Source organism: Marinobacter sp. KM021 (assembly GCF_050707965.1).
GTDB classification, from domain to species: domain Bacteria; phylum Pseudomonadota; class Gammaproteobacteria; order Pseudomonadales; family Oleiphilaceae; genus Marinobacter; species Marinobacter shengliensis.
On record NZ_CP136129.1, the window covers coordinates 738,835 to 796,505 of the forward strand.

At 57.7% G+C, this 57,671-nt stretch carries 49 protein-coding genes and 4 tRNA genes (2 of these 53 only partly in view); 34 read left to right on the plus strand and 19 right to left on the minus strand.

What is annotated here, in order from left to right; genetic code table 11:
- Nucleotides 1–472, minus strand: the 5' portion of a protein-coding gene (locus tag RVM24_RS03520) for a 6-pyruvoyl trahydropterin synthase family protein (RefSeq protein ID WP_374815581.1). It extends 383 nt beyond the left edge of the window; only the first 472 of its 855 coding nucleotides appear in the window; its start codon is at nt 470–472; the stop codon falls past the left edge of the window.
- Nucleotides 473–655: 183 nt separating this feature from the next.
- Between RVM24_RS03520 and RVM24_RS03525 the strand changes: the two genes are divergently transcribed.
- The gene (locus RVM24_RS03525; protein ID WP_082780543.1) at nt 656–1,198 is read left to right on the plus strand and encodes a nucleotidyltransferase family protein; all 543 of its coding nucleotides are present in this window, start codon (nt 656–658) and stop codon (nt 1,196–1,198) included.
- Here RVM24_RS03525 and RVM24_RS03530 read toward each other — a convergent pair.
- From RVM24_RS03530 to RVM24_RS03540, 3 genes are all read right to left on the minus strand, one after another.
- On the minus strand, nt 1,181–2,278 hold the full coding sequence (locus RVM24_RS03530; protein ID WP_061331889.1) for a response regulator: 1,098 nt from the start codon (nt 2,276–2,278) through the stop codon (nt 1,181–1,183). The genes RVM24_RS03525 and RVM24_RS03530 overlap by 18 nt on opposite strands.
- Nucleotides 2,279–2,329: 51 nt before the next feature.
- On the minus strand, nt 2,330–3,649 hold the full coding sequence (locus RVM24_RS03535) for a PEGA domain-containing protein (protein ID WP_061331890.1): 1,320 nt from the start codon (nt 3,647–3,649) through the stop codon (nt 2,330–2,332).
- A 114-nt stretch (nt 3,650–3,763) separates the two neighbouring features.
- Nucleotides 3,764–4,219 carry a hypothetical protein gene (locus RVM24_RS03540; protein ID WP_061331891.1) on the minus strand — a complete coding sequence of 152 codons (456 nt, stop codon included), beginning with the start codon at nt 4,217–4,219 and terminating at the stop codon, nt 3,764–3,766.
- A 100-nt stretch (nt 4,220–4,319) separates the two neighbouring features.
- Here RVM24_RS03540 and RVM24_RS03545 point away from each other — a divergent pair, with 100 nt between their 5' ends.
- Nucleotides 4,320–7,244, plus strand: coding sequence for an insulinase family protein (locus tag RVM24_RS03545; RefSeq protein ID WP_230712699.1), 2,925 nt, complete (start codon nt 4,320–4,322; stop codon nt 7,242–7,244).
- Nucleotides 7,245–7,265: 21 nt separating this feature from the next.
- On the opposite strand, the gene ppsR is transcribed toward RVM24_RS03545, so the two are convergent.
- Entirely contained in the window at nt 7,266–8,081 is an 816-nt protein-coding gene (ppsR, locus tag RVM24_RS03550; RefSeq protein ID WP_061331893.1) for a posphoenolpyruvate synthetase regulatory kinase/phosphorylase PpsR, read from the minus strand.
- 132 nt (nt 8,082–8,213) lie between these two features.
- Between ppsR and ppsA the strand changes: the two genes are divergently transcribed.
- Nucleotides 8,214–10,586: a phosphoenolpyruvate synthase gene (gene ppsA, locus RVM24_RS03555; protein WP_061331894.1), complete on the plus strand. Its 2,373-nt coding sequence runs from the start codon at nt 8,214–8,216 to the stop codon at nt 10,584–10,586.
- 48 nt (nt 10,587–10,634) lie between these two features.
- The gene (gene rraA / locus RVM24_RS03560) at nt 10,635–11,114 is read left to right on the plus strand and encodes a ribonuclease E activity regulator RraA (RefSeq protein WP_058090404.1); all 480 of its coding nucleotides are present in this window, start codon (nt 10,635–10,637) and stop codon (nt 11,112–11,114) included.
- A 52-nt stretch (nt 11,115–11,166) separates the two neighbouring features.
- Here the strand turns inward: rraA and RVM24_RS03565 are convergent, their stop codons facing one another.
- The 3 genes from RVM24_RS03565 to RVM24_RS03575 all read right to left on the minus strand — a co-directional run bounded on the left by RVM24_RS03565 (nt 11,167) and on the right by RVM24_RS03575 (nt 12,562).
- A complete protein-coding gene (locus RVM24_RS03565; RefSeq protein ID WP_061331896.1) occupies nt 11,167–11,457 on the minus strand; it encodes a PilZ domain-containing protein in 291 nt (96 codons plus the stop codon).
- Between the two features lie 5 nt (nt 11,458–11,462).
- A complete protein-coding gene (locus RVM24_RS03570) occupies nt 11,463–12,131 on the minus strand; it encodes a TIGR04211 family SH3 domain-containing protein (RefSeq protein ID WP_061331897.1) in 669 nt (222 codons plus the stop codon).
- A 131-nt stretch (nt 12,132–12,262) separates the two neighbouring features.
- Nucleotides 12,263–12,562: a YciI family protein gene (locus RVM24_RS03575; RefSeq protein ID WP_058090407.1), complete on the minus strand. Its 300-nt coding sequence runs from the start codon at nt 12,560–12,562 to the stop codon at nt 12,263–12,265.
- Nucleotides 12,563–12,649: 87 nt separating this feature from the next.
- On the opposite strand from RVM24_RS03575, the gene RVM24_RS03580 reads away from it, so the two are divergent.
- Nucleotides 12,650–13,516: a PHP domain-containing protein gene (locus tag RVM24_RS03580; RefSeq protein ID WP_230712697.1), complete on the plus strand. Its 867-nt coding sequence runs from the start codon at nt 12,650–12,652 to the stop codon at nt 13,514–13,516.
- Here the strand turns inward: RVM24_RS03580 and RVM24_RS03585 are convergent.
- Both RVM24_RS03585 and rne read right to left on the minus strand, forming a co-directional pair.
- Nucleotides 13,513–14,055 (minus strand): YecA family protein, encoded by a 543-nt coding sequence (locus RVM24_RS03585; RefSeq protein WP_106695471.1) that lies wholly within the window; start codon nt 14,053–14,055, stop codon nt 13,513–13,515. The genes RVM24_RS03580 and RVM24_RS03585 overlap by 4 nt on opposite strands.
- A 2-nt stretch (nt 14,056–14,057) precedes the next feature.
- Entirely contained in the window at nt 14,058–17,186 is a 3,129-nt protein-coding gene (rne, locus tag RVM24_RS03590) for a ribonuclease E (RefSeq protein WP_230712695.1), read from the minus strand.
- A gap of 591 nt (nt 17,187–17,777) precedes the next feature.
- Here rne and rluC point away from each other — a divergent pair.
- Genes rluC through RVM24_RS03605 form a run of 3 tightly spaced genes read left to right on the plus strand, consistent with a single transcriptional unit; the run spans nt 17,778 to nt 20,581 of the window.
- Nucleotides 17,778–18,854 carry a 23S rRNA pseudouridine(955/2504/2580) synthase RluC gene (rluC, locus tag RVM24_RS03595; RefSeq protein WP_269063650.1) on the plus strand — a complete coding sequence of 359 codons (1,077 nt, stop codon included), beginning with the start codon at nt 17,778–17,780 and terminating at the stop codon, nt 18,852–18,854.
- Nucleotides 18,854–19,501: an HAD family hydrolase gene (locus tag RVM24_RS03600; RefSeq protein WP_106695474.1), complete on the plus strand. Its 648-nt coding sequence runs from the start codon at nt 18,854–18,856 to the stop codon at nt 19,499–19,501. The genes rluC and RVM24_RS03600 overlap by 1 nt, the downstream gene beginning before the upstream one ends.
- A gap of 24 nt (nt 19,502–19,525) precedes the next feature.
- Nucleotides 19,526–20,581, plus strand: coding sequence for a S49 family peptidase (locus RVM24_RS03605; RefSeq protein WP_138436480.1), 1,056 nt, complete (start codon nt 19,526–19,528; stop codon nt 20,579–20,581).
- A 19-nt stretch (nt 20,582–20,600) separates the two neighbouring features.
- Here the strand turns inward: RVM24_RS03605 and RVM24_RS03610 are convergent, their stop codons facing one another.
- On the minus strand, nt 20,601–21,203 hold the full coding sequence (locus RVM24_RS03610; protein WP_106695476.1) for a Maf family protein: 603 nt from the start codon (nt 21,201–21,203) through the stop codon (nt 20,601–20,603).
- A 146-nt stretch (nt 21,204–21,349) separates the two neighbouring features.
- Here RVM24_RS03610 and RVM24_RS03615 point away from each other — a divergent pair, with 146 nt between their 5' ends.
- The 12 genes from RVM24_RS03615 (at nt 21,350) to putP (ending at nt 31,928) form a co-directional block, all read left to right on the plus strand.
- Nucleotides 21,350–21,907, plus strand: coding sequence for a YceD family protein (locus RVM24_RS03615; protein WP_286921253.1), 558 nt, complete (start codon nt 21,350–21,352; stop codon nt 21,905–21,907).
- Nucleotides 21,908–21,937: 30 nt separating this feature from the next.
- Nucleotides 21,938–22,117: a 50S ribosomal protein L32 gene (rpmF, locus tag RVM24_RS03620; RefSeq protein ID WP_011785345.1), complete on the plus strand. Its 180-nt coding sequence runs from the start codon at nt 21,938–21,940 to the stop codon at nt 22,115–22,117.
- Nucleotides 22,118–22,160: 43 nt separating this feature from the next.
- Entirely contained in the window at nt 22,161–23,165 is a 1,005-nt protein-coding gene (gene plsX, locus RVM24_RS03625; protein ID WP_216646179.1) for a phosphate acyltransferase PlsX, read from the plus strand.
- 125 nt (nt 23,166–23,290) lie between these two features.
- Complete coding sequence (gene fabD / locus RVM24_RS03630; protein WP_230712693.1) at nt 23,291–24,229, plus strand: ACP S-malonyltransferase; 939 nt, start codon at nt 23,291–23,293, stop codon at nt 24,227–24,229.
- A gap of 15 nt (nt 24,230–24,244) precedes the next feature.
- Nucleotides 24,245–24,988 (plus strand): 3-oxoacyl-ACP reductase FabG, encoded by a 744-nt coding sequence (gene fabG / locus RVM24_RS03635; RefSeq protein WP_431474978.1) that lies wholly within the window; start codon nt 24,245–24,247, stop codon nt 24,986–24,988.
- Between the two features lie 132 nt (nt 24,989–25,120).
- Nucleotides 25,121–25,354: an acyl carrier protein gene (acpP, locus tag RVM24_RS03640; RefSeq protein WP_008938713.1), complete on the plus strand. Its 234-nt coding sequence runs from the start codon at nt 25,121–25,123 to the stop codon at nt 25,352–25,354.
- A gap of 125 nt (nt 25,355–25,479) precedes the next feature.
- A complete protein-coding gene (gene fabF / locus RVM24_RS03645) occupies nt 25,480–26,727 on the plus strand; it encodes a beta-ketoacyl-ACP synthase II (protein WP_061331908.1) in 1,248 nt (415 codons plus the stop codon).
- 7 nt (nt 26,728–26,734) lie between these two features.
- Nucleotides 26,735–27,553: an aminodeoxychorismate lyase gene (gene pabC / locus RVM24_RS03650; RefSeq protein ID WP_061331909.1), complete on the plus strand. Its 819-nt coding sequence runs from the start codon at nt 26,735–26,737 to the stop codon at nt 27,551–27,553.
- A gap of 5 nt (nt 27,554–27,558) precedes the next feature.
- Nucleotides 27,559–28,617, plus strand: a complete 1,059-nt coding sequence (mltG, locus tag RVM24_RS03655; RefSeq protein ID WP_061331923.1) for an endolytic transglycosylase MltG — start codon at nt 27,559–27,561, stop codon at nt 28,615–28,617.
- Nucleotides 28,617–29,258 carry a dTMP kinase gene (tmk, locus tag RVM24_RS03660; protein WP_061331910.1) on the plus strand — a complete coding sequence of 214 codons (642 nt, stop codon included), beginning with the start codon at nt 28,617–28,619 and terminating at the stop codon, nt 29,256–29,258. Before mltG ends, tmk begins: the two co-directional genes overlap by 1 nt.
- Nucleotides 29,259–29,356: 98 nt before the next feature.
- Entirely contained in the window at nt 29,357–30,136 is a 780-nt protein-coding gene (locus tag RVM24_RS03665) for an AraC family transcriptional regulator (RefSeq protein WP_061331911.1), read from the plus strand.
- Nucleotides 30,137–30,437: 301 nt separating this feature from the next.
- On the plus strand, nt 30,438–31,928 hold the full coding sequence (putP, locus tag RVM24_RS03670) for a sodium/proline symporter PutP (RefSeq protein WP_061331912.1): 1,491 nt from the start codon (nt 30,438–30,440) through the stop codon (nt 31,926–31,928).
- A 300-nt stretch (nt 31,929–32,228) separates the two neighbouring features.
- On the opposite strand, the gene RVM24_RS03675 is transcribed toward putP, so the two are convergent.
- Nucleotides 32,229–34,823, minus strand: coding sequence for a bifunctional aconitate hydratase 2/2-methylisocitrate dehydratase (locus RVM24_RS03675; RefSeq protein ID WP_061331162.1), 2,595 nt, complete (start codon nt 34,821–34,823; stop codon nt 32,229–32,231).
- A gap of 260 nt (nt 34,824–35,083) precedes the next feature.
- On the opposite strand from RVM24_RS03675, the gene RVM24_RS03680 reads away from it, so the two are divergent.
- Nucleotides 35,084–35,692: a tRNA-(ms[2]io[6]A)-hydroxylase gene (locus RVM24_RS03680; RefSeq protein ID WP_061331163.1), complete on the plus strand. Its 609-nt coding sequence runs from the start codon at nt 35,084–35,086 to the stop codon at nt 35,690–35,692.
- A 52-nt stretch (nt 35,693–35,744) separates the two neighbouring features.
- Here the strand turns inward: RVM24_RS03680 and RVM24_RS03685 are convergent, their stop codons facing one another.
- Together RVM24_RS03685 and RVM24_RS03690 are read right to left on the minus strand one after the other, a co-directional pair.
- The gene (locus RVM24_RS03685; protein WP_431474979.1) at nt 35,745–36,623 is read right to left on the minus strand and encodes a LysR family transcriptional regulator; all 879 of its coding nucleotides are present in this window, start codon (nt 36,621–36,623) and stop codon (nt 35,745–35,747) included.
- Between the two features lie 90 nt (nt 36,624–36,713).
- Nucleotides 36,714–37,502, minus strand: coding sequence for a universal stress protein (locus RVM24_RS03690; RefSeq protein WP_061330954.1), 789 nt, complete (start codon nt 37,500–37,502; stop codon nt 36,714–36,716).
- 221 nt (nt 37,503–37,723) lie between these two features.
- Between RVM24_RS03690 and RVM24_RS03695 the strand changes: the two genes are divergently transcribed.
- Nucleotides 37,724–38,494: a ferredoxin--NADP reductase gene (locus RVM24_RS03695; RefSeq protein ID WP_061330955.1), complete on the plus strand. Its 771-nt coding sequence runs from the start codon at nt 37,724–37,726 to the stop codon at nt 38,492–38,494.
- 23 nt (nt 38,495–38,517) lie between these two features.
- On the opposite strand, the gene RVM24_RS03700 is transcribed toward RVM24_RS03695, so the two are convergent.
- Nucleotides 38,518–40,323: a glycerophosphodiester phosphodiesterase family protein gene (locus RVM24_RS03700; protein ID WP_431474980.1), complete on the minus strand. Its 1,806-nt coding sequence runs from the start codon at nt 40,321–40,323 to the stop codon at nt 38,518–38,520.
- Nucleotide 40,324: 1 nt separating this feature from the next.
- On the minus strand, nt 40,325–42,184 hold the full coding sequence (locus tag RVM24_RS03705; protein ID WP_061330957.1) for an LTA synthase family protein: 1,860 nt from the start codon (nt 42,182–42,184) through the stop codon (nt 40,325–40,327).
- Nucleotides 42,185–42,353: 169 nt separating this feature from the next.
- Between RVM24_RS03705 and RVM24_RS03710 the strand changes: the two genes are divergently transcribed.
- On the plus strand, nt 42,354–44,687 hold the full coding sequence (locus RVM24_RS03710; RefSeq protein WP_082780489.1) for a PQQ-dependent sugar dehydrogenase: 2,334 nt from the start codon (nt 42,354–42,356) through the stop codon (nt 44,685–44,687).
- A 29-nt stretch (nt 44,688–44,716) separates the two neighbouring features.
- Here RVM24_RS03710 and lpxH read toward each other — a convergent pair whose 3' ends face one another.
- Both lpxH and RVM24_RS03720 read right to left on the minus strand, forming a co-directional pair.
- Nucleotides 44,717–45,448 (minus strand): UDP-2,3-diacylglucosamine diphosphatase, encoded by a 732-nt coding sequence (gene lpxH / locus RVM24_RS03715; protein ID WP_061330958.1) that lies wholly within the window; start codon nt 45,446–45,448, stop codon nt 44,717–44,719.
- Complete coding sequence (locus RVM24_RS03720; protein WP_061330959.1) at nt 45,445–45,945, minus strand: peptidylprolyl isomerase; 501 nt, start codon at nt 45,943–45,945, stop codon at nt 45,445–45,447. The genes lpxH and RVM24_RS03720 overlap by 4 nt, the downstream gene beginning before the upstream one ends.
- Nucleotides 45,946–46,105: 160 nt before the next feature.
- Here RVM24_RS03720 and RVM24_RS03725 point away from each other — a divergent pair, with 160 nt between their 5' ends.
- From RVM24_RS03725 to RVM24_RS03735, 3 genes are all read left to right on the plus strand, one after another.
- Entirely contained in the window at nt 46,106–47,785 is a 1,680-nt protein-coding gene (locus RVM24_RS03725) for a glutamine--tRNA ligase/YqeY domain fusion protein (protein ID WP_431474981.1), read from the plus strand.
- Complete coding sequence (gene cysS, locus RVM24_RS03730; protein ID WP_061330961.1) at nt 47,785–49,170, plus strand: cysteine--tRNA ligase; 1,386 nt, start codon at nt 47,785–47,787, stop codon at nt 49,168–49,170. Before RVM24_RS03725 ends, cysS begins: the two co-directional genes overlap by 1 nt.
- Nucleotides 49,171–49,321: 151 nt before the next feature.
- Nucleotides 49,322–51,502 (plus strand): malate synthase G, encoded by a 2,181-nt coding sequence (locus RVM24_RS03735; RefSeq protein ID WP_061330962.1) that lies wholly within the window; start codon nt 49,322–49,324, stop codon nt 51,500–51,502.
- A 254-nt stretch (nt 51,503–51,756) separates the two neighbouring features.
- On the opposite strand, the gene folD is transcribed toward RVM24_RS03735, so the two are convergent.
- Entirely contained in the window at nt 51,757–52,611 is an 855-nt protein-coding gene (folD, locus tag RVM24_RS03740) for a bifunctional methylenetetrahydrofolate dehydrogenase/methenyltetrahydrofolate cyclohydrolase FolD (protein ID WP_286921252.1), read from the minus strand.
- Nucleotides 52,612–52,858: 247 nt separating this feature from the next.
- Between folD and RVM24_RS03745 the strand changes: the two genes are divergently transcribed.
- From RVM24_RS03745 to lon, 8 genes are all read left to right on the plus strand, one after another.
- Nucleotides 52,859–52,935: transfer RNA gene (locus tag RVM24_RS03745), tRNA-Pro, on the plus strand.
- Nucleotides 52,936–52,967: 32 nt separating this feature from the next.
- A tRNA-Arg gene (locus RVM24_RS03750) sits at nt 52,968–53,044 on the plus strand.
- An 84-nt stretch (nt 53,045–53,128) separates the two neighbouring features.
- A tRNA-His gene (locus RVM24_RS03755) sits at nt 53,129–53,204 on the plus strand.
- A gap of 68 nt (nt 53,205–53,272) precedes the next feature.
- Nucleotides 53,273–53,357, plus strand: a tRNA-Leu gene (locus RVM24_RS03760).
- A 216-nt stretch (nt 53,358–53,573) separates the two neighbouring features.
- Complete coding sequence (gene tig, locus RVM24_RS03765) at nt 53,574–54,878, plus strand: trigger factor (RefSeq protein ID WP_061330964.1); 1,305 nt, start codon at nt 53,574–53,576, stop codon at nt 54,876–54,878.
- A gap of 164 nt (nt 54,879–55,042) precedes the next feature.
- Nucleotides 55,043–55,678 carry an ATP-dependent Clp endopeptidase proteolytic subunit ClpP gene (gene clpP, locus RVM24_RS03770; RefSeq protein WP_058090435.1) on the plus strand — a complete coding sequence of 212 codons (636 nt, stop codon included), beginning with the start codon at nt 55,043–55,045 and terminating at the stop codon, nt 55,676–55,678.
- A gap of 76 nt (nt 55,679–55,754) precedes the next feature.
- Nucleotides 55,755–57,038 (plus strand): ATP-dependent Clp protease ATP-binding subunit ClpX, encoded by a 1,284-nt coding sequence (clpX, locus tag RVM24_RS03775; RefSeq protein ID WP_058090436.1) that lies wholly within the window; start codon nt 55,755–55,757, stop codon nt 57,036–57,038.
- Between the two features lie 172 nt (nt 57,039–57,210).
- A protein-coding gene (lon, locus tag RVM24_RS03780) for an endopeptidase La (protein WP_061330965.1) crosses the window boundary here: on the plus strand, nt 57,211–57,671 show its 5' end (the start). 1,957 nt of this gene lie beyond the right edge of the window; only the first 461 of its 2,418 coding nucleotides appear in the window; its start codon is at nt 57,211–57,213; its stop codon lies off the right edge, out of view.

Consider the following 57,671-nt stretch of genomic DNA (forward strand, 5'->3'; position numbering starts at 1 on the left):
TCTTCAGGCCGTGCACGTAGTGGTAGTATGCGCCTTCGATCACATCTTCCCGCAGGTTGATCTCAACCGACGTGACGTTGCCAGGCAGAACGGCTTTCAGTTCTTTTTCCAGCAGGGCCGCCACGGCAGACGGCACTACCCGGTCAGATGACAGCCACACCACGGCTTCGTCCGGGGAGCGGTGTTCAATGCGGCTGCCATCGGTCAGGTTCCAAATGAAAGCATCTGGTGTCTCTTCGTCCCAATTCAGGCCTTCATAGCCACGTGGAATCACCAATCGGTGATCGACCCGTTCATCGATTACCCGCTTGATGGTGCGTTTTACCAGGCTGAAATCGAACACCATACCCTGGTCGTCCAGTTCACCGCCCAGGACTACGTCTGTAATCCAGCTTTCACCCACAAGGCCCCGAGCTGGGTCCAGGTAGGCAAAGTCAATCACGGTGATGTTGTCGACAAAGAGGTGGTTCATGGGTGGTCCGGCTGATTTGGTTGCATGGTGGCGGAATTCTAGCAAAAATCGGGTGATTCAGCAGTTTACTGCGGCTTGCCTGGATTCCCGCATACCAAGGAGAACGATATCTTAACCAGCAACGATGTTTCCCACGATCAGCAGTTTCCGGCATTGGTGCTGGCCGCTGGGCGAGCCTCACGGATGGGGTGCACGAAGCAACTCCTGATGCTGCCGGGTGGTGAATCGTTGTTGTCCAGGGCCGTTGGGCAGGCTCGGTTGTTGTCCCGACAGGTCAGGGTAGTGGCCGGTTGTGGTTACCCCCTGGTTAGATACCGCTGCGCGCTGCAGCCGGGCGCCTGGATCTATCATCCGGATTGGTCGCAAGGACTGGCCGGATCACTGGCGGCGGGTATCCATCAACTGGGGCGGCAGGCTCTGGGTGTGTTTGTGGTCTTGGCAGATCAGCCGCTGCTGGCGCCCGAAGGGTTGAAACAGCTGGCAGCGCAGGCCCGCGCTGAGCCCGAGCGGCCATGGGGAGCGAGTTACGGGGATCGTGTGGGGGTGCCTGCCTGGATACCCCGTTCATTGTGGCCGCAAGTGGTGGCTCTGACGGGGGACGCCGGGGCGGGGCGGGTACTGAATCGTTCAGGCGCTGGAGCCATTGATATTGCCGGGGTGCAACCGGATGTTGACACCCCGGAAAGTTGGCAGGAAGTCAGGCGGTTATTAGCCGAACAAACCTGACAGCCAGGCAATACCCACAGTGAATATGCCAAGGCTGACCGCCAGTCCCAGCGTGTAGATGCGGGAGTTGGCAGAGCGCTGTTGCGATACATACAGATCAATGGTGCGCTGGGCAATGTCTTCGGCGGTTTCACGGGAGATTTCGTGGGCCTGCTGAATGGCCTCAGACTGCAGGGTCTGCCAGAACTCGGTGTCGATGGTCTGAACGCTGGTGATGTGGTCTTTCAGCTCTGCCATGTGCTCAGCGGTGAAGCCGGCGTTTTTCGACAGTTCCTTCTTCAGCCGGGCCAGTTCCTGGCTCAGGCTCAGGTTGACCTCGGCGGCAACGTCATCCCGAAGGTTGCGGGTGCGGTCATCCAGCAGCTTGGTGAGTTCGTTCAGCCGTTCTTCAATGGCCGCGTCCTGTTTGCTCCGATTCTCGTCCAGGGCCCGCTTCAGGTGGTCAAACTGCTCGTCAAACAGGTCACTGAGCAGTTCGTGCAGGCGGTTGTTGATGTGGGTTTTTACCGCAGAACGGGCAATCTGCTCGATCAAATCGCTGGTCAGTGGCACCACGTTCGGGGTGGTATGTCCGTTAGCGCCGAGTTCGCCTTTCGGTGACATCTCCACTGAGGCATCTGTGGGTATGTGCAACAGTTCGTCTTCAGTATCCGGCAATTCGGCGTCGTTTGCGGTGGTAACCGTGGGCGGCAGTGTTCCCTGTTCCACGTCACTGGCCAACTGGTCCAGAACCAGGCTGAGGCCATCGGTTTGCGGGGGTTTGGTCAGGATGTTGTACACCCCGAAATTGCGGGCCTCTTCCACAAACGAGGAGGACTTCTTCGAGGTGCACATGATGATGGGGATGCCGGCGGTATCCGGGTTCCCCTTGATGGCTTTGGTGGCCTCAACGCCGTTCATGCCGGGCATCAGGTGGTCCATAAAGATCACGTCCGGGCGATCATGGCTTTTCAGGAAGTCCAGTGCTTCCTCGGCAGAGCCCGCCATGTTTACTTCCATGTCCCGACCCTCAAGCAGTTTGCTGAGCGCAAATCTTGCTACTTTAGAGTCGTCCACCAGCAGAGCGTTTTTGATTGCCATGTCACTACCTCAACCTGTTACTGCAAACACGTGGTTACTGCGGCCGGGTGGTTACCAGCCTTCCAGTTGCGGGCATTGCGTTGCCCGATAACTCTTGTCCCGATAACACACACCGGGTTCTGTGGTGCGGGCGGTAAAGACTTCGCCAGCCGCAGTGGTCAGGCGCACCTGTCCGTAGGGTTCGCCATGCCGGAACGTAGCTTCTATCGAACTGCCGTTCGGGTTGCGCAGCAGGCCCCTTCCATGGAATCTGCCTTCTATGTACTGGCCGTCGTACTTCTTGCCGTCGGCAAACACTTCTGAGCCCTTGCCATGGAATTCGCCGTTGGAGAATTCGCCCTCATAGGAGCGGCCGTCCGGGTAGGTCAGGGCGCCCTGGCCATGGAATTCGTCGTTGCGGAAGCCACCAACGTAAAGCATGCCATCAGCAGTGGTGAGCGAGCCATGTCCATTCATGCGGCCGCGGCTCCAGTTGCCGGTGAGGATGTCGCCGTTGTCCAGGGTCAGGGTGCCTTTGCCGTGGAACTGATCCCGTTCGAACTGACCGGTATAGGCGGAGCCATCAGCGCTGCGCCATTGGCCTTCACCGTGGCGCTCGCCATTGTCCCAGTCGCCTTCGTAACGGCTGCCGTCGGGGTACCAGGCCTTACCGGTGCCGTGGAACTTGCCGTCCACAAAGTGTCCTTCGTAGCGAAGGCCGGCCTCATCCTGCCAGGTGCCGTCGCCGGTTCTTACGCCACCAACCCATTCGCCGTTGCGATAATTGACCGTGGTGTAGGTTTCCAGGCGGCCTACCAGTGTCAGCTCCTGGCCTGCGGTCAGTGCAACGGTGTCGGTCCAGGGTTGGTAACCGGGTTTTTCGATGGTTACGTCATAGCGCCCAGGCTTCAGTTCCAGATCAAGCCGGGTGGCGCCATAAGTCTTGCCGTTAATCGTGACCTGGTCGCCCACCACATTGGAGCGCAAGACCAGTTTGCCAGTGCTCGGTGGCGGCGGCTCTTTTGCCTGTTCCGGGGTTGATTGCTGAACCGGGCGTTCAGCCAGAGGAGTGTCCAGCCGGGTGTTGATGGCTGAAACCGGCTCTGCCACGGCAACCATCTCCGGCTGTTCCGGCATGGGGGGCAGGGTGAAGGGTGTGGCGCTGGCGGTTTCAGATACCGGTTGCGAGGGCTGTTCGGGTTCCGGTAAGGCAGGTGCCGGCGCTGGCCGTGGCTCTGGTGCCAAGACCGGCTCCGCCGCCGCGGCTATGGTTTCGGTCACGCCGGGAACGGTTACCTCGGGCACGTCTTTTCTAACCGAGGCAAAGCCGGCGGTAACCAGGAGCATTAACGCAAGGGCGTTTACGAACAGTAGTGGTCTGAAATCGACCATGACGAAACCTCGTGATCCAAACTTACCGGATACTTTCTTATGGTTTCATCTTACCCACTGTCTGCAACGTTATGTAACAGAAAGTGTCTGAAGTTAGCCAGAATGCTGGCCAAATCACATTTTGTCCGGAAGCTGGTCATGATTGAGCTGCTCCCAGGACTTCATGTACACATCGGCTTCGTATTGATACGGTGACCGAAATGGCGTCAGCACGAAATCGAAAACCAGGAAGAAAGAACCGATCGACAGCCAGGCAATGGTCAAGGTGCTGATGGTGGTGGCCTGTTGTTCAGGGTTCGAATTCACAAACCCTTGCAGCAGGGGGATCATATCCGACGCCATCACCACCGGATTAAAACTGGACAGAACGAACGGTAGCCAGAAAGCGATGAAAATCGGGAAGAACCCGAACGACCATAGCAGGCGGCGCAGCAGGTAAATGGCAACTTCTCGCCAGAAGCGCTGTCTTATTTCCGGTACCTTGCGGATTCGCTCCAGGTACTGGCGTCTTTCCGCCCACCAGGCGGCTACTTCCGGGGCGTCGATATGCTTGGGGGTGCGGTCTGTCATAATGCGGCAGGCTACCTTGTTGAGTCCGTTCCGTGCATCATATCTGATACTACGTGTTACCCTGTAATTCTCCAATTGTTCAATACACAGGATTGTCTTAATGGCTGCAGCGACCGATAACGCAATTCACCCGGCCTTCGAGAAACTTCGCAGTCACCGGATCAACACGCTGAACCTTGAGGTTGAGGAATATCGCCATAAGAAAACCGGCGCCCGCCACCTTCACCTGGCGGCGGACAACGACGAGAACGTCTTTTTTGTGGCGCTGCGTACCTTCCCGATGGATTCCACCGGGGTGGCTCATATTCTTGAGCACACGGCGCTGTGTGGTAGCGAACGTTATCCGGTCCGCGATCCGTTTTTCATGATGATCCGGCGTTCTTTGAACACCTTTATGAACGCCTTCACCAGCAGCGACTGGACCGCCTATCCGTTTGCCAGCATGAACCGCAAGGACTTTGACAACCTGCTGTCGGTGTACCTGGATTCGGTGTTTTTCTCAAAGCTGGACCCGCTGGATTTTGCCCAGGAAGGCCATCGTCTGGAATTCGACAAACCGGACGACCCAAGCAGCGACCTGGTATACCGCGGCGTGGTCTACAACGAGATGAAAGGTGCCATGAGTGCGCCTACCTCCCAGTTGTGGCAGAACCTCACCAGCCACCTGTTCCCGACCACCACCTACCACTACAACAGTGGCGGTGAGCCGGATCATATTGTTGATCTGACCTACGATGACCTGGTGAAGTTCTATAAGCATCATTACCACCCGAGCAACGCCATTTTTGCTACCTATGGCAATATTCCCGCCCGGGAGCACCATGAAAAGTTCGAGGAGCTGGCGCTCAAGCGGTTTGATCGGCTGGAAATCGAGCTGCCGGTACACGACGAGAAGCGCATGTTCGCGCCGCTGCGGGTAGAGCAGGGCTATGCGGTCAATGACGGCGAAGGCACAGAGAACAAAACACACATTGTGATGGGCTGGTTGCTGGGCCACAGCTTTGACCTGCAGGAAAACCTGGAAGGCCAGTTGTTGTCTGCCGTATTGCTGGAAAACAGTGCCTCGCCGCTGATGCGGGCCCTGGAAACTACCGGTATTGGCCACGCGCCGTCACCCATGTGTGGCCTGGAAGATTCCAACCGGGAAATGACCTTTGTTTGCGGCATTGAAGGTAGCGAGCCAGAGAAACGCGCAGATCTGGAGACCCTGGTAGAAACCACGTTGCAGAACGTGGTGGAAGAGGGCATCAGCCAGGATCGCCTGGAGGCCATTCTTCACCAGCTGGAACTGCATCAGCGCGAGATTGCCGGTGACAGCTTCCCCTACGGTTTGCAGCTGATCATGAGCGCCATTGCGCCGATGGTGCACGGCGGTGACCCGGTGGAGCTGCTGGATCTGGAGCCGGTGCTGGCCACCCTGCGTGAGAAAATCAAAGATCCGGACTACGTGCCGGGCCTGATTCGCCGCAAGCTGCTGGATAACCCTCACCGGGTGACCCTGACCCTGCGCCCGGATGAAAAGCTGGAGAGTCATCACCAGCAGGCCATCCGTGAAGCGCTGGCACGCCGTAAGGCCAGCCTGACTGAGGAAGAGGTGAAGGCAATTGTGGAGCGTGCCCAGGCTCTGGAACAACGCCAGTTGCGTAAAGATGACGATTCCATTCTGCCAAAGGTTGGCCTGGACGATGTACCTTTGCAGATGCCCGAGCCAGAGGGCAGCTATGATGCCGACATCGGAGCAACCGTGTATTCCCGGGGCACCAATGGCCTGGTGTACCAGCAGGTTGTATTGCCGGTACCGGCGTTGTCGGAGCAGGAGCTGTTGCTGCTGCCTTACTACACCACCCTCGTTTCCGAAGTGGGTTGTGGTGAACTGGATTACCTGCAGATGCAAGACAGGATTTCCGCGGAATCCGGCGGCATTGGTGCCTCATTCAGCGCCAAGGGGCGTATTGATGATGTCCAGGACGTGTCCGGCTACCTGATTTTCAGCGGCAAGGCCCTGGCCCGCAACAGCAAGGCCCTTACCCAGTTACTGAAGGATGTATACACCGGCGTCCGGTTTGATGAGAAAGAGCGTATCCGCGAGATTATTGCGCAGGTGCGGGCGCGCCGTGAGCAGGCCGTGACTGGCAGTGGCCACGCTCTGGCCATGGGCGCTGCGGCTCAAGGGTTGAGTGCCGGCTCCTGGCTGACCTTCCGTTTGGGTGGCCTGGCGGGTATCCGTGGCACCAAAGAGCTGGATAAATCCCTGAAGGATGACCAAGCCCTGGCTGAATTCTGTGCCAGCCTGGCGGCGCTGCACGACAAAATCCGCAACCAGCACCGGCAGTTCCTGTTGATTGGCGAGGATGGCCAGTTGGCGCCTATGCTGGATGACCTCAAATCCTGCTGGCAGGGTGATTCCGGCCGGACGGGCGATGCCTGGGCCATGGCACCGGTCAATTACAGCACCCGTGAGGCCTGGTTGACGTCAACGCAGGTGAATTTCTGTGCCAAGGCCTACAGCACCGTTGCGGTGGACCATCCGGATGCTGCCGCGCTGACGGTTCTGGGAGGTTTCCTGCGCAATGGCTTCCTGCATCGTGCTATCCGGGAAAAGGGCGGTGCCTATGGTGGCGGTGCCGGCCAGGACAGTGTCAATGGCGTATTCCGTTTCTTCTCGTACCGAGACCCGAGGCTGGCGGAAACCCTTGATGACTTCGACGGTGCTCTGAACTGGCTGCGCATGGAAAACCACGACGCCCAGTCCCTTGAAGAGGCCATCCTTGGTGTTATCGGCCAGTTGGACCGCCCGCGGTCACCCGCCGGTGCCGCTCGCCACGCGTTCCATAACAAGCTGTTTGGCCGCACGCCGGAGCAGCGCGCCCGGTTCCGGGAGCGAGTGCTCGCGGTGACGCTGGACGAGCTGCAACGGGTGGCCGATACCTGGCTGGTGCCGGAAAACGCCAGTGTGGCAGTGGTCACCAACCCGGATAACCGCGCTGTGGCTGAAGGCCTCGGCATGGCCATTCAGGAACTCTGAGGCAAGTGTGGGCCACCGGTGTTACCGGTGGCGCTTCAGCCCCGTTGTGACCATGATGCGGGTGGATATCTCTTCAACCGAATAGGCGGTGGTGTTCAGGTAGGGGATGCGCTCCCGCTTGTACATCAGTTCAATTTCCTCGATTTCGTGCATGCATTGCTGAATCGATGAGTAGCGGGAGTTCGGTCGCCGTTCATTCCGGATGGTTGCCAGTCGTTCCGGTTCAATCGTCAGCCCGAAGATCTTCTCTTTGTGGGGGCGCAGAGCCGCGGGCAGTTTCTGATCCTCCAGATCTTCCTCAGTAATGGGGTAATTTGCCGCCTTGATGCCGTATTGAAGCGCAAGGTAGAGGCACGTCGGCGTCTTGCCACTTCGGGAAGCGCCCACCAGGATCAAGTCCGCCTCGTTGTAGTGTCGCGTGCGAGCGCCGTCGTCGTTATCCAGGGCAAAGTTCACCGCGTTGATCCGGCGCTCGTAACTGCCTTCGTTATTGATGGCGTGGGATTTGCCCACGGTGTAAGACGACGATGAATTAAGTTCCTGCTCCAGCGGACTCAGGAACGTGCCAAAAATGTCGATCATGAAGCCGTCGGCGGTACTGATGATTTCACGGATACTGCTGTTAACGATGGTATCGAGAACCAGGGGCGCGGCACCGTCTACCTCCGCAGCCTTGTTGATGCGCTTGACCAGGTCATGAGCCTTTTCTTCATCATCAATATAGGGCACGGTTATACGTTCAAAATCGATTTTCTCGAACTGGGCAAGCAGGGCATGGCCGAGTGCTTCTGCCGTCAGGCCTGTGCCGTCCGAAATAAAAAAAGCGGTTCTTTTCATGGCTGTATCCGGTTTGGTTTTGGCTGATTGCCGGGAGTTGTTCCGCAGCTCCCTAGGTAATTTCCGCAGGTTACAGTATCATACACGCCAGATTCGAGACTCCGCGCTACACAGACTCAAGGGAGACGTGCTTTGGAAGATTACATCATCTGGTTTGACCACCTGGGAATGTCCGATGTTGACCGGGTTGGAGGCAAGAACGCTTCCCTCGGTGAAATGATCAGTAATCTCGCCAATGCAGGCGTTACCGTTCCCGGTGGTTTCGCCACCACTGCCTATGCCTATCGCGAGTTTCTGGCCACCGATGGCCTGAAAGACAAAATCGACCAGGCTCTTGATGCCCTTGATGTAAACGATGTTAACGAGCTCGCTCGTGTCGGTGCCCAGATTCGCCAATGGGTGGTTGATACTCCGTTCCCCGATAGTCTGGATAATGCCCTGAAAGAGGCATTTGCGAAACTCCAGAATGGTAACGAAGACATGGCTGTGGCGGTTCGCTCGTCTGCCACTGCAGAAGATTTGCCGGATGCCTCCTTTGCCGGCCAACAGGAAACCTTCCTGAATGTGTCTGGCCTGCAGCAGGTTCGCACTTCGGTCAAAGAGGTGTTTGCTTCCCTGTTTAATGACCGGGCGATTTCCTACCGTGTTCACCACGGCTTTGATCACAAGCTGGTAGCGCTGTCGGCGGGTATCCAGAAAATGGTACGCAGTGAAACCGCTTCCAGTGGTGTCATGTTTACCCTGGATACCGAATCCGGCTTCCGCGATGTGGTGTTCATCACGTCGTCCTACGGCCTGGGCGAGACGGTTGTACAGGGCGCCGTTAACCCGGATGAGTTTTACGTGCACAAGCCTACGCTCGAGGCTGGCCGCCCGGCGGTGCTGCGCCGGAACCTGGGGAGCAAGGCCATCAAGATGGTTTACCATTCCGAGCCAGGCGAAGGCCAGTTCGTGGAAACCGTCAAGGTAGAGCAGGAAGACCGTAACCGCTTCTCCATTACTGATGCGGAAGTGGAAGAGCTGGCCAAGCAGGCCATGATTATCGAACAGCACTACCAGCGCCCGATGGATATTGAGTGGGCCAAAGACGGTGACGACGGCAAGATCTACATTGTTCAGGCCCGCCCTGAAACCGTGAAGAGCCGCGCCTCAGCCAACGTGATGGAGCGCTACCTGCTGAAAGAAACCGGTAAGGTGCTGGTGGAAGGTCGCAGTATCGGCCACAAGATCGGCAGTGGTCCTGTCAAGATTATCACCAGCATTAACGAGATGGACCGTGTTCAACCCGGTGATGTGCTGGTTACCGACATGACCGACCCGGATTGGGAACCGGTGATGAAGCGCGCTTCCGCCATCGTCACCGACCGTGGTGGCCGTACCTGTCACGCGGCGATCATCGCCCGTGAGCTGGGTATTCCTGCAGTTGTGGGTTGTGGTGATGCCACCGAGTTACTGAAAGACGGCCAGGATGTGACCGTATCCTGTGCCGAAGGCGACACCGGCATGATCTACGAAGGCGCCCTGGACTTCGAGCTGCGTGAAAACACCGTGGATTCCATGCCCAACATTCCGTTCAAGATCATGATGAATGTGGGCAACCCGGACCGGGCTTTTGACTTCCAGGCGCTGCCCAACGAAGGTGTTGGCCTGGCTCGCCTTGAGTTCATCATTAATCGCATGATAGGTGTTCATCCGAAGGCGCTGCTGAACTACGACGGCCTGCCCCGCGATATCAAACAGACAGTCGACAAGCGTATTGCCGGCTACACCTCCCCGGTGGATTTCTACGTCGACAAGCTGGTTGAAGGTATTTCGACCCTGGCCGCAGCATTCGCGCCGAAGAAGGTCATTGTGCGGTTGTCTGACTTCAAATCCAACGAGTACGCCAATCTGATTGGCGGCACCCTGTATGAGCCGGACGAAGAGAACCCGATGCTGGGCTTCCGTGGCGCATCCCGTTATATCTCCGAAACCTTCCGCGACTGTTTCGAGCTGGAGTGCCGGGCGCTCAAGAAAGTCCGTAACGACATGGGCCTGACCAACGTTGAGGTAATGGTACCGTTCGTTCGCACCGTGGGCGAGGCCGAACAGGTGGTTAACCTGCTGGCGGAGAATGGCCTCAAGCGTGGCGACAATGGCCTGCGCGTTATCATGATGTGTGAGCTGCCGGCCAACGCGATTCTGGCTGAACAGTTCCTGGAGCACTTCGACGGTTTCTCAATTGGCTCCAACGATCTGACGCAGCTGACTCTGGGCCTCGACCGGGATTCCGGTATCATTGCGCATCTGTTTGACGAGCGGAATGATGCCGTCAAAGCCCTGTTGTCCAACGCTATCCAGGCCTGTAAAAAGGCTGGGAAGTACATCGGCATCTGCGGTCAGGGCCCGTCTGATCATCCGGACCTGGCCAAGTGGCTGATGGACGAGGGTATCGATACGGTATCCCTGAACCCGGATTCCGTGCTGGATACCTGGTTCTTCCTGGCTGACGAGAAGATTGACTGAGCGCGAGTATTCGGAAAACGCTAACATTTCGGAAAAGGAGAGTAGCAGGTGAGCAAGATCATTACGCCGGATCTGTGCGACGAGTTTCCGGAAGTGCAGGTGGTTGAGCCTGGCTTCAACAACTATGGTGGTGTGCGCCAGTTTGGCGGCGAAATCGTTACCGTGAAGTGCTTTGAAGACAACTCCGTGGTCAAGGAGCAGGTAGGTCTGCCAGGCAACGGGCGAGTAATGGTGGTAGACGGTGGTGCGTCCAAGCGCAATGCGTTGCTGGGCGACATGCTGGCCGAGAAAGCCGCAGAGAATGGCTGGGCCGGGCTGATAATTTACGGCTGCATCCGGGATGTGGACGAAATTGGCCAGACCCACCTGGGTGTGCAGGCCCTGGGCACGGTTCCCCGGAAGACTGAAAAGCGTGGTATTGGTGACCTGAACATTCCGGTTACCTTCCACGGCGTGACCTTTCACCCGGGGCATTACGTGTATGCCGATAACAATGGCATCATCGTATCCGAGAAGCCCCTGGTTTGACCTGGGGGTGTCCTGGAGAAATAAAAAACGGCGGCCAGAAGGCCGCCGTTTTTTATTGGGTAACTTCTGTGATGTTGACGCCGATCAGATAACCTTCGCCCTCTGGCTCGCAACGAATGACCTCACACACGGTCTCCAGCGGGGGTAGCTGGTTATCTGCGCCTTCCAGGCGGGTTCTGAGTTCACTGCCCACGGCGACAGCCTCGTCAATAAACAGCTGCATGCCCGCGGCGCTCAGGTCCCGGCAGATGCCGGTGAATGTATCGCCCCTGGCATTGGTGATTTCAATGCGGCTGTTTACCTGCATCCGGTGAAAGTCACGTTTTTCCGAGTAGTCTTTCATGGCATTTAGGCCCAGTTGTCGGTTTTTCTTGTTGGTTTGAGCATCGGAATGAGCAGGGCCAGCAGAACACCGCCGAGCACCAGGCCGGCGCCTAGCAGCATGAAATCGGAATCCTTGCTGGCTTCAAGCCGTTCATTCTCTGCCGTCAGTACTTCCAGGTCGTTACGCAGTTTCTGATTCTCCTCGCGCAGCTCCCGGTTGCGTCGCTCCAGGTTGATGGAGTCCGCCGCGATATTCTTGATTCGGGTGAGTTCTTCCTGAAGTTCACCTGCGCGGTTGGAAAGGCTGCTTTCGGCATTCTGCAGGTTGTCACGTTCTTCCGTAACGGCCGACAACTGCTCGCGGACACTCGTGAGCTCCGATCGCGCCTGCTCCAGTTGCTGGGTGGCGCGTCGTAACCGGTCTGCGGCAATCGGCTGGTTGCTGAGATACTGGCTTGAAACCCAGCCTTCAGTGCCTTTGGGAGTTCTCACCTTGGTGTAACCATCGCCTACTTCCAGCACCTCCAGCGGTGTGCCGCTGGGAACCGCGTTTTCAATAATCCGGAACTGGGAGCCGGCTCCGGATCGAACGGGCAGGTAGAGCTTGTCGTCAACCCATACGGTGCGGGCTTGAGCGACGGAAACCGAAGCGATGATAAGCAAAAGGCTGAGAAGAAGACGGAGCGATGTCACGGATTACGTTCCCTGGTATGGTCTATTGACGGTCATTCAAACACGCAATTTTGTCACACAGTGACGGGTATTCAAGCAATCGCGGGTTACAATCCGCTCATGCAGTGTTGTCTGGTTACGCTATCACCAGCTCAGGGCAGCACAACCTTGTAGGGCTTGACGGTCACGGATTGATACACCCCTGCTTCAATGTACGGGTCGGCATCCGCCCACGCCTGTGCCTGTTCCAGTGATTCGAACTCGGCGATGACCAGGCTGCCGCTGAACCCGGCTTCGCCCGGGTCCGGGGAGTCGATGGCCGGGTGGGGGCCGGCTACCAGCAAACGCCCCTCGGCTTTCAGTGCTTCCAGCCTTGCAACATGAGCCGGGCGGGCGGTCATCCGAAGGGCCAGACTGTTGGGGACATCTTCGCTGATAATGGCGTAATACATGGGTGCTCCGGTGCAAATCTCGGTTTGGTTAGGGCCGGATAGCCAACACTGGTACACTGGCGGCTATCGCCCAGTTCAGGACTGTTTGTGACTATACCTCAAGACCCGAAACCGTGCATTGATCTGCATTGCCATAGCACCGCATCCGATGGTGCGTTAACGCCGGAGGACCTGGTCGCTCGGGCAGCAGAGCAGGGTGTCAGCCATCTTGCACTGACCGACCATGACACCATTGCTGGTCTCGCTCAGGCTCGCGCCCGGGGGCAGGAACTGGGGCTGTCACTGATTAGCGGTGTTGAGCTGTCTTGTGTCTGGCGCAGCCACACCATTCATGTGGTCGGCCTGGACTTCGATGAAGCGGATTCGGCCTTTCTGGAGGCGCTGGCGCAGCAGAACGAGAACCGGTGGCAGCGAGCGCGGTTGATTGCCGATAGGCTGGCTCGCCTGAAGGTTGACGGGTTGCTGGAGAAAGCGACAGCCCTGGCCGGAGGCGATGTGCCCGGACGACCGCATTTTGCCCAGGTTCTGGTAAACGCCGAGGTGGTGCCAAAGACCGCCCATGCGTTCAAACGCTACCTTGGCTCCGGTAAGCCCGGTGATGTGAAGGCCTGCTGGCCCGAATTATCTGAAGTGGTGCAATGGATCACTGATGCTGGCGGCATCGCTGTGCTTGCGCATCCCCGAAAATACCGGCTGACGGCAACCCGCCTGCGTGAACTGACAGCGGATTTTCGCCGGGCTGGTGGTCGGGCCATTGAGGTATCGGTATCCGGGCAGTCCAGTGGTGATCTTGGTTTTGTGGCAGAGTTGGCAAGACGGGAGCAGTTGCTGGCGTCTCAGGGCAGCGACTTTCATTTTCCCGGTGCGCCCTGGTGTGAGCTTGGCCGTATCATGAAAATGCCAGAGGGGCTGGAGCCCGTCTGGCATCATTTCAGGCAACCGGTGAGCGCTTAGTCCGGTGCGTGGAACAGCAGGTAGAGGTCCGTCAGTGAATCCGGAATGGCTTCCGCCATGCGACCTGATAACTTCTCATCGTTACGCACGTTCTGGAAGTCCTCGTCCTCGAACAGGCCGGACAGGGTAAGCATCGGCACCATCAGGTCCGCGACGTCTTCCTCGCTGGCGGCATCGAGCCAGGCCTCTTCATTTTCCAGGAAGGTATCAACAAACCCGGCGCACCAGTTTTCCAGTGCGTTCATGGGATCGCCGTCTTCCGGTTCGGGCAATTCCAGGGGTTGCCCCATGTCCAGGGCATGGGCCATATCAGAAGCCAATACCTTCACGCAGTGAGCGAAGACCTCCGGTACCTTGCCGTCCGGCAGGGTGTCTGCGCCGGTGGCGAGGCGGAAGATATCTTCCGCCTCGAGGCTGACCGGGCCGATAACGCTGGCACACACCACACCGTGGAACCCGAAGAAATCCAGGGCTTCATCTCCCCAGGGCTCGGCGAACAGTATGTCTTCCAGCGCCTCGATATCCGAATTGGTCAGCATATTCAGTTACTCCCGGCCTTCTTGGCTTCGGCGGCCGCACGCTGGCGCTTACGGACCTCACGTGGGTCATTGTATGCACGGCCCGGAGTGACCGGAACGTCTGGCATTTCGTCCTGTGCGGGGGCGTTCTGCGCATCGTCGGCTTTTGCTTCTGCCTTGGGCTCTGCGTCAGTCTTAGACTCAGCTTCAGGTTCTGCCTGGTCAGCCTTGGCCTCGGGCTCGGGGCTCTCTGGCTGAGCTTTTGGTTCTTCACCCCCGGGCTTTTCGGCAGTTTCAGCCTGCTCTGCCTTTTCAGCCTTCGGGGCATTTGCCGTTTCGCTGTTTGCTGCCTTGCTTTCGGTCTTTGAAGCTTCCGTCGCTTCAGCAGGCTTGCTCTCGGACTTCGGCGTTGCTTCCGGCTTGTCAGTTGGCTCTGCTGCTTTTGCTTCGCTGTCGGTCTTGGTGGCCGGCGCTTCAGTATTGGCGCTATCTGCAGCCTTGTCTGCGGCTTTCGGTTTGCGCTGACGGTTTGCCGGGCGAGCCTTGCGGGGTTCCCTGGGCTCCTTGTCCTTCTCGGCGTTACCGGATTCAGGCGCGTCAGCCGGCTTCGCGGCGTCAGCCTTTGCGTCGGTTGTTTCGCTCGCCTTCTGGCCGTCAGCCTGGTTGCCTTGCTCTGCCGGCTGGGCAGGTTGCTCGGCTTTCTCTTCCGGCACCTTGTCGGCTTTCGGTTGTTCCTGCTTGTCAGCCTTGGGTGTCTCCACCGTGGCCTTGTCTTCGGCGGCAGCGCTCTTCGGTGCTTCAACCTTCTTGGGCTGTTCAACCGGTTGCTGGGCTGGTTGTTGCTTCGCCTCTTCGTTATCGGTCTCTACGCCTTTCTCGGGCTGAGTATCCTTCTGGTGCCTTTCGCTGCGTTCTGCCTTGCGAGCGGCCGGTGTGCTGGCCGGAGACTCGGCAGGTGAGCCGTCGCGATTACGCTGGCGGCGTGGCTTGCGACGTTTGTCGTCACCACCCTGCTTGTTCTCGGCCGGCGCCTTCTGGGCATCTTGTTGCGGTTCGCGATTGTCTTTCTGGTCTTTCGCATCGCGCTGCGGACGATTGCGGTTCTGGTTGCGACCCTGTGAGTCCTTGCGGTTGTCCCGACGGTTCTCACTGCCTTTTGTGTCCGCACCGCGGTTATCGCCGGCCTTGTCCTGCTGCCCTGAACGATTCTGGGCACCGCGGGACTGGTCATCGTTGCGGTTGCCGCGATTACGGTTGCGGTTATCATCAGCGCGGTTTGGCTGGCCACTCTGGCGGCGGTCGTTTCCGGTGCGATTGCCACCCTGGCGCTGGTCGTCACGGGCTACCCGTGATTTGCGGCGGTCCTGGCGGCCCTGGTTACGACGGTCTCCGGCGCGGTCACGGTTACCGGCGGCTTGTTTGGTGTCGGTTTGCTCCTGCTCACCGCGGAAGAAACAGGCAATTTTCTTGCCGAGCTTGCGGAACAGGCCTTCTTCTGGCCCCGCAGGTTCAGCGGCGGCCTGGGGTGCTGTCGGGGCAGGGGCTGTGGGGCGGATGGCCTTCACGGCAGCCTGCTCACGAACCGGCTTTTCGGTGGTCTGTACTTCGGCGCTTTCTTCTTCCCGCTCGTTGTATTCCTGAGCAACCTGATGGCTGGCAATGTGCTCAGGGGTTGCTTCATCCTGACGCAGACGGATGATCTCGAAGTGCGGTGTTTCCATATTTGGCACCGGAGCAACCACCACGGAAACGCCCTGGCGTGCCTCGATGTCGGCCAACTGCTTGCGTTTTTCGTTCAGCAGGAAGGTAGCCACGGACACCGGCACGATGGCGCGGACTTCGGCAGTCTTTTCCTTGGACGACTCTTCGTAGATCAGTCGCATGATGCTCAGGGCCAGGGATTCAATACCCCGGATAGTGCCCTGGCCTTCACAGCGCGGGCACACTTCGCTGCGGGTTTCACCCAGTGATGGGCGCAGGCGCTGACGTGACATCTCCAGCAGGCCGAAGCGGGAAATCTTGCCGACCTGAACGCGGGCCCGGTCGATTTCCAGGGCTTCACGCATTTTCTGCTCGACTTCGCGCTGGTGTTTGGCGGGTGTCATGTCGATGAAATCGATAACGATCAACCCGCCCATGTCCCGCAGGCGCAGCTGGCGAGCGATTTCTTCAGCCGCTTCCAGGTTGGTCTGCAGGGCAGTTTCCTCGATATCGTGACCTTTGGTGGCCCGGGAGGAGTTGATATCAATGGAGACCAGTGCTTCAGTGGGGTCGATCACGATGGAGCCGCCGGAGGGCAGCTTCACTTCCCGCTGGAACGCGGTTTCGATCTGGCCTTCGATCTGATAGCGGCTGAACAGAGGGATCTCATCCTTGTACAGCTTGATCTTGTTCTCGAAGGTGGGCATCACGGCGCGTACAAAGCTGAGTACATCTTCGTAAACGCCGTCGGCGTCGATCAGGACTTCGCCGATGTCCTGGCGGAGGTAGTCGCGAACCGCCCGGATGATAACGTTGCTTTCCTGGTGAATCAGGAATGGCGCCTTGCGCTCGCCAGCCGCCTGGGTAATGGCTTCCCAGAACTGCACCAGGTAATCAAGGTCCCACTGGAGCTCTTCGGTGGTACGGCCAATTCCAGCGGTGCGTACGATGATTCCCATGGATTTCGGCACTTGTACGCCGTTCATGGCATCTTTCAGTTGGGAACGGTCATCACCCTCAATACGGCGGGAGATGCCGCCGGCGCGTGGGTTGTTGGGCATCAGCACCAGGTAGCGGCCGGCCAGAGAAATAAAGGTGGTCAGGGCTGCGCCCTTGTTGCCACGCTCTTCTTTATCAACTTGTACGATGACTTCCTGCCCTTCAGACAGGACGTCCTTGATGTTGATCTTGCCTTCGATCTGGCCGGGAGACTTCTTGAAGTACTCTTTGGAGATTTCCTTCAGCGGGAGGAAGCCATGACGCTCTGCGCCAAAGTCGACGAACGCCGCTTCAAGGCTGGGTTCTACACGGGTGATCCGGCCTTTGTAAATGTTGGCTTTTTTCTGTTCGCGGGTGCTGGATTCGATATCCAGGTCAAAAAGCCGTTGGCCGTCTACCAGAGCTACGCGCAACTCTTCAGGGTGAGTTGCATTGATCAGCATTCTTTTCATGGAAAGAAAGGGTTCCTGTCGTTTGTTAGTGACAGAAAACCGGGGGGATTCGCATCAGCGAAGCGGGATGTGCGTGCCGCGGGCCCTGTTACAGCAGGGCGGGCCGGCGGCCAGACGGATCAGACCCTTATGGGGCTTGATCCTGTAAGTCTGAGACCACCGCCGACGATCCGCCTGCCTGACAGCAGGGAGAGGTCGAATAGGGTGAGTGTCTGTTGACGCATAATATCCGTTTTCAGGTTCACACAAACTCCTGGGTCTCACGTCGTATTGGTTTGCTGGACGGCCCGGGTTTGCATGGTAGTGATTCTTCGCGATGTCGCCCGACGGTTTTCCGGTCGGTTTTTCCTCTCCCGGAGCAGGCCGCAGCCTCTCTGGGTCTGCCCTGTGGTCCGGGAGTTTGTTTCACGCCGGGCCCGGTAATGATTGGGCTTCGGCGTTCAATCTCTTAATCAGTGTCGGTATACTGCTGCCGCTCCGGCTTCTGACCAGAGTTCGTCAGGCCGTAGACAAACGGCAGAGCACGCCGGAATATAACAGTAAAGCGGTGTTCGTTCAATCCCGCGTTTATCACCCAGTAAAAGGTATCCCATGTCGCGCAAGCCAGTAGCCCGTCGTCAGCCGCCAAAACGCGGCAATCCGTCCCGTGGGGGATCGGGCCGGGCAGGACCGGTGTCCTCTGATGGGCATCGCGGAGAGTTGCCGGCAGGCCAGGTGCAGAAGGGTGTCCAGTGGGTGACGGTGGACGAGGATATGGCCGGCCAGCGGGTTGACAACTTTCTCCTCGCCCGCCTGCGGGGCGTGCCGAAAAGCATTGTGTATCGAATTGTTCGCAAGGGTGAGGTGCGGGTTAACAAAGGTCGAGTAAGGCCGGATTCCCGCCTTCAGGCTGGCGACGTGGTGCGCATTCCGCCGATTGTCCAGAAGAGCAAGCCGGAGTCGCCTACGCCCGGTGATCGGGTGCAATCGGTTATGGAAGCGGCGGTGGTCTTTGAAAATGACGATATGCTGGTGGTGAACAAGCCCTCGGGTATTGCCGTTCATGGTGGCAGTGGTCTGAGTTTTGGTTTGATCGAAGTGCTCAGGTCGGCCCGGCCGCAGGCAAAGTTCCTGGAGTTGGTGCATCGACTGGACCGGGATACGTCCGGTTTGGTGATGGTGGCTAAAAAACGGTCGGCGTTGCGTTTTCTCCAGGATGAACTGCGGCACAAACGCATTCGTAAGCATTATCACGCCCTGGTGGCGGGCACCTGGCCAGCAGGCATTGGTCGGGTTGATGAGCCGCTCCTGCGCTATGAGATGCCGAATGGCGAGCGGCGGGTGAAAGTAAGTCCCGAAGGCAAGGAATCGCTGACGCTGTTTCGCTGTTTGCAGCAATACCAGGGGTACAGTCTGGTGCAGGCGTCGCCAGTAACCGGTCGTACGCACCAGATTCGCGTGCACAGCGCCTCGGCTGGTCACCCGATAGCCGGCGATGACAAATATATGGACGATGCCAGTCTCAAGGCATTTCGGGCCATCGGTGGGCAGCGGCTGATGCTTCATGCCAGGGCCCTCGAGTTCACATTGCCGGGATCTGATGAGGCAATGAGCCTCGAAGCGCCGTATGATGAGCCATTCGCCAAGGTGCTCAAAGAACTTGAGCAGCGTAGCAAGGGTAGTTATTGATGGATGTAAAGGTTGTTATTTTTGACTGGGACGGAACGCTCATTGATTCCGTGGACCATATTGCAGACAGCTTGCACCAGGCTGCAACCGAGCTGGGGTACCCGGAGCTGGAGCGCGAAGCCTATCGGGATATTATTGGGCTGGGCATGATCGAGGCTCTGGAGCGTCTGTACCCGGGGTTGAGTCGCGAGGAAATGATGCGGATTCGGGAGGGTTACGCGGGTTACTTTTTCCAGAAAGTGACCACGCCCCAGAACGTATTCGAGGGTATGGCGGACATACTGGCCGACTTGCGTGGCTCCGGCCGGAGTTGTTCGGTGGCCACCGGCAAGAGCCGCCGGGGTCTGGAAGTGGCACTTACCTCCAGCGGGCTGGGCACCCATTTCGACATTACCCGGTGTGCTGACGAAACCAAATCCAAGCCCGACCCGCTGATGCTTGAGGAAATTCTGGATTTCTACGGTTACCGGCCTGAGCAGGCGGTGATGATCGGTGACACCCGCTACGACCTGGATATGGCTCGCCGTATTGGTATGCCGGCGATCGGGGTTGAGTGGGGAGTGCATAAGCGTGACGTGCTGGAACAGTATGATCCCCACGCGGTAGTGAGTTCTGTTGATGAGCTTCGGCGTACGCTGGGGCTATGATCGTTTGTGGTTAAGGAATAGCGGATGAGTGACTGGGAATCGGATAAGGAGCCGGGCTGGGGTGACAAGCCTGCAGAGCCTGAGCAGAGTGCGCCGGCGCGAAAGCGAGGTTTGTTTGGCAGTAAAGAGCCGGCGTTGCCGCCGGAATCGGGGCGCGACTGGCGACTGATCGAGAAGCTGGTGATGTCGCTGCAGGCAGAGCAGCGCCGAAGCCGTCGCTGGGGGATCTTTTTCAAGATTTTGACGTTTGGTTACCTGTTTGCGCTGCTTTTCTTTATACGTTCGCCTCTTGGTGACAGTGTTGATTCTGTTGCCGGTCACCACACCGCATTGGTGGAGGTCAGGGGCACTATTGCCGCAGACGAGCTGGCGAGCGCTGATAACCTGGTGACATCACTGCGCAATGCCTTTGAGGCTGAGCGCTCAAAGGCAGTGGTGTTAAGGATCAACAGCCCCGGCGGCAGCCCGGTGCAGGCAGGCTACGTCTACGATGAAATTAAACGCCTACGGGAAGAGTACCCAGACAAGAAGGTCTACGCGGTTATCTCGGACATCGGCGCCTCTGGTGCTTATTACATCGCGGCGGCGGCTGATGAAATCTACGCCAATCGGGCCAGCCTGGTGGGATCGATCGGCGTTATTGCCGGTGGATTCGGGTTCAGTGAAATGCTGGACAAAATCGGTGTGGATCGCCGCCTTTATACCGCCGGAGAGAGCAAGGCTTTCCTTGACCCGTTCTCGCCTGAGCGCGATGAAGATGTTGCTTTCTGGCAGAGCGTGCTGGAAAACACTCACCAGCAGTTCATTAGTGCCGTAAAAGAGGGCAGGGGTGATCGCCTGGCAGACGACGAGCGGTTGTTCAGCGGTCTGGTGTGGAGTGGCGAGCAAGCTGTTGAGCTGGGGCTGGTGGACGGGCTGGGCAGCACCTCCTGGGTGGCCCGTCAGTTGGTGGGTGAGGAGAAGCTGGTGGACTACAGTCGCCGTCGCTCGCCCTTCCGTGAGCTTGTGGACCAGTTGGGCGTCTCGGTCGGCGAGGGTGTCGCTACCCGTATGTTGGAATCGCGCCTCGAATTGCGTTAACTGCCCGCTGCACCCCGGATTATGGTTCGGGGTGTAGCAGTGGGTTGTTACCGAGCCGGATCAGAATCTCGTTCAGGGCAATCAGTGGCAATCCAATCAGGCTGTTGGGGTCTCGCCCTTCCAACCCCTTGAACAGGGTTATGCCTAACCCCTCCATCTTGAAGCTGCCAGCGCAGTCATAGGGTTGCTCTCGGTGCAGGTAGTTGCTGATTTCCTCCCTGGTAAGGTCGCGGAAATGTGCAATAAAGGTTTCGCAGCAGTGTTCGAGAACGCCTGTCCGGGTGTCGAGCACCGCCAGGCCGGTGAGGAAATGCACGCTTTTCCCGCTGCTCCGGCTGAGTTGTTCAAGCGCCCGCTCATGGCTGCCTGGTTTGCTTAACAGTGTGCCGTCCGGCAGGGCGGCGACCTGGTCCGAGCCGATGATGAGTTTTCCGGGGTGCTCCGGTGCAAGCGCCTGGGCTTTTTGGGTGGCCAGTCGAACCGCCAGGGCATCCGGTAGTTCGCCTTGTAGCGGCGATTCGTCGATATTCGGGCTGGCGGTCTCAAAGGGCAGGCCGAGCTGGTCGAGCAGGCGTTTGCGGTAAGGGGATGATGACGCTAGCAAAAGGCCGGGTGAGGTCATGGCTGCCTTATAGAGATGGTGGATTGATGGATCTGTCAGGTTTACCGGTCCATATCGTAAAATACCCCTACACGGAGCGGAACCCCCGACAGAAAGTGGATTAAGTCTTTGACAGAGGCGGGTCGCGCCCCTAAAATTGCGCGCCTATGTCTAAAGCGCCGATCGCCGAACTGCCGAAATCCGTTGACCCTATCCGGCTGGCTGAGCAGAACAGAACACTTGAGGGGGTAGTTCCACTCAAGGGTCTCGCTCGTTTTCGAGAAGCAGTTCCTGGCTTGCAGGATGGCAGTGAATGCCATGTTAAGCTGTCCTTTTATCAGGATAGTGAGCGCCGAAGGGTTGTGTCGGGCGAGCTGTCTGCGCCGGTCACACTGGAGTGCCAGCGTTGCATGACTGATATGCATACGACACTGGAATCCCGTTTTGATCTCGGGTTGGTCATCAACGATGAGCAGGCCCAACGATTGCCGAAAGCACTGGAACCCTTTCTGTTCGAGGACTTCAGCGCAGACTTGTGGGCCATGGTGGAAGACGAGCTATTGCTGGTATTACCACCCTTTCCTCTCCATGAGAGGGACGAATGCCCGGCAAAGGAAGACCTGGAGGCACTGGAACCATCAAACGTTGCCAGTGAGCCAGAGGTAAAGAAAAGAGAAGATAACCCGTTCAGTGTTCTGGCGGGTCTCAAGACGACAAAGCATTAACGTTTTCGTAAATAGGTCAGGAGCATAACCATGGCTGTACAGCAAAATCGCAAGACCCGTTCCAAGCGTGGCATGCGCCGTTCGCACGACGCACTGAGCGCCGCCGCTCTGTCTACAGACGCAACCACCGGCGAAGTTCATCGTCGTCACCACGTCTCTCCGGACGGTTTTTACCGCGGAAAGCAGGTTGTTGAGGCTCGCGACGAGTAAGATCGTCGGGATACCCTTCTGACCCGTGACGCATGGACGAGCGGTGAGTAAACCGGTCACCATTGCTATCGACGCCATGAGCGGTGATCGTGGCGCCGAGGTGGTGGTTCATGCTTCGCTGGAAGCAGTGCGTGAAAATGAGGCCTTGAGTCTTGTTCTGGTGGGAATCCGGAGCGAGCTCGAGGCCTTGTTGATTGATGGGCACGAACGGATTCGCATCGTTGAGGCGGCGGATGTGGTACGCATGAACGAGCGCCCTTCCCACGCCATTCGTCATAAGAAAAACTCCTCCATGGCTATTGCGCTCGGGCTTGTCCGGGACGGCGAGGCCCAGGGGTGTGTCAGTGCTGGCAATACCGGCGCCCTGATGGCGTTCGGCCGGTCGATTATCCGCATGTATCCCGGTATTGAACGGCCGGCCATCGCCAAACTTATTCCTTCCCTCCGTGGCCGTTGCCACGTTCTGGATCTCGGTGCGAATGTCGATTCCACGGCGGAGAACCTGTATCAGTATGCGCTGATGGGGTCGCTCATGGCCTCGGCCATTTGTGCCCAGCCTGAGCCTCGTGTTGCTTTGCTGAATGTTGGCGAGGAAGAGATCAAGGGCAACGAGCAGGTTCGCCTTGCCTCCCATATGTTAGCCCAATGCGACACCATCAATTACATTGGTTATGTCGAGGGCAGTGACCTGTTTCGGGATGTCGCCGATGTAGTAGTCTGTGACGGTTTTGTCGGCAACATTGCATTGAAAACCGGCGAAGGTGTCGCCGGGTTGCTGATCGAGCTTCTTGAGCAGGCATTTACCCGCTCGCTTTATGGTCGCTTTGTGGGCTGGTTGGCAAAACCGATTATTGGCCGCCTCCTTCAGTTGATGGACCCGTCCCGTCATAACGGTGCGAGCCTGCTTGGGCTCCAGGGCGTGGTCATTAAAAGCCATGGCAATGCCAACGAGCGCGCCATGCTGGCCGCTATTCGCCAGGCCGTTCGGGAAGTGGAGCTCGAAGTGCCACGAAGGATCAACGAAAGACTCGATGATCTGATGTTATGATGCCTGTCCCGGTCGGGTCCCGACTAAAGTAGACCCGCATTTTCAGGGTTAATCGCGGATAATTGGCCTGAATTGTACTATTGGCTAATCTCCAGTAACCCATCAATGACGATAAGATTCCGCTTATGAAATCAGCGTTTATTTTCCCCGGACAAGGCTCCCAATCGGTCGGCATGCTTAAGGATGCTGCCGAGGCGTGGCCAATGATCAGCGAAACCTTCGATGAGGCGTCTAACGTTCTTGGCTACGATCTCTGGCACCTGTGCCAGCACGGTCCTGCTGAAGAGCTGAATCAGACCATGGTTACCCAGCCGGCCCTGTTAACCGCCAGTGTTGCCCTTTGGCGCCAGTGGTGTGTCTCGGATGGGCCACGTCCTGATTTCGTCGCAGGTCATAGCCTGGGCGAGTACAGCGCGCTGGTGGCCGCGGAAAGTCTGGACTTCATTGAAGCAGTCAAACTGGTTCAGCTTCGTGGCGAACTTATGCAGGATGCTGTCCCTGCCGGTGAAGGTCGCATGGCTGCCATTCTGGGGCTCGAAGACGCAGACGTTGTTGCGGCCTGTGAAGAGGCGGCCCAGGGCGATGTGGTGGCTGCGGTGAACTTTAACGCCCCGGGGCAGGTGGTTATTGCCGGCTCCGCCGCTGCCGTTGAGCGGGCTATTGAAGCCTGTAAGGGCCGCGGGGCGCGGAAGGCGATGCCGCTGCCGGTGAGTGTGCCGTCCCATTGTGCCCTGATGAAAGGTGCTGCCGAACAGTTGGCCGAAGCCCTGGAAGATGTCCGGTTTAACGATGCTGTCATCCCGGTGGTCCAGAATGTGAATGCTACTGTTGTCAAAGACGCAGACACGCTCAAGAGCAATCTGCTGAAGCAGCTATACTCTCCTGTGTTGTGGACGGACTCGATCCGCACGCTCAGTGATGAAGGAGTGACGGTTGCGGTTGAATGCGGTGCTGGTAAAGTGCTTGCCGGGTTGATCAAGCGGATTGAGCGCGGTTTGCCGGTGCACGGTATTGAAGATCCCGATTCTCTGGCCGGCGCCCTGGCGGCATTCGGCCAGTCCTGATAAACGGAGTTGTTTATGTCTTTGGAAGGCAAGGTTGCGCTGGTTACCGGTGCAAGCCGTGGTATTGGGAAAGCCATTGCCCATGAGCTGGCCCGGCAGGGTGCAGAAGTCATTGGTACCGCGACCAGTGAAGCCGGCGCAGAGGCCATCACCAGTGGACTGAAAGAAGCCGGCTACCAGGGTTATGGCATCGTGATGAACGTAGCCGAACCGGAAAGTATTGAAGCGGGCGTGAAGCAGTTGACTGAACAATCCGGTGCGCCTGCGATCCTGGTCAACAATGCCGGTATCACCCGTGATAACCTGCTGATGCGTCTGAAAGACGATGACTGGGCTGCCGTGCTGGAAACCAACCTTTCCAGTGTGTATCGCACCAGTAAGGCGGTGCTTCGCGGCATGGCCAAGGCCCGTTGGGGCCGGATTATCAACATCAGCTCGGTGGTGGCCGGTATGGGCAACCCCGGGCAGGGTAATTATTGTGCAGCCAAGGCCGGGGTGGAGGGTTTCACTCGTAGCCTGGCGAAAGAGATGTCCAACCGTGGCATTACCGCCAATTGCGTGGCGCCCGGTTTTATTGACACGGATATGACCAAAAAACTGGACGATAAGCAGCGTGAGGCTATGCTGGAAATCATACCGGCTGGTCGCCTCGGGTCACCGGAGGAGGTTGCCTCGGTGGTGGCGTTCCTGGCTTCGGAAGGCGCTGCTTACGTTACCGGAGAAACCATTCATGTGAATGGCGGCATGTACATGGGTTAAGCTCGTTGCGGGCTGATGTGCAACCCCTTGTCGCACAACATGTTTGACAGAATCCCTGCTTGTTTGCAGGTAGGGTTTAAACTAAACTGGCAGCCATAGAGTTGCTTGGTTGACACATAAAGTGAGGACATTATGAGTACAGTTGAAGAGCGCGTTAAGAAGATTGTTTGTGAACAGTTGGGCGTGAAAGAGTCCGAGGTTCAGAACACATCTTCTTTTGTAGAGGATCTTGGCGCTGACTCACTGGACACTGTTGAGCTGGTTATGGCCCTGGAAGAGGAATTCGAGACTGAAATTCCTGATGAAGAGGCCGAAAAGCTGGGCACGGTTCAGGACGCGATCGACTACATCGTCGCGCACACCTGATACTCTGCTGATCAGATAGCCAGGCTAAAGCCGTCCTTTGGGGTTGATGAAGGACGGCTTTTTTATTGGTGGAACGAAAGTCTCAGTGTTTGGATGTTACACGGAATAATCGGGTGAACAGGGTTATGAGTAAACGACGGGTTGTTGTCACGGGCATGGGAATGCTGTCTCCGGTGGGGAATGATGTACAGTCGTCATGGGCTGCCATCCGGGCAGGGCGCAGCGGTATCGGGCTGATTGATCGGTTTGATGCAACTGACTATGGCACCCGTATTGGAGGTGCGATCAAGGATCTTGATATTGAACCCTACCTGTCCAGCAAGGAAGCGCGCAAACTGGATGCTTTTATTCATTATGGCCTGATTGCTGCCCAGCAGGCGGTTGATGACAGTGGCCTGGAGCAGTTTGGCGATCTCGACAAGGAGCGGGTTGGTATTGCCATCGGATCCGGCATCGGTGGCCTGGAGTACATCGAGAAGAACGTGATCCAGATGGAGAAATCCGGCCCCCGCAAGGTGTCTCCGTTTTTTGTGCCCGCCTCTGTTATCAACATGATCTCTGGCAACGCTGCCATTCGCTTTGGTTACAAGGGGCCGAATATTGCCATTGTCACCGCCTGCACCACCGGCACCCATAATATTGGCTACGCTGCCCGGACCATCGCCTATGGCGATGCTGATGTGATGCTGGCTGGTGGCTCGGAAATGGCAACAACCCGCTCTGGCGTGGCGGCCTTTTCGTCGGCCCGTGCGTTATCAACCCGTAACGATGAGCCGGAAAAAGCCAGTCGTCCCTGGGATAAGGGCCGTGACGGTTTCGTATTGAGTGACGGTGCCGGGGTGGTGGTGCTGGAGGAGCTGGAGCATGCTCGGGCTCGCGGAGCCACCATCTATGGCGAGGTGATCGGTTTTGGCATGAGCGATGATGCCCATCACATCACGGCGCCCCCCGCCAGTGGCGAAGGTGCCGGCCGGTCCATGGTTAACGCCATCCGTGACGCAGGTCTGCAACCGGAACAGGTTGACTACATCAATGCCCATGGCACCTCCACCCAGGTCGGGGATGTAGCGGAAGTGGCAGCGGTCAAGTCGGTGTTTGGTGCGCACGCACACAAGCTTGCCATGAGCAGCACCAAGTCCATGACCGGCCACTTGCTGGGGGCCGCTGGCGCTGTCGAAGCCATTTTCTCGATACTGGCCGTGCGCGACGGGGTTTTGCCGCCGACCATCAATCTGGACGAGCCAGACGAGGGCTGTGATCTGGACCTGGTGCCGCATAAGAGCCGAGAGGCGGACGTTCGGATTGCTCTGTCGAATTCGTTCGGTTTTGGCGGCACCAACGGCACGCTGATTGTAAGTCGTTACGAAGACTGACCCTACCGTGTTTGATCTGTATTGGGCTGAAGACGGTGGTGTTCCACCGGGAGACCGGGGCCTTGCCTACGGCGATGGTCTGTTCGAGACCATTGCCATCATGGGCGGTAAGGCCAGCCTGTTGGGTTATCATCTTGACCGGATGGTCCGTGATGCCGGCCGGCTTGCCATCCCGGTGGCGCGCCCGGAACTTGAGGCAGCCTGCGCTCGCGCCCTGGAACGATATTCCGGCCTGTACCCGTCCTTAAACTGGGTGCTCAAACTGACCCTCACCCGTGGTTCGGGCGGGCGGGGCTACCGCCCGGAGCCCCGCATGAAGCCGTCTCTCATTGTGTCCCATTCCGCTTTCCCCAGTGTTCCCGGGCCGGAAGGTGTGGTGGCCGACTTCTCCCGTGTTCCGCTGACAGTGAACCCGCTTCTGGCCGGGATCAAGTCGTTGAACCGACTTGAGCAGGTGATGGCGGCCAGGGAGCTTCAAGGGGATGTCTTTGAGGTGCTGATGAGCAATCGTGATGGCCATGTGGTGGAAGGCACCCGGACCAATCTGTTCATGCTGTTTGAAGACGTATGGCTGACACCGCCCGCTTCAACCCTGGCGGTTGCGGGTGTGATGCGTCGTTACGTGCTTGACCGGCTGAGAATTGCCGGCCACGAATTCCGGGAGATGCCACTGACGCTTGATACACTGTTGGGCGGCAGCTGTCAGGGGCTTTGGCTCAGCAACAGTGTTGTCGGGGTGGTGCCGGTTCGCAATCTGGCCGGGCACGATTTGCCTGTTGACCAGCGACTTGCGACAATCGTCGGTTCACCGGCAAGACTGGATTGATTCGCGTGTTCAAGAAGTTACTGATCGTTGTTGCTGTATTCGTGCTCGCTGCTGCCGGCGGTGGCTTGTGGGCCTGGCAGGGTTTGCAAACCCTGAAGCAACCCGTTGCGCTGGAAGAACCGGTGCTGTTTAAAGTGCCAACAGGCACAGCATTCAGCCGAGTGGCCCGCCAGTTGGAGAATGCGGGCTATGTGTCGGATGCCCTCTGGCTCAGGCTCTATGGCCGCCTCTACCCCGACCAGACCAGGATCAAGGCGGGTGACTACGAATTCTTGCCCGGAATGACACCAGTCGCCATGGTAGACGCTATGGTTGAAGGCAAGGTAAAGCTGTGGTCGGTACAGTTTATCGAAGGCTGGACGTTCCGGGACATGCGCGCTGCGCTGGCGCGCTCTGAACGGCTTAAAAAGGTCACCACTGACTGGTCTGATGAAGACGTCATGGCGGCGGTGGGTGCTGAAGACCAGCACCCGGAGGGCTGGTTTTTTCCGGACACTTACATGTTCAGCTCCAACGAGTCTGACCTGGATATTCTCAAGCGTGCCCACAGTCGTATGGTGAGTGTGCTTGAGGAAGAATGGCAGAACCGGGCCGAAGGGTTGCCTTACGATACCCCTTATGAAGCTCTGATCATGGCTTCTATCGTTGAGCGGGAAACCGGTGTGCCCTGGGAGCGTGGGGAAGTGGCGGGTGTGTTTGTGCGGCGACTGCACAAAGGCATGCGGCTGCAGACTGATCCCACCGTTATCTACGGTATGGGGGATCAGTACCAGGGTCGTATCCGCCGCAGCGACCTTCAGACCTACACCCCTTATAACACCTATCGAATCAACGGTCTTCCGCCCACACCGATTGCGCTGCCCGGGCGGGACTCTGTGCACGCCGCTTTGCACCCGGAGGACGGCGATACCCTCTACTTTGTTGCTCGTGGTGATGGTAGCCACAAGTTCTCCCGAACCCTGGCGGAGCACCAGAAAGCGGTCAGGGAGTATCAGTTGAATCGCCGTGAGGGCTATCGCTCGTTTCCGGCACCGGGAACCCTGAACAACAGCCGGGAAGAATGATGCACAACAGAGGCCGTTTTATTACCTTCGAAGGCACCGAGGGCGTTGGCAAATCCACACAGCTGGAAAACGCTGCGAACACCCTCAAGGACCTCGGCGTCGATTTTATCGTCACTCGTGAACCTGGTGGCACGCCTATGGCGGAAAACATTCGGGAGTTGTTGTTGTCGCCCCGGGAAGAGCCGGTTCATGAAACCACAGAATTGCTGTTGATGTTCGCAGCGAGGGCCCAGCACCTGCATAACCGGATTCTTCCGGCCCTCGACAAGGGGCAGTGGGTACTGTGCGACCGCTTCACCGATGCCACCTTTGCCTATCAGGGCGGCGGCCGGGGTGTGCCCGCCGAGCGTATCGCGTTGCTGGAAACCCTGGTTCAGGGTGAGGTACGGCCAGACCACGTCATCCTGCTGGATGCGCCCGTGGAAACCGGTATGGCCCGGGCGAAAAAGCGGGGAGAGCTCGACCGATTTGAACAGGAAACCCTGGCCTTTTTCCAGCGCATTCGCGATACCTACCTGGCGCGGGCTACGGCGATGCCTGGCAACTACCATGTGGTTAATGCAGCATTGCCGCTGGAGCAGGTATCGGCCAGTGTGTCGGCGTTGTTGGCTGCCCTGGTTAAAATGGCGGAATCCGCCTGATTAACCGGAGTACGGCCATAGTTGCGTCGATTTCGTGCACTTTTTGTAATGTTCTGCTTTAATTGATGTACATTCTCAGTTAACGGCCGGCAGCATTAATGCTCAACGCAAAACTTCTCAAGCTTCCCATCGCCGCTCACCAGCATCGGCACGAACACCACCAGATTGTCATCGGGGTGAGGGGAGAGGCTGAGTTGAGTGTCGGTGGCACCGGGGCTCACCTGGATACCTGGAAAGCCTGTGTTGTGCCCACTGAGGCAAGCCACGATTACTGTGGCGATGATCAGAACCACGTTCTGGTGATCAATCTTGACCCGCTCACCCCAGCTATCAATACGCCGGCCCATGCGGATTACGAACGGATGATGCGGTTTTTCGAGAAGCCGCGCACCCTGCAGATGGACAGCCGGTTACAGGGGCTGGTCCAGTTTACCGCCGGTGAATTTGACCGCGCGCCAGACAACCTCACCCTGCAGCAGCATCTGGCTTCGAGTATTCTTTACTGCATGGCGGACCGCATTGTGGACCGTCAGGTCCAGTCTTCCAGCCGGGCAAGCATCAGCCCAGAGGTGATCCGACGTTATATCCTGGCCAACCTGCATCGAAAAATTACTGTCGAGGAAATGGCCAGTGAGGCGTGCCTCAGTGTCAGTCGATTCCATGAGGTTTTTCGGGAGGTGGCGGGCATAACCCCTCATCAGTTTCTGCTGCAGACCCGCCTTGAGCAGGCCGCTCACCTGCTTGCTTCATCGTCTCTCTCGGTGTCGGAAATAAGCTACCGAACCGGGTTCTCCTCCCAGAGTGCCTTGACCAATGCGTTGCGCAAATACAAGGGCACAACACCCTCCAGATTGCAGATTAATGAAAGTGTTGCCTGAACTGGGCGGTAAATTCGGTAGTCCCGTAGGATTATGCAAAAGAATCGTAGGATTTTGTAAGCCGTAGGTCCGTAGTAATACTAACTTAATGCATCTGTAGAATCGCACTTTTTGCTCGGCAATCCTGGTCGTAAAGGTGTGAATAATAACTATAGTGAAGGAGTGGCTGTGCGGGGGCTTGCCTCGCTCCAATTCGGATGGATTTTGGGTAAACAAGAACAACGGCCAGTCAACCAACAGTGATGTGGTACCTGTGCCTTAAGAGCGGACTCAGTCCGACTCAATAAACCGGAGGAGCCTTATGGCTATTGGCGTTTGGATCAGTCTATTTGCGTATTTTGCGATTATGATCGGCATTGGCGTTTACGCCATGCGGAAAGCCTCGGCGACAGCTGAAGATTATATGTTGGGTGGACGTGGGCTCAGCCCCAAAGTAGCGGCCTTGTCGGCCGGTGCTTCCGACATGAGTGGCTGGCTGCTTCTGGGCTTGCCCGGGGCGTTGTTTGTTACCGGCCTGGCGGACGCCTGGATCGGTATCGGCCTGTTTGTGGGCGCGTTCATCAACTGGGTGATTGTTGCACCCAGATTGCGTGAACAAACTGTTCACTACGGTAATGCCCTGACCATACCTGCCTTTCTGGCAAACCGCTTCCCTACCAAGGCGCTGCCTCTGCGCACGGTATCGGCGATTGTTATTGTTGTATTCTTTGCGGTCTACACGGCATCTGGTCTGGTTGCAGGCGGCAAGCTGTTTGAAAGTGCGTTTTCCGGCATCTTCAACTTCGGCGGTCTGAGCGACTATGGCGTAGGTATCGTGATCACTCTCGGTGTCGTTCTGGCGTACACCGTGGTTGGCGGCTTCCTGGCTGTAAGCATGACCGACTTTGTGCAGGGTTGCATCATGATGCTGGCCCTGGTGCTCATGCCAGCGGTAGTGCTGTTCGGCGAAGGTGGCGGCGGCTTCGGCCAGGCTTCTGAAACCCTGAACAGTGTTGATCCAACCCTGCTGTCCTGGACCGAGGGGCTAACCTTGGTTGGCTGGCTGTCAGCGGTCGCCTGGGGTCTGGGTTACTTCGGCCAGCCGCACATCATTGTGCGTTTCATGGCAATCCGCACCGTGCACGAAGTGTCTGTGGCCCGTAACATCGGCATGTCCTGGATGGCCATCTCCCTGATTGGCGCCATCTCCCTGGGCGTTTTCGGTCGGGCCTATGCTATCCGTAACGGTATGGACGTGGCTGACCCGGAAACCATCTTCATCATTTTGGCGGACCTGCTGTTCCATCCGCTGATCACCGGCTTCCTGTATGCAGCCCTGCTGGCAGCGGTAATGAGTACCATCTCCAGTCAGCTGCTGGTGGCTTCCTCATCCCTGACCGAAGATTTCTATCGCCTGTTCCTGCGCAAAGAAGCTTCCGACAAGGAGTGTGTAAACATCGGCCGGGCGTGTGTTGTGGCTGTTGGTCTAGTCGCTGCGGTGATTGCTTCTGATCCGAACTCGCAAGTTCTGGCGCTGGTCAGTAACGCCTGGGCCGGCTTCGGCGCTGCCTTTGGCCCGCTGATCATCCTCGGCCTGATGTGGTCCCGCACTAATGGTGCTGGCGCCTTGGCCGGCCTGATCGTGGGTGCCGGTACGGTGATGGTATGGATTTCCATGGGCTGGAACGGAAGCTTCATGGGTGGTCCGGGCGTGTATGAAATCATCCCTGGCTTCATTGCTGCCTTCATCGCCATCGTTGTCGTCAGCATGGCGACCAACGATGCTGGCGAGTACCAGCATATCGAGCGGTAACAGAATTCACTGGTAACAATCAGTGTTCTGACAAGGGCTCCCTACGGGGAGCCCTTTTTTTGTACCGGGATTCGGGTTCTGGGGGCGGGTTGCGGGGTGGGTATGTCTTTTCTTCCGGGAAAAACAACTCGCTGCGCTCAGACATCTTTTTCCCTGCAGAAAAGACATACCCACCCCGCACCGGCGTAATACAGGCGCGGATTTCCCCGGGCAGCAATTGTTTTGGTTTACCGGGACACAAAAAAACGCCAGCCCGAAGGCTGGCGTTTTCAGATCAGAGGTAAGTTACCTCGGAGGGTCTCAGGCTACAGAAGCCTCAGAGGCCTTCTTGGTGTACTCGTCCATCTGGTCGAAGTTGAGATACTTGTAGATCTCTTTGGACATGCTGTTCAGGTCCTTGGCGTACTCCATGTACTCTGCCGGAGTCGGGAGTTTGCCCAGTACCGCGCCCACAGCTGCCAGTTCCGCAGAGGTCAGGTACACGTTGGCACCATCACCCAGACGGTTCGGGAAGTTACGGGTAGAGGTAGACAGAACAGTCGACTTCGGCGCTACACGTGCCTGGTTACCCATGCACAGGGAACAGCCCGGCATCTCGGTGCGAACACCGGCGGTGCCGTAGGTGTTGAAGTAGCCTTCTTCCATCAGCTGGGCCTGGTCCATCTTGGTGGGCGGAGACATCCACAGACGGGTGCTCAGGGGGCCTTTGTGCTGCTCAAGCAGTTTGCCGGCGGCACGGAAGTGACCGATGTTGGTCATGCAGGAGCCGATGAACACTTCGTCCACCTTGTCGCCAGCCACTTCGGACAGGAACTTGGCATCGTCCGGGTCGTTCGGGCAGCAAACGATCGGCTCTTTAATGTCGGCCAGGTCGATCTCAACCACGTGAGCGTATTCGGCGTCTTTGTCAGCACGCATCAGCTTCGGATTGGCCAGCCATTCTTCCATCTGCTGGGCACGACGCTCCAGGGTGCGCGGATCGCCGTAACCTTCGGCAATCATCCAGCGCAGCATGGTGATGTTGGAGCGCAGGTACTCGGCAACAGACTCTTCAGACAGGTTGATGGTACAACCGGCTGCAGAGCGCTCAGCGGAAGCGTCAGACAGCTCGAACGCCTGCTCAACGGTCAGGTGCTCGAGACCTTCGATTTCCAGGATACGGCCGGAGAATTCGTTGATCTTGCCCTTCTTCTCAACAGTCAGCATGCCTTGCTTGATGCCGTACAGCGGAATGGCGTGTACCAGGTCACGCAGGGTGATGCCCGGCTGCATTTCGCCTTTGAAGCGAACCAGAACCGATTCCGGCATATCCAGCGGCATAACGCCGGTGGCAGCAGCAAACGCAACCAGACCAGAACCGGCCGGGAAGGAAATGCCCATCGGGAAACGGGTGTGGGAGTCACCACCGGTACCTACGGTGTCCGGCAGCAGCATGCGGTTCAGCCAGGAGTGGATGATACCGTCGCCCGGACGCAGGGAAACACCGCCACGGGTGCGGATGAAGTCCGGCATGGTGTGCTGCATTTCTACGTCTACCGGCTTCGGATAAGCGGCGGTGTGACAGAACGACTGCATCACCAGGTCAGCCTGGAAGCCCAGACACGCCAGGTCTTTCAGCTCGTCACGGGTCATCGGGCCGGTGGTGTCCTGGGAGCCTACGGTGGTCATGTGCGGCTCACAGTAGGTGCCCGGGCGCACGCCCTGGCCTTCATCCAGACCGCAGGCCTTGCCGACCATCTTCTGGCCCAGGGTGAAGCCCTTGGTGCCGGCTTCCGGATCTTTTGGCAGACGGAACAGATCAGTTGCGCCCATGCCCAGTGCGGTACGGGCCTTGGCGGTCAGGCCACGGCCGATGATCAGCGGGATACGGCCGCCAGCCTGAACTTCGTCCAGGATCACGTCAGACTTGAACTTGAACTCGGAGATGGTGTCACCGGCTTCGTTCAGGATCTTGCCTTCGTACGGGCGGATTTCAATCACATCGCCCATGTTCATGTTGTCGACCGGTGCTTCGAATACCAGGGCGCCAGCGTCTTCCATGGTGTTGAAGAAGATCGGGGCAACCTTGTTACCGATACACACACCGCCGGCACGCTTGTTCGGCACGCCCGGGATGTCGTCACCGAAGAACCACAGAACGGAGTTGGTGGCAGACTTACGGGAAGAGCCGGTACCGACTACGTCACCGACGAAAGCAACCGGCAGGCCGCGGGATTTGATTTCGTCGATCTGGCTCATCGGGCCGGTTACGCCGGGCTCTTCGGGCTTCAGGCCGTCGCGCTCCATCTTGTAAGCGGCGCGGGCGTGCAGCGGGATGTCCGGACGGGACCAGGCATCCGGAGCCGGAGACAGGTCGTCGGTGTTGGTTTCGCCAGTCACCTTGAACACCACCATCTTGGTGCTTTCGGGAACCTTGTTCTTCTTGGTGAACCACTCGGCGTTGGCCCAGGACTCAACCACAGACTTGGCCACGGCGTTGCCAGCGTCCATCTTTTCTTTAACGTCGTTGAACGCGTCGAACATCAGCAGGGTGTGCTTGAGTTCTTCACCGGCCAGCTCGGCCAGTTCGCTGTCGTCCAGAAGGTCAACCAGAGTCGCGATGTTGTAGCCGCCCTGCATCATGCCCAGCAGCTGCACAGCTTTCTTTTTGTCGATCAGAGGAGACGTTGCTTCACCCTTAACAATCGCGGTCAGGAACGCAGCTTTAACGTAAGCTGCTTCGTCCACGCCCGGTGGTACGCGGTTTTCCAACAGGTCAACCAGGGTGGCTTCTTCGCCGGCCGGCGGGTTTTTCAGCAGCTCGATCAGACCAGCAGTCTGCTCGGGGTTCAGGGGCTTGGGTGGGATACCCAGGGCTTCACGTTCGGCAACGTGTTCACGGTAGGCTTCTAACACGATATGGACCCTCATCAGTTGGAATGTCCCGCGCCGGAGGCAAGCTTGCCTGGCGGGAGGTTTTTTGGCGAAAAGGCCGCAGGAGCCTCTGAATAACGCCTCAAATCACCGATGGGGTTTCAGGATTTATTCAGAGACTCCTTGATCTGGCGCTGCATTCTATAGGAAACCCCTTATAAAGTTAAGTTGGACAGAGGTCGGAGAGATCTGCTAGCTGCGCTATACTGCCGCGCTTGATGAATCAGACTGCTGCTGAAGCCATGAACGACGCCCTGAAAGAGATACACGAATTTTTGCCCTGCCGCACGCCGGTACAGTGGATTGAGAATGCGCTGGCCAACCAGGATGTGATGCTGATTGACCACGCCCACTGTGAGAAGAAAGCGGCCTCCACGGCGCTGAGCCTGATATACCGCTATGTGGACAACACCGATCTGCTCAACAAGATGTCCCGCCTAGCCCGGGAGGAGTTGCGGCATTTTGAGCAGGTGCTGGCGATCATGAAGAAGCGGGGGGTGATTTATTCACATCTTTCGCCGGCCCGTTACGCTGCAGGCCTGCGTGAAGCCGTTCGCAAGGATGACCCTGGCCGCTTGGTGGATGTGTTGATTGTAGGCGCCATCATCGAGGCGAGATCCTGTGAACGCTTTGCCGCCCTGGCGCCGCACCTTGATGACAAGCTGGCGGAGTTCTACAACAGTTTGCTGAAATCTGAAGCGCGGCATTACCAGGATTATCTGGTACTGGCACAGCGGGCCAACGGTGGCCCGGTGCAAGATCGGGTGGCGGAGTTTATGGCCATCGAGCAGAAGCTGATTGAAGAGCCGGATACGGAGTTCCGGTTTCACAGTGGGCCTCTCGCTTACTGACCCTTCGCCACGGACATTCACAGACGCTCACGGACAAAAGAGAAAAAAATCTCTAAAGCTCCTCACACAGCGTCATCCACCGGGCAATCCCCGCACTTCGGTATTTCTGCTTGTGCAGGATGAAGTAGAAGTGCCGGTCGAACTGGCGGTGAGGGATGGCCAGGGGCACCAGGCTGCCGCGTTTGAAGGCGTCGGCCAGGACCACCTCTGACAGGCAGCCGATGCCCAGGTTGGCTTCTACTGCCCGCTTGATGGCCTCGGTGTGTTCCAGTTCCAGTAGCACGTTCAGGTCTGGCAGTAGCCCGTGCATGCCCCGTTCGAAGCTCTGGCGGGTGCCGGAGCCCTGTTCCCGGAGAATCCAGGTGGCGGCGCGCAGATCGTCGTTGGTCAGTTCGCCCTTGCCGGCCAGCGGGTGGTCAGGGGAGCAGAAGGCCACCAGCCGGTCTTCTCGCCAGGGAATCACTTCCAGCTCCGACGCCTGCAGTTCGCCCTCGATCAAACCGATGTCGAGTTCAAAGTCCCGAACCCGTCTTGCAATGGTGCTGGTGTTGGCAACTTCCAGAGAAACTTTCGGGTGGTTTGGCGAGCTCATGTACTCGGCCATCACGCCTACCGCCAGGTAATTGCCGATAGTGAGTGTGGCACCCACTTTCAGAGCGCCGACCTCGGAGTGTTTGCTGAAGGCCTGTTCCAGCTCCCTCGCCTGAGCCAGCAGGGCTTCGGCTTTCGGCCGATACAGTCGGCCCAGCTCGTTCAGTTGCAGCCGTTTGCCCACCCGGTCAAACAGCTGGATATCGAACTGGGATTCCAGCTCCTTGAGGGCACTGCTGGCCGCGGATTGCGACATGGCAAGGGATTCCGCCGCCCGGGTGATGTTCTGGAAATGGGCGGCGGCGAGGAAGACCTCGAGTTGGCGGAAGCTGTACTTCATAATCGATCAGGCCGGATAGATGAAAGAAAATGTCCTGTCTGATCGATACGTTAGCCGGTCACTGCCGCCAACACAACCGTGATGGCCGGTTCAGGGGATCATCAGTACCGGGTAGGGGCTGCCGGCCGCCACATGTTCCGTGGTACTGCCGATCATGATCTCCTGAATGGGTGTTGAGCCCCGTTTCCCCATAATGGTCAACAGGGGGCGGGTGTCATTGATGGTTTTCAGGATCTGGTCCACCGGCCGGCCGGTCAGGATATTCCGGTGTACGTTTGGGTGACGCTCTGCCAGTTCATTGATCCTCTGTTCCGTGGCTTCATCAGATTGTTCCGGCTCCTCGGAATGTGCCCATACCACGCGCCCGGTGCGCTGGTTGGCCATGAGCTTTTCAAAGACTGCCTGGGCATTGAATGACGCCTTTGATCCATCGGTGGCCAGCAAAATCTCCTCTTCGGCCGCCGGTGGCTCGTCCTGGACCGGAATGATCAAGAGCGGAACTTTGGTCATTCGGGCGAGGTTCAGGGCGGTGTTTCCGAAGAACAGTTCCTTGGCTGCCCGATGGCTGCGGTTGCACGCTACGACGCCGTCGGCGTTGAGTTTCTTGGCCAGAGCCTGGACTTCCTGGGCAACAAAGCCCTTGGAAACGTGGGTGGCGGTTTCTATGCCCAGGCTGTTCTTGAGGTGTTCCCCGATCCTCCGTAACCGTTCTGTAGCCGAGCCTTCGGTGTCGTCCGGATGCAGTCGTTTATGGGTCTGCAGGACATAGGTGAGCGTAATCTTCCGGGTGCCCAGGAGTTTGAGCAAAGCTGGCAGCTGTTCCATAGCCTGTTCCCATTCCTTGGTGTAGTCCACGGTCAGAATCAGGTGATCGAGCATGGTGTTCTCCCTGGTGGTTGTTTGTTCTGGGACCAATTTCTTTCAGGCTAGTTCAGGAGTAACCTGAAGACCATGACCCCGGTCAGTTTGTTATCGATGTATATCTATAAAATCGAACACATATATGAGTATTGCCTGTTTTGTCGATTTAACCTGTCGGGTTAAACTTTACCCATTGAATTCCCATATAACCTGTATGAAGTCGCAACAACGAGGCTGCCATGAGTAATCTGATGAAAGAAACGGTCACCAGCGTTCACCACTGGAACGATACTCTGTTCAGTTTCAAGACCAGCCGGGACCCGGGGTTCCGTTTCAAGAACGGGCACTTTGTCATGATTGGTCTGGAAACAGACGGCAAGCCGCTTATGCGGGCCTACAGTATCGCCAGCGCCAACTATGAGGAAGAGCTTGAGTTTTTCTCGATCAAGGTTCCGGACGGCCCACTGACGTCACGACTGCAGAAGATTCAGGTGGGGGATGAAATTCTGGTCAGTCGTAAGCCCACCGGCACCCTGGTGTTGGATAACCTGTTGCCGGGACGCAACCTCTGGCTGATCAGCACCGGCACCGGGCTTGCGCCGTTCATGAGTATTATCAAAGACCCTGAGGTGTATGAAGCCTACGACAAGGTCATCCTGACCCACGGGGTACGGTATGTGTCTGAGCTGGCTTACCAGCAGGATATCCAGGACCTGCCGGAAAACGAGTTTTTCGGTGAGATGGTGCACGGCAAATTGCTGTACTACCCGACGGTCACCCGTGAGCCCTTCCGCAACCAGGGTCGCCTGACCGATGCCATGGAGACTGGCAAGATCACCCGTGATCTCGGTTTGCCCGATTTTGATGTGGAGCAGGATCGCTTCATGATTTGCGGCAGCCCGAGCATGCTCAAGGACACCTGCAGCATTCTCAATAACATGGGCTTCCGTGAGGCTCGCGGCGGCGACATGGGCCACTACGTTATTGAACGGGCGTTTGTGGAGCAGTAAACCGCCTTTGGGCCTGCTGCGGTCTACCTCAGCCAGTTGCGGATCTGCATTGCCAGGCGCTCACCATCGCTGAGCGCCGCGCGCTCTGCCATCAGCTCAGCCAGCACATCCGGGCGGTCGGTAATGATATTATCAACGCCCATATCCAGAAAGCGTGCCATGTCGGACGGTTGATTGACAGTCCACACATGCAGCTCATTGCCCGCCTTGTGCGCCCTGGCGACCGCTGCCGGGGTGGCCCGGTTCAGGCGCAGCGCCAGAATGTCGTAACGATCCTGCCACAAGGGGCCTACCACGAACTGTGCCAGCAACGCGGTTTTCAGGCCCGGTTCCATTTGCTTTGCCAGTTCCAGGCTGGGCCAGTCAGCTGCTGCAATGATAGTGCCTTCCACGGCATTATTTTCTTGCAGGGTCTGGACAACGGCGGTTACCAGTGCCCGCTCGTTGCGGTTCGGTTTCAGGTCAACAAACAGTCGGGCCTGGCCACGGGTGGCCTTGACCGCTTGCTCCAGCGTTGCGATACGCTCATGGGCAAAGTGATCACCAAACCATGAGCCGGCATCCAGATGATGGATGTCGTCATACCGGACATCGCCAATCCGTTCCGGCTTTCCGAATATCCTCGCCATATCCTGGTCGTGCCAGAGCACTGGTACGCCGTCTGCGGTCAGTTGGACATCAATTTCAACGTAGTCGGCACCGTCCTCTACAGCTTGGTGTATGGCGCTGAGAGTATTTTCCGGAGCTTTGAAGGCGCTGCCACGGTGGGCCGTAATGGTCGCTTTGTCTTGCTGGTTCAGCGAGTTGACCACTTGAACGCTTTGGGTCAGTACCAGCGCGATGATCACGACCTCGAGCAGCCAAAGCCGGCGCCCGGTTTTTGCATCCTGTCGGTCCGGAGACGGCTGCTGCCATTGCAGCTTGCGCCCGGGTATTGCTTTGTAGCGGGCGACGATGAGGGTGCCCAGTGCCGAGCTGGCCAGGAAGGTAAGGGCAAGACTGACGAGAAGGTAGCTCCCCACCAACAGGATAACCACGGGCAAGAGGATACTGGCTTTCGCTGGCACAACCCTGAACACACTGGCCGCCAGCAAATCAAACACCAGCGTTACCACGGCCGGCATGGCCAGCACCGCGACAATACCAAGCGACAGGAGACCGACCGTTTCGCGATGAGCGCCGCGGGTGTCGCGGGCACTCTGTTGAAGGGCCGCCATCGGTGTTTGTTGGTCCAGCATCAGGGCCGGGATGGAAAGAATCCAGCGGAGAAACAGGGTGCCGTTGGCCACCACAATGGCACCCAGCATGACCAGACAGAAGCCAAGGAACCACCAGAGAATCGGTGGGCGCTCAAGGTTTAGCAGGTAAGGGTCGAAGTTGTTTAGCAACAGATGTGCGGCGAAGCCCATGGCCGCCAGAAATGGCAAGGCAATCACCAAATGCGCCAGGGTTTGAATGATGGCCAGTAGAGCCAGTTGCGGCAAGCGCCGACCAATCCCCACCAAGGCACGGATGGCTGCCCTCGAGGTGTGATTGCCAGTCTGGGCGGCGATCAAAGTAACCCCGGCCAGTTGGAGGACGATCAGTACCGCTGCAAGTAACAGGGTTACCAGCAGCCAGAGCACGCCGCCCGGCGATGCCAGAAAGTCCAGCAGGCCACCGGTTGTGATGGCCGCGTCACCGGTGAGTGGCCTGAGCAGAGACACCGCGGCAGTAATCAGCGGTGTAAATACCGCGATGGATAAACCGGTGAAGGTCAGGTAGAGCGCAAGCAATGACCGATGATGGTGGCGGAACAGGGCCAAGCCTTGTCTTAGCAGGGGTAGCACGTTATTCGCCTTCCTGGGTCAGCAGTGTGGCTTTCTCCAGCAGTGCCAGGCGCTCATCGAAGGACAGGAAGGGTTCGTCTTCGGTTTGTTGCAGGCTTCCGAACAGTCTGTCTGGATCGAACGCCCAGTTGCTGCAGCGGGTAGTCAATTCGGTACAGGCGAGCAGGGTGCCGGATTCCCGGAGAAAGTACTTCATGCCGGTGTAGGTGTCGGCCAGCATCAGGTCGCGAGCAGGCTCCGTCGGCTCAGACAGCAGGCTTCGGCCAAGCATGTCCCCGGCCAGGTGGCCGTTGCCCGTAGCATCCAGAATGGTCATCGGGATGTCGAACTGGGCAACAATCCGGTTTTCCGGTGCGAATTCACTGAGGTCTGGCCGGCCCGGCGAGCGTATGGCCAGCACGCCGAGGTTGCTGTTCAGCGGCAAGGTCTCATGGTCGTCGCGAACAAAGCCGCCGGATTCATCGGATGTGACAATCACCAGAGTGTTGTCCAGCAGTCCTTCCTGCTCAAGCTGTGTCAGAAAGCGTTCTAGGGAGTTGGCCATGACCACCATGGCCTTTTTGCGAGCCATCTGGGTGGCAGGGAGCCCCGTTGTTTCTTCAGAAGGAGATTGGTTGGCCTGCTCGGCTTCCAGTTCCTGTTCGGCTTCTGGTCCGATGTTGAACGGATGGTGGGTGCCGACATTCAGGGTTGTGACAAACCAGGGGCCGCGTTGGCTATCCAGTTCACTCAGGCGTTCAGCAATGTCCGGGAAGAACGTCGGGTCTGGCGGTCCCCAGCCATCCTGTTCCTGCGCGTGACCAAATGCCTCTGCGCCGGTGACGTTCTCATAGCCCGCCCGGGGCATGAACTGATCTTTTTTCATGTATTCGATTGGCGCAGCTTGCCAGTAAGCGGTGGTGTAGCCCTGATCTTTCAGCTTCCCCGGAAGGCAGTCGGGATTGGCTTTGTCTTCCGCGACGGCCAACATCTTCTCCGATGGCCGGCGCAAGTCGGGGTAGCGCCCACACACCAGGGCAAAGGTGCCGCGATCCGTCTGCCGTTCCATGCTCAGCACGTTGTTGTAGACCCGGAAACCGAAGGCGTCGAACGTCGCCTCCAGAGTGTCGAGAGAGACGATGGGCTGAAGGTTGTGATATTGGCTGATTTTCGGCAGGTAGCCTCCGGACAGCCCCTCGATCATGATCAACAGAACATTGGGTGGCTCGGGATTCTGAAAGTTGCTGGTTTGTTGGTGGAAAAAGTTTGTTCGTCTGTCCAGTTGCTCACTGAGTTCAGTGGTTTCGTCACCGATAGCAGTGCCAACCGGATTGAGCAACGCACCTGGAACCTGGGCGACAGTGCTGGCCACCACATTATTGGCGGGTGTCGTCAGGCTCGGAAACGACAGAGTGTAGAGGCCGGTGACCAGAACGGCGGAACTGATAAGCAGGACTGGCGCACGCTCTGAAGTGGGCACCCATTTTCGATGCAGCCAGTGCAACAGCCAGGCCAGCACGAGGTAGCCCGGGAGGGTTATCAGATAGATGTTGAGCAGGCTGCCGGTAATGAACGTACTGTCCATACCCTTGCCGGCGAAGGCCAGTTGGAAAAGCGTGCCATGGGCTGTCAGGTGCATGCCGGCCACATAGAGTGCGACGCCCAGGGCGGTGATCAACAGGGCGCGGACAACGCCAACCGATAGATGCAGGAATACGGCCAGCAAAAAAGCCCCGGCAACGTCGCCGCCCAGGGTACCGGGCAGGCTCGGGAGTACCCCGCTTTGAATGATCAGCAGGCCGCGAATCACTGCCAGCCAGATCCAGGCAAGGAAGAAGGTGCGTATGAAACAGGCTGCAAGAGAAGCCCGGTTCCCTGTCATAGGGTTCACTCGTGTCAGTTGCGTTATATGAACAGTATGAGGCAAGAGGCTTGTGCTTCAACCGCTGGAGCTTGCTAAGGTAACGGATCAGATGGCCGGGAAGTTTCTGAAAATTCCTTCGTTATCAGAGCCTTTGTCAGAAAATCATCACTACGGGAAGCGCAGGGGAATGAAAAAAAGTGTCCAAATCGTAATTGCGGGAGCCATCGCGGTGGTGTGCGGCGCGTTTCTCGGCAGTCTGGTGCAGACTCAGTTCAACCTGTCGGCGTTGTCGGCCCTTGGGGCCTCGTTCAGCCTGGTGGATCGCCTCGTTGTCATGGGGCAGGACCTGGTTGGGTTCGCGCCTGTCTATGGGGTGCTGCTGGCCGCTGCATTGGTTCCGGGCTTCCTGGTAACTGCGGGATTGCTCCGGTTGTTGGGCTGGCCCTACCGGGATTTCTGGTATGCCCTTGGTGGAGCTCTTGCGTTGTGGGCAACGCTGGCCCTGGTTGATGTGTTGGCGCCCATGCCGACACTGATCGCAGCAACCCGAACCCTGCCCGGGCTGTTGGCGATGCTGGGGACCGCAGCAGTAGCGGGATGGGTGTTTGCGCAACTGACGGGCAAGATGACCATGACCGTGGCCCGTCATGGTCTGATAGCACCTTTCTTGGTATTGGCCGGCGTGGGCGCTCCGGAGCCGACATTGGCCCAGGAAGCGGCCGATTATCGGATAGACGTGGTCGCTGAAGGGCTTGATCACCCGTGGTCGTTGGCATTCATGCCAGGGGGTGATTTTCTGGTGACCGAGCGCGCTGGAGAACTGAAAAAAGTATCGCCGGATGGGCATCAGGTGCAGGTGTCGGGTGTCCCGGACGTATTCGTCTCCGGCCAGGCCGGATTGTTTGATGTGCTACTCGAGCCCGGCTTTGATGGCAGGGCGGGGGATGATCGACGTCGTGGTGTGTTCCTCGCCTATGCCTGTGGCACGGTTCGGGAAAATCATCTGTGCGTCGCCCGTGGCCAGCTTGTCGGAAGCGAACTGATGCAAGTGCGGGAAATCTTCAGGGCCAGGCCGGGTAAATATGGTGATGCCCATTACGGTGGGCGCATGGCCTGGCTGGCCGACGGCACCTTGCTGGTAACCCTGGGGGATGGCTTCGATTTTCGGGAGGAAGCACAGAAACTGTCCAGCCATCTGGGCACCATCGTGCGACTGAATCCGGACGGTTCCATTCCGGCGGATAATCCGTTCGTACAGGTGGATGGCGCTCTGCCGGAGATCTTCAGCCTGGGGCATCGAAATGTTCAGGGGCTGGTCTACGATGCCGGTAATGACCGGGTCATCGCTCACGAACACGGCCCCCGTGGCGGTGACGAGATCAACCTGATCCAGGCCGGGCGCAATTACGGCTGGCCGTTGGCCACCGATGGCCGTGACTATACCGGTGCCATGGTAACGCCATTCAAACGATACGAGGGTACCGAGCAACCCCTGTGGTCATGGACGCCGTCCATCGCACCATCGGGCCTGGCGTTGTACAGCGGCCACCAATTCCCGCACTGGCAGGGCGACCTGTTTGTCGGCGCCCTGGCCAATAAGAGTGTGCATCGGGTTGTTCTCAGCGAGGGCCGGGTTGTGGAAAGCGAGCGCCTGTTTTCTGAGCTTGGTGAGCGTATCCGCGATGTGCGGCAAGGGCCCGACGGCGCCCTGTATCTCTTGACCGACTCAGCCGATGGGCGGTTGCTGCGAGTGTCGGGCCAGGTGCTGGAGCAGGCACAGACCATGACGTTGACGGCCGAAGAGCTGGCCTGGGTTGGAGAACGAATTTTCCGAAACGAATGTGCCGGGCGGCATGAATGCCTGGTGCACTGGAATGAGGGCGAAGCGTTTCCTTCGTTGGGGATTGGCCACTTTATCTGGTATCCGGAGGGCGAAAGCGGACGTTTTACCGAGAGTTTCCCGGCGCTTCTGGACTTTATGGTTGATCGCGGTGTGCAGCTTCCCGGCTGGCTGGAAGACGCCCGCACCCAAGGCGCGCCCTGGCCAGACCGTGCCGGTTTTCTCAGTAGTTCGAGTGCGACCGATGAGGTAAAGGCGCTGCGGGCACTCCTGTATGAAACCCGCGGTTATCAGGTGCGCTTTATCCAGGAACGCGCCGCCCGCTCCCTGGAAACGGTGGTTAATGCCGCGCCCGAAGCGCAGCGGCCGGTTATTCGGGAACGCTTGTGGCAGCTTGGGCAAACGCCCGGTGGTGTCTACGCGTTGATGGACTACGTCAACTTCAAGGGCGAAGGGCTTTCAGAAACGGAGCGCTATGAGGGCGAAGGTTGGGGGTTGTTGCAGGTCTTGCAGGCTATGGATAAGAGCCCGGGGCTTCGCCCGCTGGATCGCTTTCGGGAGGCCGCGGGCCGGGTGCTTACCCGGCGCGCCGAGCTGGCAGAGCAGGCCATAGAGCGGGAACGCTGGTTGCCGGGTTGGCTGCGCCGTCTGGAAACCTATCGGGAGCCCACCGACGGGTAAGGCCTGAGGAAGGGGCGACCCCTGCGGCATCAAGGCTGCAGGGGCTGCTTTTTCAACTCAGCTTCCTTGCCGGGCTGTACTTCCAGCCACCAAAGGTGGCTGTGCCAGTCACCGAGCACAATCCGGCGCGCTGGTTTGTTATTGGCTTCGAGGTGGTGCACGGCCGGACGATGGGTGTGGCCATGAATCATCAACTGAACGCCGTGGGCTTCGAGCTCCTTGACTACTTCCTCTGGCGTCACATCCATGATGTCTTCCGCCTTGCCCTGGTTCTTGGCCATCGACAGCGCCCGTAATTGCTTTGCCATTTGCTGGCGGTCTTCCAGGGGGCGGGCCAGCATCATCTTCTGCATCTGCGGGTTGCGCATGTTGGCGCGGAATTTCTGGTATTCCACATCGGCAGTGCACAGGCTGTCGCCGTGCAGCAGCAGAGTAGGCGTTCCATACAGATCGATCACCGTCGGGTCGTCCAGCAGGGTGGCGCCGGACCGGTGGCAGAAATCTTCTCCGATCAGGAAGTCCCGGTTGCCATGCATCAGGAAGATATGGGTGCCGCTGTCGCTGAGGTGCTTCAGGGCGCCAGCAACCTGCTCCTGAAGTGGTGTGCGCTCGTCGTCACCAATCCAGGCCTCAAAAAAATCGCCCAGAATGTAGAGCTGCTCAACCCCTGCTGCCTTCTCTCGCAGGAACGTCAGGAACGCGTCCGTAATATCCGGGCGCGACTCCTCAAGGTGCAGATCCGAGATAAACAGCGTGGTCACGCGTCCTCCAGAACCTCGGCCTTTTCAATGATGACGTCTTCAAATGGCACGTCCTGGTGGCCGGCACGCATGGTGGTGCGAACGGCGCGGATGTTGTTTACGGTCTCCATGCCGTCAACCACTTTGCCGAACACACAGTAGCCCCAGCCCTCGGCATTCTTGGCGGTGTGGTCGAGGAATCCGTTGTTCTCCACGTTGATGAAGAACTGGGCCGTAGCTGAGTGCGGGTCCATGGTGCGGGCCATGGCAATGGTGCCGACCATGTTGCTAAGGCCGTTGTCGGCTTCGTTCTGGATGGGGTCGCGGGTTTTGCGTGGGGTCATGCCCGGCTCAAAGCCGCCGCCCTGAACCATGAAGTTGCTGATGACACGGTGAAAGATCAGACCGTCGTAAAAGCCGTCGCGAACATACTGCTCAAAGTTCTTTGCGGTTTCCGGGGCTTTTTCGTAGTCCAGTTCCAGTTTGATATCACCGTGGTTGGTCTGCAGCAGAATCATCAGGTCGTCCTGTTAAATAGGGGTTGTGGGTCTGAAGGTTGCATTGTACTCAAGAGTTTCGTCCTGTGCATGAGTCCGGCAACGATTTGTGAGTATAATAGGCGGTTTAAGGGAGCCTGCACCGTGCTCCCCGGATCCATTCCCTGTTGACAGAGATTGTATGAGCGCCGAGTCGAAGAAAGCCCACAATTTTATTCAGAGCCTGATCGAAGACGCCATCGCCAAGGGTGAGTACGCTGGCAAGGTCGTTACCCGTTTTCCGCCGGAGCCCAACGGCTACCTGCACGTTGGTCACGCCAAGTCGATCTGCTTGAACTTTGGTATTGCGCAAACCTTCGGTGGCGAGTGTAACCTTCGCTTTGACGACACCAACCCGGAAAAGGAAAGTCAGGAATACATCGATGCCATCAAGCAGGACGTCGAGTGGCTGGGCTACGAGTGGGCGGACGACGTACGTTACGCCTCAGATTACTTTGACCAGCTGTACGCCTTTGCCGAGGAGTTGATCGAAAAAGGCAAGGCCTATGTGTGTGCACTGAATGCTGAGCAGATGGCTGAATACCGTGGTTCCCTGAAGGAGCCCGGCAAGAACAGCCCATACCGGGACCGCCCGGTGGAAGAAAGCCTGCAGTTGTTCCGGGACATGCGCGACGGTAAGTTCGAGAACGGCGAGTTGGTGTTGCGGGCCAAGATCGATATGGCCTCCCCGAACATCAACCTGCGGGACCCGATTCTTTACCGCATTCGCTACGCCGACCATCACCAGACCGGAAGCAAGTGGTGCATCTACCCGATGTACGACTTCACCCACCCGATTTCTGATGCCTTGGAGGGGATTACTCACTCCCTGTGTACGCTCGAATTCGAAGACCACCGCCCCCTGTACGACTGGGTGCTGGATAACATCACCGTTCCGTGCCATCCGCGCCAGATTGAGTTTGCGCGGCTGAACCTGAATTATACCATCACCAGCAAACGCAAGCTGAAGCGCCTGGTGGACGAACATGTGGTAGAGGGATGGAACGATCCGCGTATGCCGACTATTTCCGGCATGCGCCGCCGTGGTTACACCCCGGAATCCATACGCAGCTTCTGCGACATGATCGGTGTTAACAAAGCTGGTGGTACCGTTGATGTAGGTATGTTGGAGTATGCCATCCGGGAAGACCTGAACGACCGGGCGCCCCGCGCCATGTGCGTCATGCGCCCGCTAAAAGTGACTCTCACCAACTACCCGGCTGATCAGACCGAAACCCTGACCTTGCCGGTGCACCCGCAGAAGCCGGAGATGGGGGAGCGGGACGTCACCTGGAGCCAGACTCTGTACATCGACCGGGAAGACTTCGAGGTGGAGCCGCCGCGTAAGTGGAAACGTCTGGCGCCGGAGCAGGCGGTGCGTCTGCGCGGAGGTTACGTGATGACCTGTAAAGAGGTGGTGCGCGATGACAGCGGTGAGATCGTTGAACTCAAATGCGAGTACGATCCGAACACGTTGGGTGTGAACCCGGAAGGTTACAAGCCTAACGGCGTGATTCACTGGGTATCGGCCAATGACAGCATCGAAACCGATATCAACCTGTATGACCGACTGTTTAACCACGAGAGCCCGGACAGCGACAAGGAAGGTGACTTCCTGGATCACCTGAACCCGGAGTCCCTGGTGGTGCTGAAGGGCGCGCGGGTTGAGAAAAGTCTGGCCGAGCCAAGGACCGATTTACCGTATCAGTTCGAGCGTGAGGGCTATTTCTTCTGTGATCAGGAGCTGACAGCCAAGGCCGGCAAGCCGGTGTTCAACCGGACAGTCACACTTCGGGATTCCTGGGGCAAGGGAGGCAAGTAATGCGTATCTACAATACGCTGACGCAGCAGAAGGAAGCGTTCAAGACCATCGAGCCAGGTAAGGTACGCATGTACGTGTGTGGCATGACGGTCTACGACTACTGCCACCTGGGCCACGCCCGGGTGTTGGTGGCCTTCGATGTGGTTACCCGTTACCTGCGCCACCGTGGCTATGATGTGACTTACGTGCGTAACATCACCGACATCGACGACAAGATCCTGCGCCGGGCCGATGAAAATGGTGAGGTCTACACCGACCTGACCGACCGCATGATTCACGCCATGCATGAAGACGAAGCTCGCCTGGGTGTGCTGGCTCCCAGCGATGAGCCGCGGGCTACCGCCTACATCGACGATATCATCGCCATGATCCAGACGCTGATTGCGGGCAACCATGCCTACGCGGCTGATAACGGTGACGTGTATTTCGCGGTGGATTCCTTCCCGGACTACGGCAAACTGAGCAAGAAAAAACTCGAAGACCTGGTGGCCGGTGCCCGGGTGGATGTGCAGGAAGCCAAGCGCAGCCCTGCGGATTTTGCCTTGTGGAAAGCCGCCAAGCCTGGCGAAGTTAGCTGGCAGTCTCCCTGGGGCGATGGCCGACCGGGCTGGCATATCGAGTGCTCGGCTATGTCCACCAAGTGCCTGGGCGACACCTTCGACATTCACGGTGGCGGGCCGGATCTGCTGTTCCCGCACCACGAGAACGAAATTGCCCAGTCGGAATGTGCCACCGGCCACAAGTTTGTACATACATGGATGCACGCCGGCGCCATTCGGGTGAACAAAGAGAAGATGTCCAAGTCTTTGGGCAACTTCTTTACCATCCGGGAAATCCTGGAAAAGTATCCGGCGGAAGTGGTGCGCTACTTTCTGGTCTCCAGCCATTATCGCAGCCAGGTGGACTATTCCGAGGAAAGTCTTGCTGAGGCAGGGCGGACGTTGACCAAGCTGTATCATGCCCTGCGGGGTATTACCCCGGCCAAGGACAGTGACGTGCCGGAGACCGACCACGATCACCGGTTCGCCGAAGTGATGGACGACGATTTCAATACCGCCGGTGCCATCGCGGTTTTGCATGCCGTGGCCAACGACATCAATCATCACCGCCGTGAAGGCGATGACGAGCAGGCCAAGCGCAGCGCAGCCATTCTGGTTCGTCTGGGTGGCGTGCTGGGGCTGCTTCAGCAAAACCCGGAAGCTTTCTTCCAGGCCGATACCGGTAGTGAGCTGACTGCTGAAGATATTGAGGCCATGATTCAGGACCGCGCCGATGCCCGCAAAGCGAAAGATTTTGCTGGGGCCGATCGTATCCGGGATGAGCTGCTCGAAAAGGGTATTATTCTGGACGACAGTCGCGAAGGCACCACCTGGCGCCGGGCCTGACTCGTACCATTACACCTAAAGCCGCATTGTGCTGCATGGGAATGACCTTGTAGGGAATTTCACGTACAATGCGGCGCTCAAATCAGAATGCCCCGCGCCCGTGGCGCTAGAAGGGGAGTCGGGAACTACAAACCCATTGAGGCAAGCAACGATGACAGAACGCGTTCAAGTTGGCGGCATCCAGATCGCCAAGAATCTGTACGATTTCGTAAATAACGAAGCGATCCCGGGCACCGGTGTTGACGCTGACAAATTCTGGGCCGAGTTCGACAAAATTGTGAACGAACTGGCTCCGCGCAACCGCGAATTGCTGGCCAAGCGTGATGCCCTCCAGGAAAAGATGGATGCCTGGAACCGTGACCACAAGGGCCAGAAGCTGGACATGGCCGAGTACAAGGCGTTCCTGAAAGAGATCGGTTACCTGGTCGATGAGCCCGCCGATTTCAAAATCTCTACTGCCAACGTAGATCCGGAAATCGCTACCATGGCCGGCCCGCAATTGGTTGTTCCGGTGATGAACGCCCGTTTCGCCTTGAACGCCGCCAATGCGCGCTGGGGTAGCCTGTACGATGCCCTCTACGGCACCGATGCTATTTCCGAGGAAGATGGCGCTGATAAAGGTCGCGGCTATAACCCGGTTCGCGGTGCCAAGGTCATCGAGTGGGCCCGCAACCTGCTGGACGGCTCTGCGCCCCTGGCTTCCGGTAGCCATAAAGATGCTGCCAAATACTACATCGACGGCGGAAAACTGGCGGTGAAACTGCAGAATGGTGAAGTCACCGGCCTGAAAGACGAGTCCGGCTTTGTTGGCTACACCGGTGCCGCCGATGCCCCCACTGGCGTTCTGCTGGTGAAGAATGGCATGCACTTTGAAATCCAGATCGATGCCAGCCATCCGATCGGCAAAGACGATGGTGCCAACGTCAAAGACGTGCTGATGGAATCTGCCCTGACTACCATCATGGACTGCGAAGACTCCGTTGCGGCGGTAGACGCAGACGACAAGGTAGTAGCCTACAAGAACTGGCTCGGCCTGATGAAAGGTGACCTGGAAGAGTCCTTCGAGAAGGGCGGCCAGATGATGACTCGCCGTATGAACGGCGACCGCACCTACACCGGTGCTGATGGCAGCGAACTGACCCTGAAGGGCCGCAGCCTGCTGTTCGTTCGTAACGTTGGCCACCTGATGACCAACCCGGCCATCCTGCTGAAAGACGGTAACGAGATTCCGGAAGGCCTGATGGATGGCCTGGTCACTTCACTGATCGCCATTCACGACCTGAAGGCTGATGGCAAGTTCCAGAACAGCACCAAGGGCTCTGTTTACATTGTTAAGCCCAAGCAGCACGGTCCGGAAGAGGTGGCGTTCACCAACGAATTCTTCGGTCGTGTTGAAGATGCGCTTGGCCTGCCGCGCTTTACCCTGAAAGTGGGCATCATGGATGAAGAGCGCCGTACCACGGTGAACCTGAAAGCCTGTATCCACGCGGCCAAAGATCGCACCGTGTTCATTAACACCGGCTTCCTGGACCGCACCGGCGACGAGATTCACACCTCCATGGAGCTGGGTCCGTTCATCCGTAAGGGCCCGATGAAGCTGGCTACCTGGATCAACGCCTACGAGCAGTGGAACGTAGATATCGGCCTGGAAGCGGGTCTGTCTGGTGTAGCGCAGATTGGTAAGGGTATGTGGGCCATGCCTGACCTGATGGCCGGCATGCTGGAAGCCAAGATTGGCCACCCGAAGTCTGGCGCCAACACCGCCTGGGTTCCGTCGCCGACGGCCGCTACCTTGCACGCCACCCACTACCACCAGGTGAACGTGTTTGATGTGCAGAAAGAGCTGGCTAACCGTCAGCGGGCGTCTCTGGACGACATCCTGACGGTTCCGGTGATGGACGATCCGTCTTCACTGAGCGCGGAAGACATCCAGCAGGAGTTGGACAACAATGCCCAGGGTATCCTTGGCTACGTTGTACGCTGGATCGACCAGGGCGTGGGCTGTTCCAAGGTGCCGGACATCAACGATGTAGGCCTGATGGAAGACCGCGCGACCCTGCGTATCTCTTCACAGCTGCTGTGCAACTGGCTGTACCACGGTATCTGCTCCGAAGAGCAGATCATGGAAACCATGAAGCGCATGGCTGCCGTAGTAGACAAGCAGAACGCCGGTGATGCCGCGTACCGCAACATGGCCCCGAACTTCGACGACAGCATCGCCTTCCAGGCAGCTGTGGATCTGGTTCTGAAAGGCCGTGAGCAGCCGGCTGGTTACACCGAGCCGCTTCTGCACGCCTACCGCCAGAAGGCCAAGGCCAAGTACGGGCAGTAATCTGCTCCGCGTTCAAAAAAACCCGCTCCGGCGGGTTTTTTTTGGTCAGGGGTCTGTCTCCTGGGGTCTGTCCCCGAACGGGGACTGACCCATTTTGGACCCATGGGCTCGAGCTTCGGGGCGGGGACGGGCAAAGGTGGGTCAGTCCCCTTTGGGGACAGACCCTGGCCCATGGGTTCTAGCTTGAGGGCAAGGACGGGCAAAGGTGGGTCAGTCCCCGTTCGGGGACAGACCCTTACAGGCCCGACAGACAGCTAGCGGTGAAGCACATCCGCGGCGTAAAGGGTGTTCTCCAGCAGGGTGGCGATGGTCATGGGGCCTACGCCGCCGGGGACCGGGGTGATGTAGGAGGCGCGTTCGGCGGCTGCGGCGAAGTCTACGTCGCCGCAGAGCTTGCCGTCGTCCATGCGGTTGATGCCCACGTCAATCACGGTGGCGCCGGGTTTTACCCACTCGCCTTTGATGATGCCGGGCTTACCGACGGCGGCAATCAGGATGTCCGCCTCACCCACAAACTTCTCCAGGTTGCCGGTGAACCGGTGGCATACGGTGGTGGTGGCGCCTTTCAGCAACAGTTCCATGCTCATGGGCCGACCCACGATGTTTGAGGCGCCGACAATGACCGCGTGCTGACCTTTGTAGGGTGTGCCTATGGAGTCGAGCAGGGTGATCACGCCGGCCGGTGTACAAGGGCGCAGACAGGGCTTGCGCTGCATCAGGCGGCCGATATTGTAGGGGTGAAAGCCGTCCACGTCTTTATCCGGGCGAATCTTTACCAGGATCGGGTCGGCGTCGAGGTGTGAGGGCAGGGGGAGCTGAACCAGGATGCCATCTACGGCGGGGTTTTCGTTCAACTCATCAATCAGTGCTTCCAGGGCCGCCTGAGAGGTGTCTTCGGGCAGGTCATAGGACAGCGACAGAATGCCCGCTTCATCGCAGGCTTTGCGTTTATTACCCACGTACACGTGGGAGGCGGGGTCGTTGCCCACCAGAACCACTGCCAGGCCGGGTGCTCTCAGGCCTTTGGCTTTCCGGGCCTGTACGCCCGCAGCCACCTGTTGTCGAACCCGGACGGCGATCTCTTTTCCGTTAATCAGTTTGGCGCTCATGTTTCCGTCTTGTCGGTTGGGCATGAATAGTGAAGAAGTGAAGGCCGGGCATTGTCTCATGCTTCGGCATTTACGCCAATGCGCTGAACCGGGACTCAGGCAAAGCTCCGTGGGGAACTTTTTGTGCCTGCCCGGGTCTTCTTAGGCAACGTTATCTCTATGATTTTTGAAATCGTTGTTGACGGATGCCTCAGCCGCCGGTAATATGCGCGCCAACTTTGCTGAGGCACTTGTTGTTCAGTCGAAACGGGGTATAGCGCAGTCTGGTAGCGCGCCTGCTTTGGGAGCAGGATGTCGGGAGTTCGAATCTCTCTACCCCGACCATTTTCTGGATATTCAGGTGGGCGAACGGTCAAGCGCCCGTAGCTCAGCTGGATAGAGCATCCGCCTTCTAAGCGGATGGTCGCAGGTTCGAGTCCTGCCGGGCGCGCCATCAAGTCGTGAGTCCGGACCGGATCGCCAAACCAGCAAAGTTGAAGCAAGCAGTAGTGAGTGCCAAAGGCACCTCCCTGATGTGGTGGACGTAGCTCAGTTGGTAGAGCTCAGGATTGTGACTCCTGCGGTCGAGGGTTCGAACCCCTTCGTCCACCCCACTTTTCCCCTTGTTTGTTTTTCTGCCTGTCTGTACGGCGTTTGGTCGTTTCGGTACAGTGCCAGATACGCGAGAGTGGCGGAATTGGTAGACGCACTGGATTTAGGTTCCAGCGGGGCAACCCGTGAGAGTTCGAGTCTCTCCTCTCGCACCACCCTTTCTTTTTTCAGTAATGCCCCCATTTTTGTCTATGTCGGTTGTGGCACTGGTCTCAAAGCGATATTCAGCCTTACCGGGTGATTCTCTCGGTGGGGTAAACCGTGATAAACTACCGGCTTTTAATTTTGCGTCCCTTTCGGGCTTGTCGCTTTGAACAGGGTTTTGTCTTAATTTTCATTCACCTACAGAATCTGTAATTTGAGGAACTTCCATGCAAGTGTCTGTTGAAACGACCTCTAACATCGAGCGTCGCATGACGATTGGTGTGCCCGCCCAGGAAATCGATCAGGCGGTTCAGAAACGCCTGCAGGAAACTGCCCGTTCCGTGCGCCTGAACGGTTTCCGTCCTGGCAAGGTGCCCATGAGCGTGGTCAAGCGTCGTTTCGGTGACAGCGTTCGCCAGGAAGTGGTTGGCGAGGCCATGCGCGACCATTACATCAAGGCACTGCAGGAGCAGGATATCAACCCGGCTGGCTGGCCGAAGTTTGAACCGAAAACCATGGAAGAGGGCAAAGACCTCGAGTTCGTGGCCATCTTCGAAGTGCTGCCTGAAATCGAGCTGGGCGACCTGTCCAAGGTTGAGGTAGAGAAGCCGGTTGCCGAAGTGACCGACAAAGACATCGATACCATGATTGACAACCTGCGTCGTCAGCAGGCCACCATGAAAGAAGTCAAGCGCAAGTCCAAGAACAAAGATGTTCTGACCATCGACTTCAAAGGCTTCATCGAAGGTGAAGAGTTTGAAGGCGGCGCCGCTGAAGGCCATCGTCTGACTCTGGGTTCTGGTCAGATGATCCCGGGCTTCGAAAAGGCCATTGTTGGTGGTAAGGCCGGTGAAGATCTGGAAATCGAAGTGGAGTTCCCCGAGGACTACCACAACGAAGACCTGGCTGGTAAGCCAGCCAAGTTCGATATCAAGATCCACAAGGTAGAAGAGCCGCAGCTGCCGGAACTGGACCAGGAGTTCTTCAAGAAGTTCGGTATTGAAGCCGAAGACGAAGCGACCTTCCGTGAAGAAGTGAAGAAAAACATGGAGCGCGAGCTCAAGCAGGCGGTGTCCAACAAGGTCAAGAACGACGTTGTTGACGGACTGCTGGAAACCACCGAGCTGGAGATTCCGGCTGCCCTGGTGGATCAGGAAATTGATCGCCTGCGTCAGGATGCCGTTCAGCGTTTTGGTGGCCAGGTTGACTTCCAGCAGCTGCCCAAGGAAATCTTCGAAGAGCAGGCCAAGCGCCGGGTGAAGACTGGCTTGTTGTTCCAGGAAGTGGTCAAGAAGAACGACCTGAAGGCCGAGCCGGCCCAGGTGGATGAAAAGATCCAGGAGATCGCATCTACGTATGAACAGCCTGAAGAGGTTGTTGCGCACTTCACCAACAACCCGGACCAGAAAGCTCAGATCGAGTCATCTGTTCTGGAAGATGCCGTGGTGGACTATGTGCTTGGTCAGGCCAAAGTGAAAGAGAAGAAAATGAAGTACGAAGAAGCGGTTCAGGCCGGTCAGCCCCAGCGCTGATGGCCCCGGGCCTGGCCCGGAGTCGCTTTCTGGAAACAGCCGGCGTGTCCGGCTGTTTTCATCTGGGCTCACTGGTGGCAGAGTATAAGGGTATCCTGACGATCACTTCCGGATATCCTGCCACAGGAGTCCATGCCCATTGTCCATAAGGAGTTCAGGCGCACATGACGCAGAAACCGTTTGATGGCCCTACAATGATAACCAACGCCGGTCTGGTGCCGATCGTAATTGAACAGACGGCACGCGGAGAGCGTTCCTTTGATATCTATTCCCGGCTGCTCAAGGAACGGGTGATTTTTCTGGTTGGCCCGGTCGAAGACCACATGGCAAACCTGGTCGTTGCTCAGCTGCTGTTCCTGGAATCCGAAAATCCGGACAAGGACATCCACCTTTATATCAACAGCCCAGGCGGCTCTGTGACTGCTGGTATGTCCATCTACGACACCATGCAGTTTGTAAAGCCGGATGTTGCCACCTTGTGTATCGGCCAGGCGGCCAGCATGGGCGCCTTCCTGCTGTCAGGGGGTACCAAGGGTAAACGGGCGTGCCTGCCGAATTCCCGGGTGATGATTCATCAGCCGCTGGGTGGTTACCAGGGGCAGGCGACGGATATCGAGATTCATACTCGCGAAATCCTGAAGATTCGCCATACCCTCAACACCTTGCTGGCGGAGCACACCGGCCAGGATCTCGAGACCATCGCGCGCGACACTGACCGCGACAATTTCATGGATCCGCAGCAGGCGAAAGAGTACGGGTTGATCGATACAATACTTGATAAGCGCGTACCGAATAAATAATACTGAAAGTCATCGCATCATCCCTGGTCGGCGTATTGTTTGATTGCGCCGACCAACGAAGAACAGAGGTATTTCAATGGCAGATGAAAGAAACGGCAGAGGCGACGATAACGGCAAGTTGCTGTACTGCTCGTTTTGTGGAAAGAGCCAGCATGAAGTCCGTAAGCTCATTGCAGGGCCCTCGGTGTTCATCTGCGACGAGTGCGTTGACCTGTGCAACGACATTATTCGCGAAGAGATTCAGGAAAACGCCCAGGAAGAGGCCAGTGATCGTCTTCCCACACCGGCGGAAATCCGCGAGACCCTGAACGAATATGTGATTGGCCAGGACCGCGCCAAAGTTGTGCTGTCTGTCGCGGTTTACAACCACTACAAGCGCCTGCGCTATGGCGAAGGCAAAAGCGACGTTGAACTGGGTAAGAGTAACATCCTGCTGATCGGTCCGACCGGGAGTGGCAAGACCCTGCTGGCCGAGACACTGGCCCGGATGCTGAACGTGCCGTTCACCATTGCCGACGCCACCACGCTCACCGAAGCCGGCTATGTGGGTGAAGATGTCGAGAACATCATCCAGAAGCTGCTGCAGAAGTGTGATTACGATGTCGAAAAAGCGCAGCGCGGCATCGTCTATATCGACGAAATCGACAAGATTTCCCGCAAATCCGACAACCCGTCGATCACCCGAGATGTATCCGGTGAAGGTGTGCAGCAAGCGCTCCTGAAACTGATCGAGGGTACGGTCGCGTCGGTTCCGCCCCAGGGTGGTCGCAAGCATCCGCAGCAGGAGTTTCTGCAGGTAGACACCACCAACATGCTGTTTATTTGCGGTGGCGCTTTTGCCGGCCTGGAGAAAGTGATCCAGGAGCGTTCGGAGCGCAGTTCCATAGGCTTCTCCGCAACGGTGAAGAGCCAGGACGACAGCAAGAATACCGGTGACATCATCCGTGATGTCGAAACCGAGGATCTTGTGAAATTTGGTCTGATTCCGGAGTTTGTTGGCCGTTTGCCGGTGGTTGCTACGCTGACAGAGCTGGATGAACAAGCCCTGGTGCAAATCCTCACCGAGCCCAAGAACGCGCTGACCAAGCAGTATCAGAAGCTGTTTGATATGGAAGGCGTGGAGCTGGACTTCCGGGAAGACGCGCTGCGAGCTGTAGCGCGCAAGGCGATGGAGCGCAAAACCGGTGCCCGGGGCCTCCGTTCAATCATGGAAGCCACACTGCTGGATACCATGTACCAGATTCCATCTGAACATGATGTTTCCAAGGTGGTGATTGATGCCAGCGTCATCAGTGGTGACTCTGAGCCGTTCAAGATCTACGCAAGCAGCGACCATGCCAAAGCGGTACCCGAGGACTGACTGAGTTCTGAGGTCATTTGGCAGTGCATTGAAAAGGGGCGACTATCGCCCCTTTTTCATGACGCTGAATGCTGTTCCTGCCCATCGGTTCCTTTCGTAAAAAGATTGCAATTTTCGCCGCCGCCCCAATGATGGGTGATATGCTGAATAAAATGCTGTCAGAGGATTCCCTATGACCCGTATATCTGAAGAAACCGTGCAAGACTACCCGTTACTCCCGCTGCGGGACGTAGTGGTGTTTCCGCACATGGTGGTCCCGTTGTTTGTGGGCCGGGAGAAGTCCATCCAGGCACTGGAAGCCGCGATGGAGGGCAGCAAGGAAATCCTTCTGGTCGCCCAGAAAGACGCCTCAACCGATGAGCCTGGTGCCGTGGATGTATTCTCCATGGGTACTTTGGCCACCGTACTGCAGATGCTTCGTCTGCCGGATGGTACCGTCAAGGTGCTGGTTGAGGGCAATGCCAGGGCCAGCATTACCGATATTTCCGAGGGTGATTTCCTGTCAGGACAGGCCATTCTGATGGAAGAAGAGTCGTTGCCTGAGCGCGAGGAGGATGTGCTCACCAAGACCCTGATGGACGAATTCGAAAAGTATGTGAAGCTGTCTAAGAAGGTGCCGTCAGAGGTTTCCAA

Coding starts and splice junctions, on each gene's coding strand:
- RVM24_RS03540 (WP_061331891.1), bottom strand. CDS start 4,219: ATGACAGACCGCACCCCCAAGCATATCGACGCCCCGGAAGTAGCCGCC.
- tig (WP_061330964.1), top strand. CDS start 53,574: ATGCAAGTGTCTGTTGAAACGACCTCTAACATCGAGCGTCGCATGACG.
- RVM24_RS03535 (WP_061331890.1), bottom strand. CDS start 3,649: ATGGTCGATTTCAGACCACTACTGTTCGTAAACGCCCTTGCGTTAATG.
- acpP (WP_008938713.1), top strand. CDS start 25,121: ATGAGTACAGTTGAAGAGCGCGTTAAGAAGATTGTTTGTGAACAGTTG.
- RVM24_RS03600 (WP_106695474.1), top strand. CDS start 18,854: ATGGATGTAAAGGTTGTTATTTTTGACTGGGACGGAACGCTCATTGAT.
- RVM24_RS03530 (WP_061331889.1), bottom strand. CDS start 2,278: ATGGCAATCAAAAACGCTCTGCTGGTGGACGACTCTAAAGTAGCAAGA.
- RVM24_RS03710 (WP_082780489.1), top strand. CDS start 42,354: ATGAAAAAAAGTGTCCAAATCGTAATTGCGGGAGCCATCGCGGTGGTG.
- RVM24_RS03565 (WP_061331896.1), bottom strand. CDS start 11,457: ATGAAAGACTACTCGGAAAAACGTGACTTTCACCGGATGCAGGTAAAC.
- fabG (WP_431474978.1), top strand. CDS start 24,245: ATGTCTTTGGAAGGCAAGGTTGCGCTGGTTACCGGTGCAAGCCGTGGT.
- RVM24_RS03690 (WP_061330954.1), bottom strand. CDS start 37,502: ATGCTCGATCACCTGATTCTGACCGTGGACTACACCAAGGAATGGGAA.
- RVM24_RS03705 (WP_061330957.1), bottom strand. CDS start 42,184: ATGACAGGGAACCGGGCTTCTCTTGCAGCCTGTTTCATACGCACCTTC.
- fabD (WP_230712693.1), top strand. CDS start 23,291: ATGAAATCAGCGTTTATTTTCCCCGGACAAGGCTCCCAATCGGTCGGC.
- clpP (WP_058090435.1), top strand. CDS start 55,043: ATGACGCAGAAACCGTTTGATGGCCCTACAATGATAACCAACGCCGGT.
- RVM24_RS03545 (WP_230712699.1), top strand. CDS start 4,320: ATGGCTGCAGCGACCGATAACGCAATTCACCCGGCCTTCGAGAAACTT.
- RVM24_RS03695 (WP_061330955.1), top strand. CDS start 37,724: ATGAGTAATCTGATGAAAGAAACGGTCACCAGCGTTCACCACTGGAAC.
- RVM24_RS03735 (WP_061330962.1), top strand. CDS start 49,322: ATGACAGAACGCGTTCAAGTTGGCGGCATCCAGATCGCCAAGAATCTG.
- RVM24_RS03665 (WP_061331911.1), top strand. CDS start 29,357: ATGCTCAACGCAAAACTTCTCAAGCTTCCCATCGCCGCTCACCAGCAT.
- cysS (WP_061330961.1), top strand. CDS start 47,785: ATGCGTATCTACAATACGCTGACGCAGCAGAAGGAAGCGTTCAAGACC.
- rpmF (WP_011785345.1), top strand. CDS start 21,938: ATGGCTGTACAGCAAAATCGCAAGACCCGTTCCAAGCGTGGCATGCGC.
- tmk (WP_061331910.1), top strand. CDS start 28,617: ATGCACAACAGAGGCCGTTTTATTACCTTCGAAGGCACCGAGGGCGTT.
- RVM24_RS03525 (WP_082780543.1), top strand. CDS start 656: ATGGGGTGCACGAAGCAACTCCTGATGCTGCCGGGTGGTGAATCGTTG.
- RVM24_RS03680 (WP_061331163.1), top strand. CDS start 35,084: ATGAACGACGCCCTGAAAGAGATACACGAATTTTTGCCCTGCCGCACG.
- putP (WP_061331912.1), top strand. CDS start 30,438: ATGGCTATTGGCGTTTGGATCAGTCTATTTGCGTATTTTGCGATTATG.
- RVM24_RS03685 (WP_431474979.1), bottom strand. CDS start 36,623: ATGAAGTACAGCTTCCGCCAACTCGAGGTCTTCCTCGCCGCCGCCCAT.
- RVM24_RS03605 (WP_138436480.1), top strand. CDS start 19,526: ATGAGTGACTGGGAATCGGATAAGGAGCCGGGCTGGGGTGACAAGCCT.
- RVM24_RS03720 (WP_061330959.1), bottom strand. CDS start 45,945: ATGATTCTGCTGCAGACCAACCACGGTGATATCAAACTGGAACTGGAC.
- fabF (WP_061331908.1), top strand. CDS start 25,480: ATGAGTAAACGACGGGTTGTTGTCACGGGCATGGGAATGCTGTCTCCG.
- clpX (WP_058090436.1), top strand. CDS start 55,755: ATGGCAGATGAAAGAAACGGCAGAGGCGACGATAACGGCAAGTTGCTG.
- ppsR (WP_061331893.1), bottom strand. CDS start 8,081: ATGAAAAGAACCGCTTTTTTTATTTCGGACGGCACAGGCCTGACGGCA.
- folD (WP_286921252.1), bottom strand. CDS start 52,611: ATGAGCGCCAAACTGATTAACGGAAAAGAGATCGCCGTCCGGGTTCGA.
- RVM24_RS03615 (WP_286921253.1), top strand. CDS start 21,350: ATGTCTAAAGCGCCGATCGCCGAACTGCCGAAATCCGTTGACCCTATC.
- RVM24_RS03725 (WP_431474981.1), top strand. CDS start 46,106: ATGAGCGCCGAGTCGAAGAAAGCCCACAATTTTATTCAGAGCCTGATC.
- rne (WP_230712695.1), bottom strand. CDS start 17,186: ATGAAAAGAATGCTGATCAATGCAACTCACCCTGAAGAGTTGCGCGTA.
- RVM24_RS03610 (WP_106695476.1), bottom strand. CDS start 21,203: ATGACCTCACCCGGCCTTTTGCTAGCGTCATCATCCCCTTACCGCAAA.
- rluC (WP_269063650.1), top strand. CDS start 17,778: ATGTCGCGCAAGCCAGTAGCCCGTCGTCAGCCGCCAAAACGCGGCAAT.
- RVM24_RS03575 (WP_058090407.1), bottom strand. CDS start 12,562: ATGTATTACGCCATTATCAGCGAAGATGTCCCCAACAGTCTGGCCCTT.
- RVM24_RS03585 (WP_106695471.1), bottom strand. CDS start 14,055: ATGCTGACCAATTCGGATATCGAGGCGCTGGAAGACATACTGTTCGCC.